The 57,671-nt window shown below is 46.5% G+C and carries 53 protein-coding genes (1 of these 53 only partly in view); 23 read left to right on the forward strand and 30 right to left on the reverse strand.

Annotated features, from left to right (window positions below; all coding sequences use genetic code 11):
• Nucleotides 1-267 precede the first annotated feature (267 nt).
• Together F3I09_RS19335 and F3I09_RS19340 are read left to right on the forward strand one after the other, a co-directional pair.
• On the forward strand, nucleotides 268-564 hold the full coding sequence (locus F3I09_RS19335; protein ID WP_223233302.1) for a CinA family protein: 297 nt from the start codon (nucleotides 268-270) through the stop codon (nucleotides 562-564).
• Between the two features lie 31 nt (nucleotides 565-595).
• Nucleotides 596-820, forward strand: a complete 225-nt coding sequence (locus F3I09_RS19340; RefSeq protein ID WP_149696684.1) for a hypothetical protein — start codon at nucleotides 596-598, stop codon at nucleotides 818-820.
• A gap of 9 nt (nucleotides 821-829) precedes the next feature.
• Here F3I09_RS19340 and F3I09_RS34800 read toward each other — a convergent pair whose 3' ends face one another.
• The 3 genes from F3I09_RS34800 to F3I09_RS19350 form a co-directional block, all read right to left on the reverse strand.
• Entirely contained in the window at nucleotides 830-1,141 is a 312-nt protein-coding gene (locus tag F3I09_RS34800) for a DUF6804 family protein (RefSeq protein ID WP_370512663.1), read from the reverse strand.
• A 170-nt stretch (nucleotides 1,142-1,311) separates the two neighbouring features.
• Nucleotides 1,312-1,848: a hypothetical protein gene (locus F3I09_RS19345; protein WP_149696685.1), complete on the reverse strand. Its 537-nt coding sequence runs from the start codon at nucleotides 1,846-1,848 to the stop codon at nucleotides 1,312-1,314.
• Nucleotides 1,849-2,290: 442 nt separating this feature from the next.
• Nucleotides 2,291-2,668, reverse strand: a complete 378-nt coding sequence (locus F3I09_RS19350) for a response regulator (RefSeq protein WP_149696686.1) — start codon at nucleotides 2,666-2,668, stop codon at nucleotides 2,291-2,293.
• A 335-nt stretch (nucleotides 2,669-3,003) separates the two neighbouring features.
• Here F3I09_RS19350 and F3I09_RS19355 point away from each other — a divergent pair, with 335 nt between their 5' ends.
• Nucleotides 3,004-3,741, forward strand: a complete 738-nt coding sequence (locus F3I09_RS19355; RefSeq protein ID WP_149696687.1) for a 4'-phosphopantetheinyl transferase superfamily protein — start codon at nucleotides 3,004-3,006, stop codon at nucleotides 3,739-3,741.
• Between the two features lie 124 nt (nucleotides 3,742-3,865).
• Here F3I09_RS19355 and F3I09_RS19360 read toward each other — a convergent pair whose 3' ends face one another.
• From F3I09_RS19360 to F3I09_RS19375, 4 genes are all read right to left on the reverse strand, one after another.
• Nucleotides 3,866-5,017 (reverse strand): putative sensor domain DACNV-containing protein, encoded by a 1,152-nt coding sequence (locus F3I09_RS19360; RefSeq protein WP_188133870.1) that lies wholly within the window; start codon nucleotides 5,015-5,017, stop codon nucleotides 3,866-3,868.
• Nucleotides 5,018-5,222: 205 nt separating this feature from the next.
• Nucleotides 5,223-5,966 carry a LytTR family DNA-binding domain-containing protein gene (locus tag F3I09_RS19365; protein ID WP_188133871.1) on the reverse strand — a complete coding sequence of 248 codons (744 nt, stop codon included), beginning with the start codon at nucleotides 5,964-5,966 and terminating at the stop codon, nucleotides 5,223-5,225.
• The gene (locus F3I09_RS19370; protein ID WP_149696689.1) at nucleotides 5,932-7,773 is read right to left on the reverse strand and encodes a tetratricopeptide repeat-containing sensor histidine kinase; all 1,842 of its coding nucleotides are present in this window, start codon (nucleotides 7,771-7,773) and stop codon (nucleotides 5,932-5,934) included. The genes F3I09_RS19365 and F3I09_RS19370 overlap by 35 nt, the downstream gene beginning before the upstream one ends.
• Nucleotides 7,774-7,778: 5 nt before the next feature.
• Nucleotides 7,779-8,249, reverse strand: coding sequence for a hypothetical protein (locus F3I09_RS19375; protein WP_149696690.1), 471 nt, complete (start codon nucleotides 8,247-8,249; stop codon nucleotides 7,779-7,781).
• A gap of 90 nt (nucleotides 8,250-8,339) precedes the next feature.
• On the opposite strand from F3I09_RS19375, the gene F3I09_RS19380 reads away from it, so the two are divergent.
• Both F3I09_RS19380 and F3I09_RS19385 read left to right on the forward strand, forming a co-directional pair.
• The gene (locus F3I09_RS19380; RefSeq protein ID WP_149696691.1) at nucleotides 8,340-9,257 is read left to right on the forward strand and encodes a DnaJ C-terminal domain-containing protein; all 918 of its coding nucleotides are present in this window, start codon (nucleotides 8,340-8,342) and stop codon (nucleotides 9,255-9,257) included.
• Between the two features lie 10 nt (nucleotides 9,258-9,267).
• A complete protein-coding gene (locus F3I09_RS19385; protein ID WP_149696692.1) occupies nucleotides 9,268-9,561 on the forward strand; it encodes a chaperone modulator CbpM in 294 nt (97 codons plus the stop codon).
• A gap of 245 nt (nucleotides 9,562-9,806) precedes the next feature.
• On the opposite strand, the gene F3I09_RS19390 is transcribed toward F3I09_RS19385, so the two are convergent.
• The 3 genes from F3I09_RS19390 to F3I09_RS19400 form a co-directional block, all read right to left on the reverse strand.
• Complete coding sequence (locus F3I09_RS19390; RefSeq protein WP_188133872.1) at nucleotides 9,807-10,046, reverse strand: hypothetical protein; 240 nt, start codon at nucleotides 10,044-10,046, stop codon at nucleotides 9,807-9,809.
• 82 nt (nucleotides 10,047-10,128) lie between these two features.
• A complete protein-coding gene (locus tag F3I09_RS19395) occupies nucleotides 10,129-10,785 on the reverse strand; it encodes a GDSL-type esterase/lipase family protein (protein WP_149696693.1) in 657 nt (218 codons plus the stop codon).
• 16 nt (nucleotides 10,786-10,801) lie between these two features.
• Nucleotides 10,802-11,317, reverse strand: a complete 516-nt coding sequence (locus F3I09_RS19400; protein ID WP_149696694.1) for an alpha-ketoglutarate-dependent dioxygenase AlkB — start codon at nucleotides 11,315-11,317, stop codon at nucleotides 10,802-10,804.
• A 131-nt stretch (nucleotides 11,318-11,448) separates the two neighbouring features.
• On the opposite strand from F3I09_RS19400, the gene F3I09_RS19405 reads away from it, so the two are divergent.
• Complete coding sequence (locus F3I09_RS19405; RefSeq protein ID WP_223233297.1) at nucleotides 11,449-12,786, forward strand: NAD(P)/FAD-dependent oxidoreductase; 1,338 nt, start codon at nucleotides 11,449-11,451, stop codon at nucleotides 12,784-12,786.
• Here the strand turns inward: F3I09_RS19405 and F3I09_RS19410 are convergent.
• Genes F3I09_RS19410 through F3I09_RS19420 form a run of 3 tightly spaced genes read right to left on the reverse strand, consistent with a single transcriptional unit; the run spans nucleotide 12,770 to nucleotide 15,869 of the window.
• Entirely contained in the window at nucleotides 12,770-13,942 is a 1,173-nt protein-coding gene (locus tag F3I09_RS19410) for a DUF5009 domain-containing protein (RefSeq protein WP_149696695.1), read from the reverse strand. The genes F3I09_RS19405 and F3I09_RS19410 overlap by 17 nt on opposite strands.
• A gap of 1 nt (nucleotide 13,943) precedes the next feature.
• On the reverse strand, nucleotides 13,944-15,560 hold the full coding sequence (treF, locus tag F3I09_RS19415) for an alpha,alpha-trehalase TreF (RefSeq protein ID WP_149696696.1): 1,617 nt from the start codon (nucleotides 15,558-15,560) through the stop codon (nucleotides 13,944-13,946).
• A gap of 39 nt (nucleotides 15,561-15,599) precedes the next feature.
• Complete coding sequence (locus F3I09_RS19420) at nucleotides 15,600-15,869, reverse strand: hypothetical protein (protein ID WP_149696697.1); 270 nt, start codon at nucleotides 15,867-15,869, stop codon at nucleotides 15,600-15,602.
• Nucleotides 15,870-15,996: 127 nt separating this feature from the next.
• On the opposite strand from F3I09_RS19420, the gene F3I09_RS19425 reads away from it, so the two are divergent.
• From F3I09_RS19425 to F3I09_RS19435, 3 genes are all read left to right on the forward strand, one after another.
• A complete protein-coding gene (locus F3I09_RS19425) occupies nucleotides 15,997-17,094 on the forward strand; it encodes a DNA alkylation repair protein (protein WP_149696698.1) in 1,098 nt (365 codons plus the stop codon).
• Between the two features lie 111 nt (nucleotides 17,095-17,205).
• Nucleotides 17,206-17,967: a thioredoxin family protein gene (locus tag F3I09_RS19430; protein ID WP_149696699.1), complete on the forward strand. Its 762-nt coding sequence runs from the start codon at nucleotides 17,206-17,208 to the stop codon at nucleotides 17,965-17,967.
• A gap of 12 nt (nucleotides 17,968-17,979) precedes the next feature.
• Nucleotides 17,980-18,435: a hypothetical protein gene (locus tag F3I09_RS19435; protein WP_149696700.1), complete on the forward strand. Its 456-nt coding sequence runs from the start codon at nucleotides 17,980-17,982 to the stop codon at nucleotides 18,433-18,435.
• Between the two features lie 90 nt (nucleotides 18,436-18,525).
• Here the strand turns inward: F3I09_RS19435 and F3I09_RS19440 are convergent, their stop codons facing one another.
• Both F3I09_RS19440 and F3I09_RS19445 read right to left on the reverse strand, forming a co-directional pair.
• A complete protein-coding gene (locus F3I09_RS19440; protein WP_149696701.1) occupies nucleotides 18,526-20,235 on the reverse strand; it encodes a GMC oxidoreductase in 1,710 nt (569 codons plus the stop codon).
• A gap of 14 nt (nucleotides 20,236-20,249) precedes the next feature.
• Entirely contained in the window at nucleotides 20,250-20,801 is a 552-nt protein-coding gene (locus F3I09_RS19445) for a gluconate 2-dehydrogenase subunit 3 family protein (protein ID WP_149696702.1), read from the reverse strand.
• A 123-nt stretch (nucleotides 20,802-20,924) separates the two neighbouring features.
• Here F3I09_RS19445 and F3I09_RS19450 point away from each other — a divergent pair, with 123 nt between their 5' ends.
• The 5 genes from F3I09_RS19450 to F3I09_RS19470 all read left to right on the forward strand — a co-directional run bounded on the left by F3I09_RS19450 (nucleotide 20,925) and on the right by F3I09_RS19470 (nucleotide 25,095).
• Complete coding sequence (locus F3I09_RS19450; RefSeq protein ID WP_149696703.1) at nucleotides 20,925-22,565, forward strand: carboxylesterase/lipase family protein; 1,641 nt, start codon at nucleotides 20,925-20,927, stop codon at nucleotides 22,563-22,565.
• A 99-nt stretch (nucleotides 22,566-22,664) separates the two neighbouring features.
• On the forward strand, nucleotides 22,665-22,946 hold the full coding sequence (locus tag F3I09_RS19455) for a hypothetical protein (protein WP_149696704.1): 282 nt from the start codon (nucleotides 22,665-22,667) through the stop codon (nucleotides 22,944-22,946).
• Nucleotides 22,947-23,274: 328 nt separating this feature from the next.
• Nucleotides 23,275-24,147: a hypothetical protein gene (locus tag F3I09_RS19460; protein ID WP_149696705.1), complete on the forward strand. Its 873-nt coding sequence runs from the start codon at nucleotides 23,275-23,277 to the stop codon at nucleotides 24,145-24,147.
• 170 nt (nucleotides 24,148-24,317) lie between these two features.
• On the forward strand, nucleotides 24,318-24,779 hold the full coding sequence (locus F3I09_RS19465) for an SRPBCC domain-containing protein (protein ID WP_149696706.1): 462 nt from the start codon (nucleotides 24,318-24,320) through the stop codon (nucleotides 24,777-24,779).
• Nucleotides 24,757-25,095 (forward strand): helix-turn-helix transcriptional regulator, encoded by a 339-nt coding sequence (locus tag F3I09_RS19470; protein WP_149696707.1) that lies wholly within the window; start codon nucleotides 24,757-24,759, stop codon nucleotides 25,093-25,095. Before F3I09_RS19465 ends, F3I09_RS19470 begins: the two co-directional genes overlap by 23 nt.
• 83 nt (nucleotides 25,096-25,178) lie before the next feature.
• Here F3I09_RS19470 and F3I09_RS19475 read toward each other — a convergent pair whose 3' ends face one another.
• From F3I09_RS19475 to F3I09_RS19525, 12 genes are all read right to left on the reverse strand, one after another.
• Nucleotides 25,179-26,552 carry an MFS transporter gene (locus F3I09_RS19475; protein WP_149696708.1) on the reverse strand — a complete coding sequence of 458 codons (1,374 nt, stop codon included), beginning with the start codon at nucleotides 26,550-26,552 and terminating at the stop codon, nucleotides 25,179-25,181.
• 12 nt (nucleotides 26,553-26,564) lie between these two features.
• Nucleotides 26,565-28,889 carry a glycoside hydrolase family 65 protein gene (locus tag F3I09_RS19480; protein WP_149696709.1) on the reverse strand — a complete coding sequence of 775 codons (2,325 nt, stop codon included), beginning with the start codon at nucleotides 28,887-28,889 and terminating at the stop codon, nucleotides 26,565-26,567.
• Nucleotides 28,890-28,933: 44 nt separating this feature from the next.
• Nucleotides 28,934-29,596, reverse strand: coding sequence for a beta-phosphoglucomutase (gene pgmB, locus F3I09_RS19485; RefSeq protein WP_149696710.1), 663 nt, complete (start codon nucleotides 29,594-29,596; stop codon nucleotides 28,934-28,936).
• Nucleotides 29,597-29,622: 26 nt separating this feature from the next.
• Nucleotides 29,623-31,482, reverse strand: coding sequence for a glycoside hydrolase family 13 protein (locus F3I09_RS19490; protein ID WP_149696711.1), 1,860 nt, complete (start codon nucleotides 31,480-31,482; stop codon nucleotides 29,623-29,625).
• A gap of 81 nt (nucleotides 31,483-31,563) precedes the next feature.
• Nucleotides 31,564-32,598: a SusE domain-containing protein gene (locus F3I09_RS19495; RefSeq protein WP_149696712.1), complete on the reverse strand. Its 1,035-nt coding sequence runs from the start codon at nucleotides 32,596-32,598 to the stop codon at nucleotides 31,564-31,566.
• Nucleotides 32,599-32,638: 40 nt separating this feature from the next.
• On the reverse strand, nucleotides 32,639-34,231 hold the full coding sequence (locus F3I09_RS19500) for a RagB/SusD family nutrient uptake outer membrane protein (protein WP_149696713.1): 1,593 nt from the start codon (nucleotides 34,229-34,231) through the stop codon (nucleotides 32,639-32,641).
• A gap of 19 nt (nucleotides 34,232-34,250) precedes the next feature.
• Nucleotides 34,251-37,217: a TonB-dependent receptor gene (locus F3I09_RS19505; RefSeq protein ID WP_149696714.1), complete on the reverse strand. Its 2,967-nt coding sequence runs from the start codon at nucleotides 37,215-37,217 to the stop codon at nucleotides 34,251-34,253.
• A 556-nt stretch (nucleotides 37,218-37,773) separates the two neighbouring features.
• Nucleotides 37,774-38,808 carry a LacI family DNA-binding transcriptional regulator gene (locus tag F3I09_RS19510; protein WP_149696715.1) on the reverse strand — a complete coding sequence of 345 codons (1,035 nt, stop codon included), beginning with the start codon at nucleotides 38,806-38,808 and terminating at the stop codon, nucleotides 37,774-37,776.
• A gap of 366 nt (nucleotides 38,809-39,174) precedes the next feature.
• Entirely contained in the window at nucleotides 39,175-39,297 is a 123-nt protein-coding gene (locus F3I09_RS34625) for a hypothetical protein (RefSeq protein WP_255479784.1), read from the reverse strand.
• Between the two features lie 57 nt (nucleotides 39,298-39,354).
• Nucleotides 39,355-39,954, reverse strand: a complete 600-nt coding sequence (locus tag F3I09_RS19515; protein ID WP_149696716.1) for a TetR/AcrR family transcriptional regulator — start codon at nucleotides 39,952-39,954, stop codon at nucleotides 39,355-39,357.
• A 196-nt stretch (nucleotides 39,955-40,150) separates the two neighbouring features.
• Nucleotides 40,151-40,744 carry a TetR/AcrR family transcriptional regulator gene (locus tag F3I09_RS19520; protein ID WP_149696717.1) on the reverse strand — a complete coding sequence of 198 codons (594 nt, stop codon included), beginning with the start codon at nucleotides 40,742-40,744 and terminating at the stop codon, nucleotides 40,151-40,153.
• Nucleotides 40,745-40,879: 135 nt separating this feature from the next.
• On the reverse strand, nucleotides 40,880-41,638 hold the full coding sequence (locus F3I09_RS19525; RefSeq protein WP_149696718.1) for a hypothetical protein: 759 nt from the start codon (nucleotides 41,636-41,638) through the stop codon (nucleotides 40,880-40,882).
• A 379-nt stretch (nucleotides 41,639-42,017) separates the two neighbouring features.
• Between F3I09_RS19525 and F3I09_RS19530 the strand changes: the two genes are divergently transcribed.
• The 4 genes from F3I09_RS19530 (at nucleotide 42,018) to F3I09_RS19545 (ending at nucleotide 44,275) form a co-directional block, all read left to right on the forward strand.
• Nucleotides 42,018-42,263: a hypothetical protein gene (locus tag F3I09_RS19530; RefSeq protein WP_149696719.1), complete on the forward strand. Its 246-nt coding sequence runs from the start codon at nucleotides 42,018-42,020 to the stop codon at nucleotides 42,261-42,263.
• A 414-nt stretch (nucleotides 42,264-42,677) separates the two neighbouring features.
• Nucleotides 42,678-43,277: an AidA/PixA family protein gene (locus F3I09_RS19535; RefSeq protein ID WP_149696720.1), complete on the forward strand. Its 600-nt coding sequence runs from the start codon at nucleotides 42,678-42,680 to the stop codon at nucleotides 43,275-43,277.
• 150 nt (nucleotides 43,278-43,427) lie between these two features.
• Nucleotides 43,428-43,727 (forward strand): cytochrome c, encoded by a 300-nt coding sequence (locus tag F3I09_RS19540; RefSeq protein WP_188133873.1) that lies wholly within the window; start codon nucleotides 43,428-43,430, stop codon nucleotides 43,725-43,727.
• Nucleotides 43,724-44,275: a DUF1772 domain-containing protein gene (locus F3I09_RS19545; RefSeq protein WP_223233298.1), complete on the forward strand. Its 552-nt coding sequence runs from the start codon at nucleotides 43,724-43,726 to the stop codon at nucleotides 44,273-44,275. The genes F3I09_RS19540 and F3I09_RS19545 overlap by 4 nt, the downstream gene beginning before the upstream one ends.
• An 87-nt stretch (nucleotides 44,276-44,362) precedes the next feature.
• Here the strand turns inward: F3I09_RS19545 and F3I09_RS19550 are convergent, their stop codons facing one another.
• Nucleotides 44,363-45,760, reverse strand: a complete 1,398-nt coding sequence (locus F3I09_RS19550) for an aminopeptidase P family protein (RefSeq protein ID WP_149696722.1) — start codon at nucleotides 45,758-45,760, stop codon at nucleotides 44,363-44,365.
• 81 nt (nucleotides 45,761-45,841) lie between these two features.
• On the reverse strand, nucleotides 45,842-46,864 hold the full coding sequence (locus F3I09_RS19555; protein ID WP_149696723.1) for a serine hydrolase: 1,023 nt from the start codon (nucleotides 46,862-46,864) through the stop codon (nucleotides 45,842-45,844).
• A gap of 186 nt (nucleotides 46,865-47,050) precedes the next feature.
• Here F3I09_RS19555 and F3I09_RS19560 point away from each other — a divergent pair, with 186 nt between their 5' ends.
• A complete protein-coding gene (locus F3I09_RS19560; protein ID WP_149696724.1) occupies nucleotides 47,051-49,408 on the forward strand; it encodes a GAF domain-containing protein in 2,358 nt (785 codons plus the stop codon).
• A gap of 93 nt (nucleotides 49,409-49,501) precedes the next feature.
• Here F3I09_RS19560 and F3I09_RS19565 read toward each other — a convergent pair whose 3' ends face one another.
• Complete coding sequence (locus tag F3I09_RS19565; protein ID WP_149696725.1) at nucleotides 49,502-50,725, reverse strand: family 16 glycosylhydrolase; 1,224 nt, start codon at nucleotides 50,723-50,725, stop codon at nucleotides 49,502-49,504.
• 283 nt (nucleotides 50,726-51,008) lie between these two features.
• Between F3I09_RS19565 and F3I09_RS19570 the strand changes: the two genes are divergently transcribed.
• From F3I09_RS19570 to F3I09_RS19585, 4 genes are all read left to right on the forward strand, one after another.
• On the forward strand, nucleotides 51,009-53,930 hold the full coding sequence (locus F3I09_RS19570; protein ID WP_149696726.1) for a triple tyrosine motif-containing protein: 2,922 nt from the start codon (nucleotides 51,009-51,011) through the stop codon (nucleotides 53,928-53,930).
• Complete coding sequence (locus F3I09_RS19575) at nucleotides 53,927-54,598, forward strand: RNA polymerase sigma factor (RefSeq protein ID WP_149696727.1); 672 nt, start codon at nucleotides 53,927-53,929, stop codon at nucleotides 54,596-54,598. The genes F3I09_RS19570 and F3I09_RS19575 overlap by 4 nt, the downstream gene beginning before the upstream one ends.
• Nucleotides 54,599-54,673: 75 nt before the next feature.
• Nucleotides 54,674-55,885 carry a FecR family protein gene (locus tag F3I09_RS19580; protein ID WP_188133874.1) on the forward strand — a complete coding sequence of 404 codons (1,212 nt, stop codon included), beginning with the start codon at nucleotides 54,674-54,676 and terminating at the stop codon, nucleotides 55,883-55,885.
• A gap of 311 nt (nucleotides 55,886-56,196) precedes the next feature.
• Nucleotides 56,197-57,671 carry the 5' portion of a SusC/RagA family TonB-linked outer membrane protein gene (locus F3I09_RS19585; protein ID WP_188133875.1) on the forward strand. 1,771 nt of this gene lie beyond the right edge of the window, so the window shows 1,475 of its 3,246 coding nt (coding positions 1-1,475); its start codon is at nucleotides 56,197-56,199; the stop codon falls past the right edge of the window.

The following is a 57,671-nucleotide window of genomic DNA, read 5'->3' on the forward strand; positions in this document are numbered from 1 at the left end:
GGAAGCGCTTCCCCACCGAACGCTGCAGAGGGATGAGGATAAAATTGTTACCAGCAGCATAATGTAAAAAGTGAATGGCACAGTTGACGCAAGAGTTCTACACTTAAGGTAACCTATTCACGTTTTAAAGAAAATGTATATATATTGGCAGACGGATATTGAGGCCTGGCAGCGGGTTTTCAGACTTTCAATTGTAGCAGGAAGTCCTCATATTAAATACGTAGTAGCTTATAACATCGGGCAGAAATCAAGACATCTATAGATCCCATTCATGGAGGTAACTGTAACTGTGTATCTGAGAAAGTGGCCGACCAAATGGCGGCACAGGTGGTATCGCTTTTTGCAGCAGACTGGGGCATTGCCATTACCGGCTATGCGTCTCCCGTACCCGAACAGCACATTCATGAGTTATTTGCCTACTATACGATCTATTACAGGAATAAATGCGTAAAACATGAACGCATCACAGCCCCACGCAATGATGTGCTGATGGTAAGAGTGCATTTTACGAATGCGGTATTGCGAAAGTTTTATGATGCCGTATCTGATACAGACATGGAATAATCTTTGCCGCTTTTTCTAAAAAATGCATCTTATGGAACGATTGTCCCTTGAGAAAGAAACGGTACATATTGACTATACCGGGGAAGGTATTCCTGAGTCTGTAAAGAATTTCCGTCCGTCTGTATTCAGGGACGGAGATATGTATCATTGTATCCTTGGCTGCGATAAAGAGACAGCAGTGTTTGGAAGTGGTGCATCAGTAGAGGAGGCACTCCTCGAATGGGATCATGCTTACCAGGATAAAACAAGGAAATAGAGACAGGAGTTAACTGGCTTCTTCCTCTTTTTTTACCTGCGGCCACTTAATTCCTCTTGTAAGGAAAATTATTCCTGCAGTAATATGAACAAGGACCCAAAGTCCATGCTGGTAGATACTTATTGGCATAAAAGGATTGTAAAGCCCAATTATTATCAGGAACAGAAAAACCCGGGAATGGGCATCGTTATCATATGCCTGTTTAATCAGATAAAGAGAAGATAGCGGTACCAATATCCGGAGAGTAGCAAAATAACTGTCGGGCAATTTAAATGTGAAAGCAAGTAGAAAAAGGCCGGTTAGTATCGTTAAGAGCCTCATAGGTAATTAGTATTCGGGTTATAGGATACGCTGTTTTTTCAAAAGCAGCAAGTGGATGACAAATATAGGAAATAGTATAATAACATCAGTGCGATAAACCTCAGTAGATAAAAATGGCCATTCCGTATAAACAGAATGGCCATTTTTATCTACTGAAATTATTGAGATTATCAGGGAGTTCCTTCTGTCATATTATCGTTACTATCACTACCTCTGCTATAGGTATTATTTTCCTCATCTTCCGCCCCAATGTCTTCATTCTCGTCATCCAGCTCTGCACCAGGCACATCAAGATCAGCCCCGGATGTTTCCTCTCCAAAGCTTCCTTCATTTAACGGATCACCGTCATCGTCAGTACTATCCAGTGAGGCTCTTCTCAGACTGTCGGCATCTTCTTCTCCCGGTGTTACATTAGCGCTGGTTTCGAGATCCCGCCGTTCTTCTTCAGTAACATCCGATTCATTGTCTATATCATCTTCATCTTCGTCATCCAGGATGCCTTTCCCTTCTTCATCATCGGAAGATATTGTTGTATCTGCCAGTTCTCCGAGTGGCGGTACATGTATGTGTTCCTGTCCCGGAATATCTGAGACATCGGGTAGCGTCATTGCTGTTTCCTCCCGCCGCATCTTTTCTTCATCCTGCGGACTGTCCTGTATATCCTGCTTTTCCTCGCTGCTTTTTATACGTGTGAATGCTTTTTCCATATCATTGCGTTTTAATTTTTATTACCCATATCCCCCGTTTTGTCTCCCGCCTGGAAGACCAGGTAAGACACAATGACTATAAGTACAAGGAACAGGATAATTGATGGCACCAACATATGTTACCAGTTTACTTGAAATATTACAAATAATCTGCCATGCCAGTGCCGTTCAGTTTGCCGTCGGCATATCTGTTCAATTCTGTTTTATAATATCAGGAAATATTTCATTCAGCCGGGGCTCAAATGGCTGATTTGCCGCCGGTACATTGCAAAGGCCCGGCGGGAAAGCGTGGATGAAAAGCCTCTTGTGGAGAATGGCTGGGAATATTTATGCACAAAGCAGCATGCTTTCATAGCCCTGCAAGCAACTTTATGGGTGTTGCGGTTTTATGATGGCTGATATAATGCTACTGAATACCTGGTCGTATACCTGGGATTGATATTTATACCTGGGTAAAAAGATTTTTCAGTTCTTTTACCAGGTCATATACAGAGGTGGGTTTCTGTATACAACGGAAAGCGCCTTTACTGATCGCTTCCTGTTGAAGGCTGTAGTCTATGCACGTAGAATAGATGATGACTGGAATGTGCTGTAGTTCTTTCCTCTTTTTGATCTCTTCAAGACAAATCAGACCGTTAGGTCCCGGCATGTTGTAATCAAGCAAAATGAGATCCGGCCGGGTAACCCGTAATACACCGTAAGCCATTTCGGCTCCTTCCGCCCAGTCACAGGTACTACCACTTCCCTCCATCTCTACCGCCTCATTCAGAATATCTATTTCATCGGCGTCGTCATCAATCAGAAGTATGGACCTTACCATAGAGAAAAATTAAGCAGTGAGACAATCGTATTCAAGGGATAAATTTATTATCCGTCATTCCCGTATAAATAGTTGTTTTTCGTATAGGGGTAATCAAATGTTTCCTGGTGGATGAAAGGAAAGAATAATGCAAATGTAAAACACTATTGAAGACCCGAACAATTCAAATGGTAAATGGTTAAAACCGTCGTGTAAATAAATGTAAGGAAATTTACCGAGACATCAAAAGAAACATGACAGAGATCATATTTTAATCGTTTACTGTTTAAATTTTCACGACGTATAATTCAAAAAACCAATGTACCTTCCTTACAGATCGAAAACAGGTAATAATAATGTTGATCCATCGAGGTAAATTCACATTAAAGCGGGAGAACAGTACACACACTGCCGGATTCTGTATCCTGCATGCCGCCCCGGAACAGCTTACCCAACAGATTAACCTCTTACATCCCGAAGAACGATCTTATTACGAAACATTAAAATTTGACAGACGTAGGGAGAGTTATCTCTTAGGCCGGATCTCAGCCAAAAAAGCTATTGGTGCATTATCTTCATTTGAAGATCTGGGTAAGATCGCCATCGGGGCCGGTATCTTTCAGTTTCCGGTAGTAAAGTATGCTGTAACGCGTAACCTACAGGTTAGCATTACGCATTGCGATGGGCTGGGTATAGCGCTTTCATACCCGGAGGTACATCCACTGGGTATAGACCTGGAACGAACAGACAAGGCGAATACAGAAGCCATTAAGGAACAGCTGACCGCTGATGAGCTGGCGCTGACAGGCACGGTGCCTCTCCCGGGCGATGTGACCTGTACCATGATATGGACGATGAAGGAAGCCCTGTCGAAAATACTCCGGACCGGGTTGACCATGGACCTCAAACTACTGGAGATCCAGTCGCTGGCGAAAGAAGGAGATCTATATACCAGCCATTTCAAACATCTTATTCAATACAGGGCGATTTCCTGCTATGCCGGTGCTCACGTCTGCTCAATCGTGGTGCCCGGTAAAACGACTCCTGATCTGGACCAATTCTGGCAATTTTTCCGGGAAACGGTATCGCGTTGAGGCGTATGATCACGTTATGCTGATTACAGCAAATGATTTCGTTTTGCCCCCGGGGTTATCGCCCTGCGCTATAAACACACAGCACCTACGGCGCCGATTGCAGTGAATGATTCCTTTTTGCGGTTTACAGCAATAAGGTATCAATTCTGTGGGCCTGTACCAGCTGAACCTGTTCCGACCAGGAAAAGACGGTAAAATAGCCATCCTGGGAAGCTACCAATGCAATGGCATCCCGTTGATCATGAACGAACTGTGCGGCAGAGAGGTGCCTGGTGCCCCCTATTGCGGAAGGATGCATCAGCTCAGGCGTTCCTCCTATCACGGGTTCTATCATTACCACCCGGTCTACTCCCCTGGATGACCAGGCAGCCCGGGTGATCTTTGCCCCGAAGGTTATTAGTTCATGACGGTCATTGATGACAGTAGCGCCATCTACGGCGGTCAGGCCGGTGACATTATCCACTTCCCGGCGCATAGCGTTCTGCCAGTATATTTCGGTCACTTTACTCCCGTCCTGGCGAATGAGGTCAGCCACGCCCGTAAAAGCGGGAGAAACCGGATATGTTAAGGGGTGTACGATAGATTCCTTCCATTTTTCACTACCCGAGGGTACCATCAATAGGATACCGCCTCGTTTATGCGCCCGCATGGACACAGCGATCTGGATCAGGACATTTACCGGATCGTTCCACATCGCGGAAGAGGTCAGTCCAAGCAGGGAGGTCAGAATGTCGGGACTATCCGGCAGCAATCCGCAGGATTCATCCACGATCTTTACCTGGTCGCCCTTCAGGACCGCTACGTTGGCAAACTTTCCCAGACCGATACTGCGACGGTGTTTAACCACCAGCAATCCTGGCTCAGATACGTCCAGTACAAAGCAGAAATTGGGCAGTTTAAGGGTGGTGCCCCAGATATACAGCTGTTCCCCTTCATACCAGATGCCCACATGTACACCGGCCCGTTCTACCCCGGGAGCCAGTTTAGTGAGTACGCGTACATCGAAAGGGAGCTTTTGTGCAAATTTCAATGGTTTCCCTGCCTGACAGGGGTTCAGGAATGCCAGGGAAATGCGGGTAGGAACACCTTCTTCCCTGCGCAGACTGGCCCAGAAGGCCACATCGAGCATTTTCTCAATAAATTTGGCCTGAGGAACCGTGGCCAGGTCCTCTTCCCCACTCACAGCAGCAATGGCCAGGTGTTTGGAAAAATGGTTTTCTATCTGGTCGGCTACCTTCACGGCAGCCTGATAAGTTGAGTCTAGTGTCAAATCCATAGCTATACAATACAAATTAGAGCCGGCTTCAAAATTAACCTTTTATTCTATGCCCCAAAATATACCACTTATTCCCTTCATATGCCTTCTTATGCCATTTCAATGAATATGCGAAAGGATTATTATGATCTTAGAGTTCCTCTTTAAGCCAGGATATGGTTATGGTCATGAGAAGGAGTGCCAGCCCCAGGTACTCCTTTCTCTTTTATTTGAAGATCTTGAAGGCCTGCAGGAATTCATCGATATAACGGCGGCTGAAAAAGAGGGTTTCTCCATCCCTGAAAAAGATCTCGTTATTGATGACGTTGATCTTGATTACTTCTTTGACGTTCACAATATAGTTCCTGTGCACCCGGCAGAACTGAAGCGCCGGCAACTGGACCTGTATGTCTTTGAGCGACTGCTGGATCACGAATTTCTCCGCATGGCAGACCACCTTGCTGTATTTCCCATCAACTTCTATATACCTGATATCGTCAATGGCGATCCTTTGCAGCAGGTTGCCTTTTTTGATGAACAGGGTATCGGATGCCTGTGGGATTGCCTGTGCAGGGGGAGCTACCGTCTCCTGTTTGAACTTTGAGAGGGCCAGTTCTATGGCATATTGCAGCTCCAGCGGATTATAAGGCTTGAGCAGGTAGTTATACGGCGATGTGAATTTGGCCAGCCGGAAGGTCGTAGTATCGTTTGCGCTGGTCAGGAAGATAAAAGGGCGCTTTTGCTCCCTGTGTTCGTTGATGGTTTCGGCAAAGAGGATCCCATCTGGCTTATCACCCAGGTAAATGTCAATCAGGCAAATGTCCGGGAGCTCTTCATCATAAGCGGCCACCGCGTCTTTCAGTGCAGTGGTGAGCCTGATTTCAGTGCAGCCCAGCTGGCGTAAAAAACTCTCCAGGAAATCCGCTTCGGCCGGACTATCTTCCAGGATGAGTACTTTCAGTTCCTTCATAATGTTCATTAGCAGGCAAGCAGACTACAATACTGGTGCCGGCGCCCACACTGCCGGTAATACGCAATGTACCTCCGTTCTTTTCCGTCATCGCCTTTACCAGCCATAATCCAAGTCCGGTACTCTTGCTGCCCGCTGTATCTTGCTGTATACGTTTTGTATCCCGTTTGTAAATAGCTTGTATGATCTTTTCGTCCATTCCAATACCCGTATCCTGCACGGTTATTTCACAGCTATTTCCGCTGTTTTGCGCAGAAATAGTGATAGTGCCACTGGCATGCGTGTATTTGATCGCATTATCTATGATATTTCTGAAGATGATCTTGACAGTGTTCAGGTCTGCCAAAAAGGTCATTCCTGCCGGCACTTCGTTGATGATCGTGATCCTTTTCAGGGCGGCGCCTGCATTAAAATCGTAGACCACCTGCGCAATGATCTTGTTTGCATCATGCGGCTCCGGGAGCAGGCTTAATTGGCCTGTCTGACCTAATGACCAGTACAGCAGGTTGTTTAACAGTGCGTAGGTATTGTCGGAGATCTTCTCAATGTTCTCTGACAATGCCGTAGCTTCTCTGATCTTATTACGGGCAAGGGTATCTTTCAGATAGGACAGGTTGATCTTGAGGTGATTTACGGGAGAACGCAGATCGTGCGCCACAATAGAGAACAGCTGGTCTTTCGTTTCATTGAGCAGCTCCAGCTTGTCATTCTGTTCAGCAATAATCCTGTTCCGTTTACTCTTCTGCCGGTAGGCATAAAAGATCAGGCCAGCGCAGGAAAGGAAGAACAGTGAGAGGACAAAAAATGTGTTCCGCTGCCATCTTCTTCTTGTCAGTTCTGCCTCGCGGAGCTTACTTTCCTGCCGTAGCAACCGTAATTTATATTCCTGCTGTTGTATGGCGATCTTCTTTTCCTGTTCCGCCAACTCCCATATTTTATCGCGGTTGGCAATCTGCGCTTCCAGCTGTTCATATTCCTTTCTGTATCCCAGTGCAGCCTCAAAATGCCCTGTGCGCTCTTCTACGATGGCGAAGTTGAGGTATACCTTACTGCGGATCTTCAGATCACTGGCCTTTTTCGCCAGAGCAAGCGCCCGTTGGAGGTAACTCCACGCTTCCTTCTGACGGACCTGCTGATCGTACAGCAATGCTGTATTCAGGAATGAATTCACCAGCGCAGTCGTATCCTTTAGTTTTTCGGCGATGGCTATACTTTTTCCAAAGTTCTCTTCTGCTTCCTTGAACCGCGTCAGATGGAGCAGACATACGCCTGTATTATTCAGGATCTTCCTTGCTACCACGGGTTCATACAGATGGAAAAAACGCCGCTGGATAAGATTGAAATATTCGAGGGACTGATTGAACTGTCGCTGTTCCAGATAGATCTCCCCGATATTGGGATAGATATTTGCCTGAATATTGATATCAAGTGCGGGAATTGCTGTCAGTTTCAGGTATTCTGAAAGCGCTTCTTTATAGAAGTCCTTATAATAGAGGATCTTGGCTTTCAGGAACTTCACGGTGAGTATTCGCGGTGCAAGAGAATTACTATCGGTGATAGCGGTAATGGTAGACGCGTATTTAAAACCATCATCCAGGTTGCCGCTATCAAGGGCGGCATGGCACTGATGGAAATAGCGGGACACCATACTGTCCTGCCCCGGCGGCAGCTGACTACACACATTACACTGCTGTGTGATCAGCTGCCGGATTGCGGCAGGCAGATTAATTTTCTGCGCAGACACCCTGTTGAGGGTACTACAGCATAACGATAAAATAAGCAGCTGGTAACACAGGAATCTTAGCATGCGGATCAGGTCTTCTCAACGCTGGTAACGGTACCATTTGTTGTTTCAGGGTCACCAATAACATAACGCACACGGATAGCTGGCATTTCACGGCCTTCTACGCAGTAACGGAATTTGATTTCCCACAGTGAATAGGCATAAATTTCAGGATGACCTGCCGGATTGTCATAGATGATATTGACATCTCTGACTTCAATAGGGCCATTCCAGATCTCGATTACTCCACAATCAGAAATGTTCTCATCAAGGTGTACGTTCCTGGCGTGGTCTGGCAGATACATATGGAGGTTCACATCATAACAGTCCTGAAAATCACCGGACTTACGTAATGAAACCAGTGGTTCCTTTGATGATAATTGTCCCATCAAACCTGATGCAAGTAACCTGATGCTTTGTGTTTTGATCTTTGCTTTAGATGGCTCTGTAGCCCGGAAAGTGCCGGTGGCACTCCCGGCAAGTGGTTGTTGTGTGTCCAAGGGATAAGGGTTTAAGTACCAAATATAAATAAATTATTATAATGAGAGATGGCAAAGATTTTGTGTAGTAGGCACATATACACTATACATATGGCTTTTATAGATTATTACAAGGTACTTGGAGTAGATAAAAAAGCCTCCCAGGATGATATAAAGAAGGCATACAGGAAGCTTGCCAGGAAACACCATCCCGATATGAATCCAAATGATAAGGAGGCGCAGATTAAGTTTCAGCAGATCAACGAGGCTAACGAGGTATTGAGCGATCCCGAGAAGCGCAAGAAATACGATGCCTATGGAGAGCACTGGCAGCATGCAGACCAGTATGAGAAGGCAAAACAGCAACAGGGCGCGGGCTTTGGTGGGCAGCAGGGATATGGCGGTTTTGGCGGACAGGGTTTTGGTGAACAGGACTTCGGTGACTTCTCCGAAGGACAGTTCTCCGACTTCTTTGAATCGCTCTTCGGCAACCGTACGGGCGGCAGCAAACGTAAGTTCCGTGGTCAGGATTACAATGCGGAATTGCATATTAATCTGCGGGATGCTTATACTACCCATCAGCACACGCTGAGCGTAAATGACAAACAACTGAGGATCACCATACCTGCTGGTATTGCCAACGGGCAGGTCATCAAACTGAAAGGACATGGCGCCCCCGGAGGGAACGGAGGCCCGAACGGAGATCTCTATATTACTTTTGTGATACCGGAAGATCCCGTTTTCAAAAGAGTGGATAACGACCTCTATATGAATGTGGAGCTGGATCTTTATACCGCCATACTGGGAGGTGATGTCACGATTGATACATTAAGCGGAAAGATTAAACTGAAGGTCAAACCGGAAACACAGAATGGCACCAAAGCCAGGCTGAAAGGCAAAGGATTTCCTGTATATAAACAGGAAAATGCATTTGGAGATCTGATCATCACTTATGCCATATTGCTTCCAACTAATCTGACAGCCGCGCAGAAAGAACTATTCAGGCAACTGGCCGCATCATCACATTAAACTATCCGTTATGCAAACAGCACTGATAGCCATTACCCAATATTGCAGCATACATGAAATTGAGACCGACTTTATTAACTCACTGGCAGATGAAGGACTAATAGCCATTACCGTTGTAGAGGGCGACCGTTTCATTTCCGAGGAGCAGCTGCAGGACCTGGAGCTGTATACCCGCTGGTACAGCGAGATGGGCATCAATACGGCAGGTATTGAAGTGATTAAACATTTGCTTGAGAAGATCAGGCATATGCAGTCTGAGATAGCAACGCTCAGAGAACGATTGCATTTATATGAGGCATTCTGAGACTATTTTACCAGGCCTGGTGAAGTATTTCATCAGGCCTGATTATTATCTAACCCCGGTAAATTATCAACCATGAATAAATTCTTCAGAGCTATCATCGCCTTTTGGGGCGCTAAAAAATTCGGAGGCGGCTGCCTGGGTACGATTGTGTTGTTTATTATCATTTATTGGGCCCTGGGACATTGTAATTGATATGGCCCGGGAATATGGTCCGCGATTGTAACAAATACGTTTACCCGGTGTCATCACCCTACCCCCGCCACACTGTCTTTCACAAACCCTGTCAGGAATTCTTCCGCGTCACCGGCAGGCTTACCATTCTTAAAGAGGACGTATAACACTTTATAACCAGATAAGGCTTTACGGTTCCAGGAACCATGCTGGGTAATAAACGCCCCATTTCGATATTTCTCCGGAAAACTGTTCTTTGTATAAAAGTCCAGCCCTAAAGAGGCTGTATGGGATTTTAACTCATAATCCGGCACAATGGCTTTTAACAGCAGGTTTGTTACGAAAAAGATGTTGCAAAAGATATACCCCTGGTACCATATAGGCTGAAACCGGATATTATCTGTGCAGGAGATGCGGACTTACAGCCTTCTTCCAGATGGCGTAGCCCTGGGCATTCATATGCAGCATATCTTCTACAAATAACTCCTTTCTGGGCAGACCGTTCTTATCGAGCATAAGTTGAAATATATCTACAAAAGTAATATTAGACTGCCTGGCGATGTAGTTGCGGATGAGGCTATTCGCTTCTTTTGCAATGGGAAGGAACTCTACCCTGCTTGGGCTCGGTTTTATGGAGATATACACAATTGGAATATTGGGCAGTTTACTTCTGATAGTAGCATACAGATTCTTGAACCTGTTAAAGATAGTATCTGCCGTTACTCCTTTTTCCACCAGATCATTTTCTCCAACATAGAGTACTATCTGACGCGGGTGGTAAGGAAAAATGATCTGTTCAGCATAATGGATAATATCATTTGTTACAGCGCCTCCTACGCCCCTGTTCATTACCACATAACTGCTGAACGTTCTTTCCAGGTCATCCCATTTGCGGATAGAGGAACTGCCGGTAAATAATATCGGGTTCGCCGGGGGCGCATACATCTTGTCCCATTTCAGGATGGTGTTGATATCGTCCTGGTATCGCTGGGCATGAACGGAAGAAATAAAAACGATCAGGATCAGTACTAAAAAGCTTAACAGTTTCTTCATAAACATGGTATAATGATTATTTTTTAATTGCACGAAAAGTAAGACTCATTCTTCCATTGTCTGTATCCGACGCGGGGATAGCATGCAGCCATTCATCCTGCACCTGCTGGGTCATATAGATCAGGGAACCTGCAGGCAATGGAAAATCAGTCAGTTCTGAGGGTTCTTTGATGTTTTTAAACCGGAGTGTTCTCGTTTCACCGATAGAGACAATAGCAATACCGGTTCCTTGTTCCAGGATGTCCGTCTGATCTGCATGAAATCCCATTTTAGATTTGCCGTCCAGGTAATAGTTTATGAGACAATTATTGGGGGTGAAACCAAGCGTAGTACTTATCCGGACAACAATGGCTTCCAGCTCAGGGCTGAAAGCCTGAAAAGGATAGCTCATCTGCGAATAATTGTACGCGACGCCAAAACTGGCTGTTTTACGGGCATGCATTCTTTCATCCCATAAAACATTATCTCTCAGCGAACTAAACAAACCTTCGGGGTCGGGTATGAAATCCGGTATAAATGTAATTCCATTCATAGTGCCGCAAAAATAGAAAATCTCCTTAAAGATATGCCGCTAAGATCGTGTGTGGCAGGGAGGATTATATCATGTAAGCCGGATTGACTATATTTACATACCAGATTTACACACCAGGAAATAAGTTTACAATGGAAAGCTCAGAAACAAAAGAACAAGCAATTAGAGTAGTCATCATCGGCGGAGGATTTGCAGGCATTAATCTGGCCCAACTGTTGCAACGCGACAAACGTTACCAGATTACATTGGTAGATAAGAATAACTATAACTTCTTCCCACCACTGATATATCAGCTGGCAACGGGATTTCTGGAAACCTCAAGCATCTGTTACCCCTTTCGTAAACTGTTCAGGGACAAACCCAATCTTCACTTCCATATGGGTGAATTCCAACGGGTAGACCCGGCAGCACATATCTGTTACCTGAACAATGGCGAAATACAGTATGATTACCTGGTTTTTGCCACAGGTACCGAAACGAACTATTTCGGCAACGAAAACATAAAGAAGTACGCTATTCCGATGAAGAATGTGAATGATGCGCTGGAGATGCGGAATACGCTTTTAAAAAGACTGGAAATAGCTAGTATCACCCCTGACCTTGCAGAGCGGAAGAAACTGACCACCATCGTCATTGCGGGCGGCGGTCCTACCGGCGTGGAAGTATCCGGCATGCTGGCGGAATTACGTCAGTTTGTAGTCAGAAAAGATTACCCTGAATTGCACGGACACGGTGGGGAGATCTACCTGGTAAGCGGAGGTGAAAGCCTGCTCGAACCGATGACTAAAAAGTCGCAGCGGCATACTTACAACGCCTTACGCAGGCTGGGTGTGAAGATCAAGCTGAAAACCAGGGTAAAGGACTTTGTGGACGATCAGGTAATCCTGAACAATGGAGATACCATTAACACCAAAACCCTGATATGGGCAGCCGGAGTAACCGCAAGGCTGATGGACGGAATTCCTGTGGCCAGCACCGGAGCGGGCAGGAGAATGATGACAGACGCCTACAACAGAGTGATCGGTGTGGACGACATCTATGCCATTGGCGATACCTGTATACAGACAACAGATAAAAACTTCCCGGATGGACATCCCCAGCTGGCGCAGGTAGCCTTACAGCAGGGTAAACTTCTCGCTAAGAACTTCTCTGCCATGGCTGATAATAAGCCGCTAAAACCTTTCACTTATGTAGATAAGGGCACTATGGCCATCATCGGCCGTAATAATGCTGTGGCAGACATCCCTAAGCCCAAACTGCACTTCAATGGTTTTATAGCCTGGTTCATGTGGCTGTTCATTCATGTGATGGCGCTCATCAACTACCGTAACAAGCTGAAAACCATGTATAACTGGACCGTGGCCTACTTCACCAGAGACCAGGCCCTGCGTATGATCATCAAACCGATCCCGCCACAGCCTGATGTAAAGCAGGCAGAAATGGCGGCAGCGGTTAAATCTTCAGTCTGATCCGTTTCTTTTCCATCCAACCTGCCAGCAGGATCACCAGGAATGCAACGGCGATAGAACGGAGTATCCCTCCGATCCCTTCACTCAGCACTGCCGGGTACTTAAACCCTGCCAACAACATCAGAGAGTATAACAGATAAGGGATCAGGTAACAGGTCAGCGTGCTGGTGCCTGCCGGACGGATCCATTTGAACCAATCCATCTTTCCTTTTACATCCACCAGCCAGATCATTGCCGTAAACATCAATATGCTGATACCGGAACAGATCAGCACCCAGGCCGGGGTAGCCCGGATCTTGGAAATACCGGCGGTATAAGGGCGTAATACAAAGCCAGCTACCAGCGCAAGGACTCCCAGACCTATAAATACGGCCCATAGGGAGCCTAATTTCCCTTTTTTGTCGAGCAGTGTATACAATGATGAGATCACCGCTCCGGCCATGATCAGGGATACGGAGGAAGCATTGTCTATAACCGGAATACTAAAGTGTAACAGTCCGGCGTGGGTGAGAATATTTATCAACAGGAAAACGCCTAAAATGGCTGTTATAGCCCCGAAATTACCTTTCACCAGCAGGTACAGGGTTGCACAGACCAGGTATGCCCAACCGATGATGCCCAGTATACCCCACCAGGAAGGCTCCATCCAGTGTGGCGCATCTGCCGGTCCGCCTTTATATAAAGCCGCCATAGCTGCCAGTAACACTATACCAGCACCTATCAACGTGTATCTTTTCCCCTTTTCCATTTCAGGGGGATAGTCCAGCCATACCAGGAAGAAACCTGCGGTGATCAACAGTTCCCATATTGGATACGGTAAATAGGCCGCCTGACTGTAATTTTCCAGGTTGACATGGAAAAAGCCCATGACGATCAGTGCCAGGGAGCGGACCAGGATATGCATTTCCGTACTGATGAAAGATTTCTGCTGACTGATGCGCTTTCCGATGGCAAAGGGAATGGACAGACCAACAATAAAGAGAAAGGCGGGGAAGACCGTATCGGCAAATCCTAATCCATCTTCCTGGGCTTGTACATGTTCAATCCAGGCAGGGATATTTTTTACACCGCTGACATCATTTACAAAGATCATGGTCAGCATAGTAAGTGCGCGAAAGGCATCAATAGATAAAAGGCGTTGTGATGGTTTAAGCATGCTATAAGGTATCAATATTTTTCACAATATTCAATACCCCTTCCCGTTGCATATGTAATATCTTCAACAGCACGCCATTTGTCCATCCAAAACCGTCCTGATTGGGATATTCCCCTCCCCCTCCTGGCAACGATGTGTCTTTAACGTTATACTTCTCCAGCAACTTACCTGTCTGTTTAAATACCCGGATATTCTGATGCGCCCAGCGTCCGGCGATATCTGATGCGAGGGAGTCGTTCTTATAGGTGAGCAGACCAGATATCGTCATCCAGTGCAGGGGCGCCCAGCCATTGGGGGCATCCCATTGCTCCCCTGTTTCCACCGGCGTGGATACCAGTCCGCCGGGATACAGGAACTGCTGCTGTAACACGATAGCGGCGCTGTCTGCCTGTCCCTGGCGGGCTATCCCGAAAAATAAAGGGTACATACCTCCCAGGTGCAGCACGGGTGTTCTGGCTCCTTTTTTAAAGTCATAATCCCTGAAAAATCCGGTTTTCGGGTCCCAGCAGAAGCGCAGGATAGCGTCCCGGCGGATGGCTGCGGCGGATTCATACTGCAGGGCCTTGACGGTATTGCCTTTCATGCGGTAAGCATCTCCGAGGGTCATTTCCAGGTTGTATAACAGGCAGTTGAGGTCTACAGGGATAATATCTGTGATGTGGATAGAGCCCAGTGTTTTCCCGTCTGCCAGCCAGCGGCTGCTGAAATCCCAACCGGATTCCGCGCAGGTACGCAGTTCCTGGTAAACCTGTTCTGCGGGCTGCCTGCGGGAAGTTTTGGCGGTATTGATATCTTCTGTCCAGGCTTCTTCCCTGGGCCAGTTTCCCCTGTCGTAATAGCGATTGAGGACGGCCCCATCCTCCAGTACCACCAGATGTTCGCCGGTTTTGCCGTCGGCGGGCCTTTTCATCCAGAAATGGTATTCCTTTTCCAGGGCGTCCAGGTAAGTGGTCAGCAGCTCCTGTTTGCGGTCTTCCTTCGCCGAGATCAGTAATTCCAGCATCAGGGCGAAATAAGGCGGCTGTGAGCGTGTGAGGTAATAGGTGCGGTTACCGTTAGGGATAAATCCATAGGTACGGATCAGGAAGGCGAAGTTCTTTATCATACTCTCTATGAGGTCTGTACGACCGCTTTCTTTCAGTCCCAGCATGGTGAAATAGCTGTCCCAGTAATATACCTCACGGAAACGGCCCCCCGGTACAACATATGGCTTCGGCAGACTAATAAGTGAACCCCATGTATTGGTGGTGTCGGGCATCCGTTTCAGGACATTCCAGAGTGATTCAATATGTGCGATAACATCCTGCCCTGTATCGGTGCTATAGTGTGCCGCTGCACCTGCAGGTACATTGAAATGATGGTGTACAAAAGTGGCCAGGCTAAAGCCCTCGGCGCCCTGCTCTTTTGCATAATACTGAAGGATTGTTGCAGGAGCTGCCTGGGGTGCGCAGTCCGCGAAAGTTTTACTGTCGGGAAAGACATGCGCAGATTGGACGGCTTCAAACAATCCTGGGAATTCCTGCCGGGGAGAACGTTCTTTAACCTGCGGCGGCTGTTGCTGTTTACAGGCTATGCCACATGCCATTATAATGGCAATGAACAAGAGCTTTCCATTCATACGTTACGTGGTTTCTATATTTACAAAGGCAATACCTGCTTACCGGTTAATGCGGTTCAGCAAGATGGCGAAAGATCGCATATTTTCGCGGGTTGCGTTAGCATCATTTTCAGATTGCTCAAATAATTGCCTCAGGTCTTCCATCTGGCCCATCAACGCTGGCGATATAAAGCTATATTTTCCCAGAATGTTAATGGCTTCATCTACCTGTGGCTTCGCATAACTATATATCCTGAAGGTATAAGGAGGGTCAAGAAAATAGGATTTAATCTCTGCAAGGCGGATGATATCCGGATTACTTATTTTCATAATTACCACTTTTCAGACGAAACAAAGTACAAAGTTACGCTATTACCGGGGGATACGGATAAATTAATCTCTATACGGTCTTAACCACACAATACTTATTTTTGCTGCTCGTGTAAAATACCTTACTATGAGCAGCCTGCTGAAAGACATTTACTCCCCCGCCTTTTATAACAGTTTTGCCGACATACTTATTAAAACGGTGCCCTCATTTAACAAGAAACGGTTTATTGAAAAGATATACCGGGAAGGCTTTGAAGAGAAAGAGCTAAAAGAGCGGATGAAACACACTACGGCCGTTTTACACGAATTCCTGCCTGCCGGTTATACCCAGGCCATTCCGCTGATCGAAAAGACCATTAACAGTCTCAGAAAGGCCGGATATGGGGAGGCACTGGAGTTTATCTTCTTCCCGGATTACATTGCCACCTATGGGCTGGAACACTATGAAACATCTGTAAAGGCACTGGAATTCGTTACCCAGTTCATCACCTGTGAATTTGCCGTACGCCCCTTTGTTCTGCAATACGGCGACAAAATGCTCCAACAGATGCTGGCCTGGTCTTTACACAAAAGCGAGAAGGTAAGGCGCCTGTCCAGCGAAGGCAGCCGTCCCCGTCTGCCCTGGGCTATGGCTATTCCCTTCCTGAAGAAAGATCCTACTCCCATACTGCCCATACTGGAAAACCTGAAACAGGACCCCTCCGAGTCGGTAAGACGCAGTGTGGCAAACAGCCTGAATGATATCGCCAAAGACAACCCGGCCGTTGTTATTGCCATCGCCGCAAAATGGAAAGGGATCAGCAAAGAAACGGACGCCATTATTAAACATGGCTGCCGCACCCTACTGAAACAGGGCAGTAAGGAGATACTGCAACATTATGGACTGGACAGCACACATGTGGAATTCAGCGATTTTAAAATACTGACGCCAAAGGTCAGGACCGGTGATGGCCTGGAATTCTCCTTTACTATTAAAAACAAGGATGCGCAACCACAAACAATAAGGCTGGAATACGGGGTACATTACCTGAAGCAGAACGGGACTTTATCCAAAAAGGTATTTAAGATCAGCGAGAAAACCTATGCTCCTGATGAACAGGTTAAGATCCTCCGGAAACAATCCTTCCGGCTCATCACTACCCGGGTATTTTACCCTGGTAAACACCAGTTGTCCATCATCATCAATGGCGAAGAATATCCGGCCAAAGCCTTTGAACTGATATAAGAGGTAATACGGACCTCAAATTGTCTCAATTCCCCCCCTATTATGGCAATAATGCCCTGCCAATTTCTGGCAGTGTAATTGGACATTTGTAGTACACTAAACCTCAAAGTTATGAAAGCATATAACGCTGATCAAGCCGCTACACTTGAGCACCCCGTAGTGTCACAGCAGGAATGGATAGAGGCCCGTAAAAAACTGATGCAAAAAGAGAAGGAGCTGACCCACCTGAAAGATGACCTGACCCACTTGCGCCAACAACTTCCCTGGGTAAAAGTTGAGAAGGAGTACATTTTTGAAGGAGCTGACAAAGAATATACCTTGTCCGATCTCTTTGACGGCCGCAGCCAGTTGATCGTGCAACACTTTATGCTGGGGCCCGGCTGGAAAGAAGGTTGTCCCGGCTGTTCATTCATGGCCGACCATGCAGATGGAGCCCTGGTCCACCTGTTGAATCATGATGTGTCCTATGTGGCAGTATCCCATGGTCCAATGAGCGATATCATACCTTTTCAGAAAAGAATGGGATGGGGCTTCAAATGGGTATCTTCCTATAAGAACGATTTCAACTATGACTTCCATGTTTCTGCTACTGAAGAAGACATTGCCAAAAATGAGATGAGCTATAATTACGAGAAGATTCCCGTGACGGAGCAGGAATTACCAGGTCTTAGTGTATTCTATAAAGACGATAACGGAGATATCTTTCATACATATTCCACCTTTGCCAGAGGAGTGGATATCATGCTCACTACCTACAATTTACTTGAAATGACGCCAAAAGCACGTAATGAGGACAACGCGATGAATTGGGTAAAACATCACGATAAGTATGAAACCAAGGCTCCGGAAGCAAGTAGCTGCTGCAGCCATTAATTAGTTGATATCATGCGTACATTTAATTGTTGCGGGGGGCATGCTGAAAAGACTGTTCCCTGCAATGTTCCTGTACAACTATCCGCTTCCGCTAAAGAGGCAACGGGTGATAAAGGAGCATCAATCACAGACGTAGCTGCCAACAAACCTGAAGGCTTCTTCAGGCGGGCTGTCCACTTCCTTAAACCAGTGCTACCGGCCTTTCTCCTGGCGCTTGTGCCCAAATGTCCTTTCTGTCTTGCGGCTTATATTGCCTTAGGTACAGGCATTGGCCTGTCAGTGGCAAGCGCGAAGCTACTGTACATATCTTTGTTGTGTGCAGGTGTTATACCGTTGTCATTGTTTGCTGCCAAACAAATCGGGACGTATTTCTTTCCTGGCTCGTTGACAGGTTGGAGACCGCAGCAGCAGCTGTTTATCGGGATGACAGGGATCCTGATCGGGAGCAGTATTCTATTGCTGTTCTGAGTTGAATACTTTCGGCACCAGTCTATGAGATATATAAAAAAGCCTTCCCGCATCAACAGGAAGGCTTTTTATTTTACTAAATACGTTTCGTTATATCTCTCCTTTCTTCAACTGCGACACCGCATAATCCACCGCCCTGGCAGTTAACGCCATATAGGTCAGCGAAGGGTTCTGTGTTGAAGTGGAAGTCATACACGCACCATCTGTCACAAATACATTATTCACTGCGTGCATCTGATTCCATTTATTGAGGATAGATGTTTTAGGATCCTTACCCATACGCGCACCACCCATTTCATGGATATCCAGTCCCGGCGCCTGTTTTGAGTCTTCTGTCCGAATGTTGGTGAAACCAGCTTTGGTATACATCTCCGTCATCTGTTCGTAGAAGTCTTTCAACATCTTTTCGTCGTTGTCATCATAACCAAGATTCACGTGAATGACAGGCACACCCCATTCGTCCTTTTTCGTTTTATCGAGTGTGAGCTGGCTGATCTCTTTAGGAATGGTTTCTCCCATCATATGAGAACCTACCCACCAGTTGCCCATTTCTTCGTTGAAGAGGTGATCTTTCAGCGTCTGCCCGAAACCATCATGGCTGTTCCAGGAGCGTCTGCCGGTACTGAAACCTGCAGCATAACCGCGCAGGAAGTCTGTTTCCTGTTTAACCACGTTACGGAACCTTGGAATATAAGCGCTGGTAGGGCTACGACCTTCTGTAGTCAGATCAGGCATACCCTCATAATCGGCGGATATACGTCCGCGGTAGTTATGGAAAGCGAAATATTTACCCAGTACACCGCTGTCATTACCCAATCCGTTCGGGAAACGGTTGGAAGTGGAGTTCAGCAGGATCAGGTTTGTATTGATAGCGGCAGCGTTGACAAAGATGACGCGTGCATAATATTCCGTCGTTTCTTTGGTTTGCGTGTCTACTACGCGTACGCCTGTTGCCTTTCCTTTCTGTTCATCATAGATGATAGAGTGTACCACTGAGAATGGACGCAGGGTCAGGTTACCCGTCTTTTCAGCCCATGGCAGTGTAGATGAGTTACTGCTGAAATAACCTCCGAACGGACATCCGCGCTGGCAGAGGTTTCTTTTCTGGCATTGTACTCTGCCCTGCTGGATATGAATAGGCTGCGGCTCGGTAAGATGCGCGCAACGGCCATATATGACGTGACGGTCCTTGTAGTTCTTTGCTACAAAACCTTTGAAATATTCTTCAACAGCCGTCATCTCCAATGGTGGCAGGAATTCGCCATCAGGGAGGTTAGGGATACCGTCTTTATTTCCTGAAATACCTACAAATTTCTCTACATAGCTGTACCAGGGAGCAATGTCAGCATACCGGACAGGCCAGTCTACTGCGAAGCCGTCCCTTGCAGGACCTTCAAAATCGAAGTCGCTCCAGCGTTGGGTCTGTCGTGCCCAGAGGAGGGATTTACCCCCTACCTGGTATCCGCGGATCCAGTCGAAGGGTTTATCCTGTTCGTAGGGATGTTCTTTATCCTTTACAAAGAAGTGCATAGCATCTTCCTTAAACGCATAACAACGGCTTACAACAGGCGCTTCTTCCTGTATAGCCTGTGGTATTTGCCCCCTGTGAGGAAATTCCCAGGGATATTTATTTGTAGTCGGATAATCTTTGAGATGTTTTACGTCGCGTCCCCTTTCCAGTACCAGTGTCTTTAAGCCTTTCTCCGTGAATTCCTTTGCTGCCCATCCTCCACTGATACCAGACCCGATAACGATCGCATCGAATGTGTGATCCTGAGCCCCCTTATTAATATTCGCCATACTGATTTATAAAATTAAGCAGTCCTTTTGCTGGCCGGTTTAACAGGCACGCTTCCATGGAAACGTCCAGGTACCAGCTCATATACCTGTACTTTAGTTAGATAATATTCGGAAGTGGTATATCCGTAAATGGTGAGTTGTTTTACAGTGCGGTAAAATGCAGCGGCATCGTCTTTGCTGGCATCAGCAGCTTCCAGCTCTTTGAGGAGCGCTGCTCTTTCGGCGGGACTGCTCTTTTCAAAAGAATGACCGTTCTTTTTCTGACACAGGTCAGAAAATGCTTTCATACCGGTAAGGAATTTCTGCTGATCCTCTTTTTTCATACAATCGTCCACCATCGTGAGGGCAAATAAATGCGCCTTTACGTCCTTTGCACCTGGTGTAGAGGTAGCAGGGATCAATGTATCTGCCAGCGCAGCCAGCATGTTCTCCCCTTCAGCATCTACTGCTATATTTTTCAATGAGATAGAAGCAGGAGACGGTTTCCGCAAACAGGAAGGCAACAATGCCAGACCTGCGGATACTACTAAGACCTGTTTTAACGCGGTTCGTCTATTTACTAGCATGTATAGGTGTTTACTAAAACAAGGCGATAAGGTATAGGTTAAATTTAATATTTCCAAGTCAATTGTTTCATAATTTTCGATGTAGTAACTTCAGGCCATCTCCTTTATATCAATACGCATGTTATGAAATTATACTGTTTGTCGCTCATCCTGTTCAGTCAGCTGGCCTGGCTACCATGCCAATCCCAACGCAGGGTCGTTACTGCCGTTATGGTCAAAACTGAAAGTGGCCGTGTAAAAGGCAGGCTGACCAACGGAGTCTGTACGTATAAGGGCATTCCTTATGCACAACCGCCCGTAGGACCACTCAGGTGGAAAGCGCCACAGCCCTTGCAGGCCTGGGACACCATTTTGATAGCGGATCATTTCGGCCCCAGGGCTATGCAGGGGAATGTGTTCGGAGATATGAACTTCCGCTCCAACGGCATGAGTGAGGACTGCTTATACCTGAATATCTGGGCGCCTTCCCAGCCTTCCAGGCTAAAGCTGCCGGTACTGGTCTATTTCTATGGTGGCGGGATGGTAGCAGGAGACGGCTCAGAGGGGCGCTACGATGGCGAGAGTATGGCCCGCAAAGGAATTATATCCCTGACGGTGAATTACCGCCTGGGCGTATTCGGATTGCTGGCCCATCCCGAGTTGTCAAAAGAGGCGCCATACCATGCCTCTGGCAACTATACCCTGCTGGACCAGCAGGCAGCACTGGCCTGGGTAAAGAAGAATATTGCTGCCTTCGGCGGCGATCCAGACAGGATCACCATTGCCGGGGAATCAGCCGGTTCTATTTCAGTATCCGCCCTGATGGCATCTCCCCTGTCCAAAGACCTGATCAATGGCGCTATTGGTGAAAGCGGTGCGATGATATTCCCCACTATGCCACCCGCCAGTAAGGAAGATGCAGAAAAGAACGGTGTGGCCTTTGCCAATGCATTAGGAGCCAGCTCCCTGGAGGACCTGAGGGCCATTCCGGCGGAAGAGTTATTAAAAAGGGCTTCCGGACCAGGCATGCCGCCATTATCGACCAATGTGGACGGTTATGTACTGCCTAAAAAGCCGGCAGAGATCTTTGCCGCAGGCGAACAGGCACATGTGCCGCTGCTCGTAGGCTGGAACTCTGCAGAACTACCATACAGGGCATTACTTTGGAAGGATGATCCTACTCCGGAGAACTATGCCAGAAAGATCAAAGAATTATATCCGCAAGATGCGGAAGAAGTACTCCGTTTGTATCCGGGTAATACCAGGGAGGAAGTTATCGCCTCTGCCACAGACCTGGCCAGCGACCGGTTCATTGTATACAGCACATGGAAATGGGCGACACTGCAGTTAAGCACCAGTCAGCAACCTGTGTACCGTTATATCTTCTCCCGTAGCCGTCCGCCAATGGTACCCAAAATGGGTAATGCCCAGCCGGGACTGGCGGGAGGTGTGATCAGAACAAGCGCTCCACAGCCAGCAAAACCTAAGCCGGCAGAAACATTTAAAGGAGCGCCTCATGCGGCAGAGATAGAGTATGCGTTGGGTAATCTGCGTCACAATGAGGTGTATGCCTGGACCAAGGAAGATTACCTGGTGTCCAGTACTATGCTGAATTACTTTGCGAATTTTATCAAAACCGGCAATCCGAATGGCGGTTCCCTCCCGAAATGGGAAGCCGATGCTGTTACCCGCCCCCGGTATATGAATATTGATCTGCGGTCTTCACTTCAGCAGGAAAAACACGGAAACAGGTACCTGTTCCTGGATAAGGCATTTAAACAATAATACATTTCCGGGTCCGTTCCTGCCATTGCCGCAACGGACCCGGAGTTTTTTACTGTGCCAATGGCCTGGTTATTGTACCCCTATTTAAAACAGTGATTTATGATGACCCGACAAATAACAATTGCGCACAATGACCAGCATCAGATGTATGATGTTTCATTTGAACGGCAGGAAAACGCCACCATTTATCATATTGCGCCGAATGTGCATTCCAATGTATCCTTTCCCAGGCAATTTGATATAGTAAAACCTGACGACAGCGAACACCCCCAATATGAAACAAAGGACCTGAACGAAGAAGGCAAAGAGATAGCTGATGCCTTGTGGAAGCAGATAAGTTTACTTCCACCGCAGTTCAGTGGAGGCAAGGCAAAAGCCTAATACCATCAGGAAAACAACGGTACATAATCTTCCAGCAGGCCAATCGCCTGCCAGGCAGGAAATCCAAGCCCCGGCAATACATCATTGATAGCCTCTTCAGGTTATCAATGAACAATATCTCACGGTCCGGTACCTCCGAAAATATCGCTGCCATCTGCTGGTGTGTCAGTACTTCAGCCCCTATGGCCCCAAACCCTATACGCTATCAATCAGTTAGCAGAAATAAAAAAGATTTTTATACCCTCAGGCAACCTTTCCAATTTTAGTCTCGTATTAAGGAGTTGACACAAGTGCTCACAATTTGCTTATTTAAAAATTTCTAAACACCATGCATTTATTAAAATCTGCAGTGGCAATGCTATTCGTTGCCTCAGTGATAACATCATGTTCCAAAGATGACAACGATGGCGGTAGTACACCACCACCAACTCCTAAGAAAACCGTACTGGTGGCCAACAACACAACGCTTGGTAAAGTATTGACAGACAGCACCGGTAAGACCCTGTACTTCTTCTCCAACGATGCACAGGGCACACCTACCTGTAAAGATGGTTGCGTTGCTGCATGGCCTGTATTCTATGTGGCAGCTGATAAATTGACGCTGGATACTTCACTGGACAAGAATGATTTCACCACTGTTACACGCCCTGATGGTTCCAAACAGACTGCTTATAAAGGCTGGCCTTTATACTACTATGTAAATGATGCAGCTGCAGGTGACACCAAAGGTGAAAACGTTGGTAACATCTGGTTTGTAGCTAAACCTGACTACACTGTAATGGTAGCCAACTTCCAGTTGCACGGCAACGACGGAAAAGATTATGTACTGGACAACACCGGCACTATTGCACTGGGTACAGGAGCTTCCAAATACCTGGTAGATGACCGTGGTCGTACGCTATACAAATTTGCCAACGACAAATCCGGTAAAAATAACTTCACTAACACAGATGAAACACACAATGCGATCTGGCCTATTTATGAAGTATCAGAAGTAAAGAATGTACCTACAGGATTTTCTAAAACAGACTTTGCGATCATTACTGTACTCGGTAAGAAACAAATTACCTACAAAGGCTGGCCACTGTATTACTTCGGCGCTGATGCCAAAGTAATGGGGGCAAACAAAGGCGTAAGCGTGCCTTCACCAAATGTATGGCCTGTAGTTTATACCACCACAGCTGCTGCACCTTTGCCATAACTAAGGAGTATTCAATTACCACTGCCGCACTTGTGTTAAGCCCGGCAGTAGTATAGATAAGCAGATTGCCCGACCTGGGATACCGGGTTGGGCAGTCTGCTTTTTTTACTCATTTTACTTGCGTAACTCAAAAGTTACATATACCTTTGTGTAACTTCAAAGTTACATATATGAAAAGAGACATTAAACTCAAGTGGTTTTATCCTCACCCTGTAGAAACGATATGGGAATGCCTTACCAACCCTGAAATACTGAAACAATGGAATCTCACATCCGGTGGCTTCAGGGCAGAAGTAGGCTTTAAATGGATGGAACAAACGAAACCACGCCCGAAGATGGACTGGGATGGCAAGATGTATTTTGAGGTACTGGAAGTGGTTCCTTTGCAAAAGCTTTCCTACTCATTCAAGGGCGGTCCCAGTGAAGGTGTTTATAATCTTGATACAGTGGTGAACTGGATACTGGTGCCGAAAGATGGTGGTACAGAATTACACCTGGAACAGATAGGGTTTAAGGGTATGAAGAATTATATTAGCAGCTTTATTATGGAAATGGGATGGAAAAACAAAGTGGCCAGACGTTTCCAGCAAGCACTTACAAATTTTACCGATGACAACGCTACCGTCAGATAGCTTTCAGGCTATCGCAGACCCAAGCCGGCGTGAGATACTGCTTATGCTGGCCGGTGACAAAAAGTCCATCAATGCCATTGCAGAGCAATTTGACATCAGCCGCCCTGCCATTTCGAAGCATATCAAGGTATTATACCAGGCAGGTTTTATCACCTTTGAAGAGAAAGGCCGGGAACGGTATTGTATACTGCGTCAGGAAGGGTTTGATGAGTTAAAGGAGTGGATCAGTTTCTTTGATAATTTCTGGAAAGAACGCCTGGGCAAACTGGAACAACTGCTGGAGAAGCACCCTGACATCGCCCGGAAAAAGAAATAAATGCACAGTAAGTGATGATCATATGAAACCCCGTTACTTCAGCATTTCTGCCTGTAACGGGGATTCAGATCTGAAATGTCGTCTCACGCGACACCATATGTTGACACCAGTTTCTCTGTAGCCTTCTTTTCCCTGTCTTTTACATACAGTACTGCTATTGCTGCGATGATCATAAACGCGCCACCCATTACCAGGGCGAAGATCGCTTCATTGTGAAATAAATGTTTCACGATCAGACCTCCGAAGATGCCGTTCACTATTTGCGGGAAGGTGATGAAGAAGTTGAAGATACCCATGTATACCCCTGTTTTGTGGGATGGTATTACACCAGACAGAATAGCATATGGCGTGGAAAGAATACTTCCCCATGCCATACCGATTCCGATCATAGGCCATATAAGCAGGTTTGGATCCTGGATGAAATAGAAAGAGATCAGCGATAAACCGCCTGCTGTCAGTGAGATGGCATGTGCTGCCCTGCGGGATGTTTTACGCGCTATAAACGGTAATATCAGGGCATAAACAGCTGATACAGCACTATAGATACTGAACAGGAATCCTACCTTATTGCCTGCATCTGCAAAGAGCGTAGAAGAAGTATCTCCCGGTTGTACCTTATAGATGTGCTGTGCCACTGCAGGTGTAGTGAACACCCACATGGAAAACAATGCAAACCAGGAACAGAACTGTACCAGGCCAAGTTGTTTCATGGCGGCAGGCATGTTGGAGAAATCTTTCAGGATAGTCCTGATACCTCCTGTATGCGTTTCTGCAGCATGTTCCGGGTTGAATTGTTTAAATTCTTCCGGGGAATATTCTTTCGAAGTAAAGATCGACCATAGAATGGTAGCCAGCAATACAGCTGCGCCGACATAAAAGGAATAGATCACGTTATCCGGTACTACGCCCGGTGCGGCGGTCTTTGATACACCTGCATATTCCGCTAACAGGTAAGGCAGCGAAGAACCTAAAACAGCTCCTGCCCCTATCAGGAAGGTCTGGGCCGAAAATCCCTGGCTGCGTTGTTCGTCCGGTAGATTGTCCGCCACCAGTGCCCTGAAGGGTTCCATCGCTACATTGATTGAAGCATCCATCAGCGTTAGCATGCCTGCCCCGATCAATACCGGCGGCAGTATATAAGCCAACAGTGAGGAATTGGGTAGCAGTATCAAAGCCAGTGCAGTAGCGATGGCACCTACCAGGAAGTATGGACGGCGGCGCCCCAGCCTGTTCCAGGTACGGTCACTGTAATGCCCGATAATCGGCTGTACAATCATACCTGTCAGGGGAGCTGCCAGCCAGAACAATGACAGGTGCTCCACTTCTGCTCCATAGGTCTGCAGAATACGGGATGCATTCCCGTTCTGCAAGGCAAAGCCAAACTGGATACCGAAAAAGCCCATGCTCATGTTCCATATGCGCGCAGCAGACAACCGCGGCTTAACCATTCCTTTCATGGGATAAATATTTTAATTGACTAAATTTCCTTGTTTTGTTGTCACCATCTTACCTGCAGGTACATGTACCGGTTCTCCGTAAACGAGCACTGTGATATCTTCCGCAGATCCGTTCTCAATGTTCACTCCCTGCTGACTTACTTTTATTTTCAGCACCCTACCCCTAAAGCGGATGTTAAAAGCAAAAGATTGCCATTTACCCGGCAGGAATGGTGTGAACTGTAACTGTCCATCTCTTACACGCATGCCCGCAAAACCTTCCACTACACTCATCCAGGTGCCTGCCATAGAAGTGATGTGCAGACCATCCTCTGTGTCGTTGTTATAATCATCCAAGTCAAGACGGGAAGTACGCAGATAGAATTCATGCGCGCGTTGCTCATCTCCCAGCTTTGCAGCGAGTATAGCATGTACGCAGGGCGACAAAGAACTTTCATGCACCGTTCTTGGTTCATAGAAATCAAAGTTACGACGCAGTGTATCCATATCATACCTGTCTTCCAGGAAGTACAGCCCCTGTAACACATCTGCCTGTTTGATATAACAGGAACGCAGGATCCGGTCCCAGCTCCATTTCTGGTTCAATGGTCTTTGTGCAGGATCCAGATCTTTCACAAGTATCTGTTCCTTGTCCAGGTAACCATCCTGTTGCAGGAAAATACCACGTTGCTCATCTACCGGGTAATACATATTGTCGATGATATGCTGCCATTTCTCCGTTTCCTGTCCTGCGTCAAAAGCTGTCTGCTGTAGGATGGTGGCGTACCTGTCAGGAGCAGTGTCCTTCACATGTTGTAGTCCCTCCATTGCATATTGCAGACACCAGGTAGCCATGGTGCTGGTGTACCAGTTATTGTTGACATTGTTCTCGTATTCGTTTGGTCCTGTTACTCCCAGCATCACGTACTGCTGACGGGCATCGCTCCAGTTCACACGCTGTGCCCAGAAGCGCGCTATACCGACCAGTACTTCCAGTCCATATTCCGCCAGGTAACCTTCGTCCCCCGTATAGCGAATGTAGTTGAAAATAGCAAACGCGATAGCAGCATTACGGTGAATTTCTTCGAAGGTGATCTCCCATTCGTTATGACATTCTTCCCCGTTCATCGTCACCATAGGATATAAGGCTGCCCCTTTGTTAAAGCCCAGTTTAGCAGCATTCTCAATAGCTTTACCCAGTTGCTTATAACGGTAGATAAGCAGATTGCGGGCCACCTGCGGATCGGCAGTAGCGAGGTAAAATGGAATACAGTAAGCTTCGGTATCCCAGTAAGTGGAGCCGCCATATTTTTCACCGGTAAACCCTTTAGGTCCGATGTTGAGGCGTGCATCTTCACCTGTATAGGTCTGATTCAGCTGGAATATGTTGAAGCGGATGCCTTGTTGCGCTGCAGGATCACCTTCTATGACGATATCACTTTCCTTCCACTTCAGGGCCCAGGCAGCAGCCTGTTCGGCCAGCATTATATCAAAGCCTTTCGCAGCAGCTTTGCTGACGGCAGTTTTACAGTTGTTGGCCAGTGCAGCAACAGCATGATTTTCTGAAGAAAGATTAGCTGCGTATTTATAGATGACTATTTCCTTATTGCGTGATATGAAGACAGTAGTACTCCCTCCTACATATTTTTCTTTCCGCACCGGAGTGACGCTCAGTTCTACTGGTTTACCATCCTGGTGTATGTGGAACTGCATACCTGTACATACCTCAAAACCGGTCTTCTTTGTTTTCAGCGTCAGGTAAGCACTGTTACCTTCCACGCTGGCATTCACCTCATCCCAGAATTTCTCATCGTAGTTGGCATCCTGATTCTTTACATCACCATCAATACAGGAAGTCACCTGCAATGTACCATCAAAGTTCAGTGGTGTAATGCTGTAACGGATCGCGCCTGTTTCATCATCTACAATACTGCAGAAACGGGTAGACACTACGCGTACCTGTTTACCATCTGGCAAAGTAGCGGTAAAGGAGCGTTGCAGATACCCTTCCTGCATGTTCAGCACACGGCGAAAATCATTGACCTGCGCAGTGTGCAGGTCCAGCACTTCATTGTCAATACGGATATCAATACCGATCCAGTTGGCAGCATTCAAAACTTTGGCGAAATATTCAGGGTAACCATTCTTCCACCAGCCCACGCGGGTCTTGTCAGGATAATACACACCGGCCACGTAGTTACCCTGTAATGTTTCGCCTGAATAAGCCTCTTCAAAGTTGGCCCGCTGTCCCATACGGCCATTACCCAGACTGAAAATGCTTTCAGAAATCTTGTTATAATGTGGTACAAAACCTTCTTCGATAATGTTCCACCCGTCTACTTTTATGTATTGCTTCATAACTCTTACTAATGGCACCGTTTTGCGCACGCAATTGGCATTGTTTATTTTGAGTTGTATAAATTCGTCAGTGTTTGAATGTTGATTTCCTGCAGGCCACCGACAACCAGGTCTGCCTCATTCAGTACGCTCTGCTCTCCTATGCCTACCACTTTCATTCCGCCCGCTTTACCTGCTTCCACACCGGCAATGGCATCTTCAAAAACGATACATTTTTCCGGTGATACACCCAAAGCCGCTGCACCTTTGAGAAATACTTCAGGATCCGGCTTTGAGGCAGACACCATATTGCCATCTATTACTACATCAAATAAAGGCAGGATGTCTACCTTTTCCAGTATCACGCGGGCGTTCTTACTGGCCGATCCCAGGGCCGTTTTTATACCTGCCGCACGCAGGCTTTCCAGCAGCTCCTTTGCACCGGGCAGGATCTCCTCCGGTGTCATATGATGGACCATATCCACGTACCATTCATTCTTCCGGGTCGCCAGCTCGTGTTGTTCTGCAGCTGACTTCTCTATGCCACCCCATTCCAGTATCAGCTCCAGGGAACGGACACGGCTCACGCCTTTCAGCTTTTCATTCTGTGCTTCTGTAAAATTGAACCCCAGTTCGTTGGCTAGTCTCTTCCAGGCTTTAAAATGATAGATAGCTGTATCTACTATTACGCCATCAAGATCAAAAATGCATGCTGCTATTCCTTGCATATATTCAGGTAAATCGTTTATTAATGTTATCGCACCAGCTCCGTCACCAAAGTACTCTCTGCAGGAATACGGAGACTGTCTGACAGGCTGAAACTATTCCCCGAGATCACGTCCCTTGCTTTGGTAAAACCGGTGGTCCTTTCCGTGAATCGTAGTGTTGATACTGCGATCTCTTTGTCATTCGGATTCACGACAATCATCACGGTCTTCTCCGCATTATAGCGGAAGTAAGTGTAAACATTATCCTGCGGGATGAACTGCATCAGTTTCCCGGTTTGCAGTACGGGATTATTCTTCCGGTAGTTGGCCAGTTTGCTGACATAGTCGTGCAATTCATTCTCTTCTGCATTACGGCCGGCAGCGGTGAATTTGTTCAGTGTGTCACCAGCCCATCCCCCTTTGAAATCCTCACGTACCAGGCCATCCGGATTGCTCAAATTCTTCATGCCTATCTCAGCGCCATAATACAGTTGCGCAATGCCACGGGTAGTAAGCAACCAGGCCAGTGCGGCCTTGTATTTGTTCTTATTGCCATTTACGACAGAATAAAAGCGGCTCAGGTCATGGTTATCCAGGAATACCACATTACGCATAGGGTCCTGGTATTGGTAATCCTGTACCAGGGTAGCATAGAGTTTCACTACGCCATCATCCCATCCCGGCTTCTCATTGAGGGCTGCAGAGATGGCCCAGAGGCTCTGGAAATCTGTCGTACCAGGCAGCTGTGTATCGAAGCCCCTGTTTACCGTATTTCCCTGGGTAAAAAAGACCTGTTCAGGACCGCTGTGTACCCATACCTCACCAAAGAAGGTAAAGCCCGGATAAGCGGCTTTAATGGCCTTTCCCCATTCAGCCATAAAATCTGCATCGTTATACGGATAAGTATCCAGGCGGAATGCATCCACACCTGCATATTCTATCCACCATATATGACTTTGTGTAAAGTATTTCCGTACGTAGGGATTGGACTGGTCCATATCCGGCATGTGCACATCGAACCAGCCATCCGTCATCAGCTTCCTGTCGGAAGCTGCACTGTAAGGGTCCATCAGCGGGGCAGCCCGGAAGTTGGACCGGGTGAATGCCGGCCACTGATGTACCCAATTTCTCATAGGCAGGTCTTTCATCGTCCAGTGCTGACTGCCGATATGATTATGCACGAGGTCCTGCACGAGTTTCATACCCCGTTTATGCAGGCTGTCAGCCAGGCGTTTGTATATTTCGTTGGAACCAAAGCGCGGGTCTATACGATAGTTTTCTGTTGCCGCATAGCCATGATAGGAAGCTGAAGGCTGATCGTTCGTCACCATGGGCGTCATCCACAATGCGGTCACACCCATTTCCTGCAGGTATCCCAGGTGATCAATGATACCTTGTATATCACCGCCGTGGCGTTTATACATGGAATCTCTGTTCAGTGAGGTTTCCTGCATCCCTTTGATGACATCATTGCTTTTATCGCCATTCGCAAAACGGTCAGGCATGATCAGGTAGACCAGGTCACTGCTGTTCACTCCCTGTGCTTTGATGCTTCCCTCCCTTTTTTTCAGCTCATATTTGTAAATGATATCCTTCTGCCCTTTCTGCCTGAATACAATTGGGAACGTTCCCGGTTCAGCAGCAGAAGAAATGCTGATATCCACGAAGAGATAATTCGGGTTCTCTACTTTGTGTACTTCCTGCAGCGTCACACCGGGGTAACTGAGGGATACTTCATACGCTGCAATCTTATCTCCATGTACGATCAGTTGTAACAGTGGCTCCTGCATGCCCGTCCACCAGAAAGCGGGCTCTATCCGCTCCAGTTTCGGCATCTGTGCTATAGCTGTACACATAGCGGTCAGCATCAGCGTAGCGGTCAATAACATTCTTCTCGTCTGTAACATGCGCTTTAAGTCTTCTCTTATTTTAAATAGTGCAGCCCGGCTTTGTTATTCCGGGCTGCATACATATGCAATCAATCCTTACTATTGAGCCAGCGTATAAATATAGTTGCCGGGATTATTGAGGTCCATCGTAATGGTATATGTTCCGGCAGCCTCAATGTTGATAGCGCCTGCACTACCCGCTGTCAGTACCCCGTTGTTGTCATCGTCACTCAGTGCGATAGTATTGGCGTTGTTCGCTCTGAAGTAGAAACTACCTGCCTGTAAGGCTGTTGTAACACTCCATTTTTTTGTAGTTGCATTAAAGGTCATTGCCTTGTCTGCGCCGCCTGCTGCGCTACCAGTAATACTCCAGATAGTATTGGCAAGCGACCAGGTCATGGTGTTCAGGTTAGCTGTAAGCCGGTAATAACCTGTTTCCACCGCCTTTATGTTACCACCGTTTGCTTTCAACGCGCCACCGCCAGCATCGCCATAGTTGATGTCCCAGCTTTTGGCAGCAGCTATTTTAAACTCTGTATTAGCATCAGGGAAATAGAGGTAACCTTCATATACTTTGTCGCTGTTCACAGATGCCAGTGCACCCAGGCGGGCATCGTCAAAAGACCATCCCTCATAAGCGCCGGGCACATACACATAAGGATATACTTTCGGTACATAGTAAGGCGTAACTGTCAGCAGCACGCTGTCGGAATACACCTGGTCGCCTACGGTATCCACCGCAGCCTTTACACGGATCACCAGCTCATGCTGACGGCCTGACGCAAGCCCCATATTGTTGATGATCTGGTTCAACGCTGCGACAGTGAATGTTTTACTCAGACTGTTATTTGCACTAAAGACTTCTGTTGGCTTTCTGAAGCCATTGCCTTTCTCGTCGATCTGTAAGGCATAGTTCACTACAGCTCTGTATCCCCAGTTGCCGGAGGCTGTCCAGGAGTAAGTCACCGCATCCTCTCCGGCAGTCGCTTCTGAAAAAGTAAACGCTGTGGCTGTGGCAGAGAATGTCGGTGTAGTACCCGTCTTCACCTGCGTGAAACTGTCCTGTTTTTCGCAGGAGAGTAACCCCATCACACAAAAGCTTCCTGCTATTATTTTATTCAACCAGGCATTCATGATGCAAGTATTTTGATATTGTGGTTAGATGCTGTTTCGATTAATAGTCCCCGTTCTGTTTCAGATTAGGATTAGCCACCAGTGCACTGGTAGGCAGCGGGTATATAGTACGGTAATCCGCTACGGCAGTACCTGCAGCTACACCGCCTTTGAACGGCCATACATAAGTGCTTCCTGTGAACAGTCCATAACGGATCAGGTCTGTTCTGCGATGTCCTTCCCAATACAGTTCACGGCCTCTTTCTTCCAGGAGGAACTTCAGGTTCAGCTCACCCGCCGTGATATTGCCGGAAGTATTGCCGTAGGCTCTTTCACGCAACGCATTGATATAACCAAGCGCAGTTGTAGTACTGCCGCCACTACCGCCACGTAGTACTGCTTCTGCGTAGGTCAGGTACATTTCCGCCAGACGCATTAAAGGAAAGTCAGTATCTACGAAAGTAGAGTTGGACCCATCCGCACCTTTGGATGTTTTGTTGGACCATTTGGTAATGGCATAACCATCTGTAAATGCTCCCAGATCAGCGATGGTCTTGTTCTGACCATCCGTATAAAACATAGCGCGTTTGTCAGTTGCACCGGTAATATCTGTAAACAGGTTCACAAAAGCACTGGTAGTACGTAAACCACCCCAACCACTGTTCACACCAAATGCTGCTGCGTTCATACTGCCTCCTATACCGGCATGCACCAGGTAAGTAGTACCACCGTAAGTCTGCGTGCGTGTACCGTCGAAGTTGGCTGTCAGCAGGAATTCAGACTGAGAGGTTACATTATTATCCGCCTTGAACATATTTGCATAACCAGCTGCCAGGGTATATCCTGAAGTGATCACTTTACTGCTGTAGGTGATCGCATCCGTATAACGATCGGTACCGGTATATACTGTGGCATTCAGGTATAACTTCGCCAGTAATGCCCATACACATGCTTTATCTGCACGGCCATACTCATTGGTATGCGCATCCACCATCTGTTCTTCTATCTCTTTCAGCTCGCGTTCAACGTAGGCAAACAGGTCTGCACGGGAGATCTGGTTGGGATAATAGTATGCCACCTGGTTACTGTCTGTTACGAATGGTACACTGCCAAACAGATCCAGCGCATGATAGTAGGTCAATGCACGCAGGAAGCGGGCTTCTGCACGGAAGGTTCTTGCAGTGGTCTGGTCTTTCTCTGCAATACCGTTGCTGCTCAGGTTAGCATCAGAAGTCTGCCTGATGAATTCATTACACTGCGCTATCTGGTAAAACAGACGGGAGAACATGGCATTGATAAAGTTATCGTCCGGTGTCCAGTCCATCTGGTGAAAATCCTGCAGGGTACCATCGTTCCATCCGATCACAGCTTCATCTGTCGGAAGCTCCTGCATCTGGAAATATCCACGGATGTAGCTGGAAGTACCTTCATCAATACCGCTGATATCGGGACTACCGGTTGGCCCTACCTGTCCGGTTACTGAAAAACCTCCATACAATTTGGCGAGGATAGCCTTGTAATTGGAAAAGTCTTTATATACACTGGCAGAAGTCGCCTCTGTGATAGGTGTACGGTCCAGGTCCTTGGTACAGGAAGCCAGTCCCCATACTATTGTTCCGGCCAGTATTATCTGATATATGAATTTCTTGGTCATAACGTTTCCTGTTTGTTAATTAAAAATCAAGGTTAACACCTAATGAATACACACGTGGACGGGGATAGAACTTATCATCTATACCACTGAATACTTCCGGATCCTGTCCGCTGTACTTAGTGATCACAAATACATTCTGTACGTTGAAGTTCAGGCGTAATCCCAGTTTATCATGCATCAGGCGACCGAAGTCATAACCCAGGTTGATGTAATCCATACGAAGGAAGGAACCATTTTCCACGTAGTAGTCAGACCAGTATTGCGTGGTTGCAAACTTTGTTGACAGCACGCTTCTGGACAGGTTTGCGAGGTAGTTACTGTTCTGGAAAGTCTTGTAAGACCCGTTATTAGACGCCTGGTTATTGTAGATGTAGTTACCGAGGTTGCTGCGCATGCTGAAACCAAGGCTCCATTTTTTGTAATTGAATTGTGAATTGAAGCTCAGGTATACAAGCGGGTTGGAAGATTTGTAACGGTATTTATCATCAGAAGTGATAGCACCATCACCATTAGTATCTTCATATACTCCTTCTATCGGCTTACCGTTCTTGTCGTACACCTGTTTATATACATAGAAAGAATTGATCTGGTGTCCTACAGAGTTGATCTGTATCGTGTTTCCCGTACCACCGCTGATACCGCCGGTAGCGATACCTACAGAAGTATCTGACTTTGCTTTAGAGAGGGAAAGTATTTTGTTCTTGTTGTAAGTAACGTTGAAACCTGCATCCCAGCGGAAGTCTTTGGTTTCAATTGGGGTAGCGTTGATGATGAATTCCACGCCCCTGTTCTCCAGACTACCGATGTTGGTATACAGTGTATTGGTCAGGTTAGTACCGGCAGGTGTGGTTACATCAGCCAGCAGGTCGGTGGTCTTTTTATAGTAGAAGTCCACACTACCGGAGATCCTGTTGTTCAGGAAACCATAATCCAGCGCTACGTTGTAAGTGGCGGTCTGTTCCCATTTGATGTTCTGATCATAACCGGCAGCACGCAATGTTTTATAGAATACATCTCCCAGCTGATAGGAAGAGTTCGCGTCACCATAAGTATAACGGGACAACGCCGCATATTCCTTACCAACACCAATGTTCTCCTGACCGGTCACACCATAGCCCAGTCTCAGTTTCAGGTCGGACAGTGTTTTGGAATTTTTCAGGAAGGCTTCATCTTTCAGTTTCCATGCAAAAGCAACGGAAGGGAAGCTACCCCAGTGCTGACGGAAACGGGAAGTACCGTCACGGCGCATGGTGAAAGTCAGCAGGTATTTCTCATTGAAAGTATAATTCAAACGACCGAAGAAAGATACCAGTGTATGCTGTGCTTCGCTGTAGTTACCGGCGGCAGTGGTGGTATCGCCTGCTTCATCCATTGTAGGATAACCGGGAGTAGCGATGATGAAATCCTGGTAAGAATAACCAGCCATTACATCCACACGGCTTTTGATACCCTTCAGGTCTTTGGCATAGTTCAGGTAGAAATCGAACAGTTTGTTCTTCATCTCCTGTGAATAATGCTTGTAGGAACCGCCGCTACCATTATAGTAAGCCAGTGCAGCATATTTAGGGATATTGGTATTGCCCACTCCTTTCTGGTAGTCGTAACCCAGGTTCAGGTTAGCGCGCAGTTCAGGCAGGAAGTGAAACTTATAGTCAAACTGGATATTACCGATACTTCTCTTTACTTCGGATTTATCTACCTTCTGTTCCAGCATCGCCACGGGGTTCTTGGTAGCCAGGTCGTAGAGTTTACCGTTGTACAGCCATTCGTAATAACCACCAAAGTCGGTACTGTTGCCGGAACGTACAGGCTTGGTAGGATCATAGGCGATAGCTGCGTTGATAGCGCCCTGGTCAGCGAAACGGTTATCTGCAATGGATCCTTTCACGTTCATGTTTATCTTCAGGTGATCATCAAATAAACTGGGAGAAAGGTTAATAGAGGCTGATTTCCTTTCCAGGTTGGAAGTCTTCAGAATACCATCCTGGTTCAGGTAACCCATCGAAATACGGTAAGGCAGTTTCTTCCAGGAGCCGCTCAGTGCAAGGTTATTGTCACTGCTGAGGGCAGACTGGTAGATCTGTTTCTGCCAGTCGGTATTGGCTGTTCCCAGCAGCGCAACCTGCGCAGCAGTACCATTTGCCTTTACCACATCGGTGAACTCACTGGCATTCAGTACCGGTGAATAGCTGGTTACCTTAGCCACAGCGTTGGTAGAGCTGAAAGAAACACGGAATTTATCGCCCAGGCGGCCTTTTTTAGTAGTGATGATGATCACACCGTTTGATGCACGGGAACCATAGATGGCGGTAGCAGAAGCGTCTTTCAGTACGTTGAAGGATTCAATATCATTCGGATTGATAAGGCTTAAGCCATTGGTCTGTCCGCTCACGTTGTTATTATCCAGGGGCACACCATCTACGATGATCAGCGGATCATTGGTGGCATTCAGGGAAGCACCGCCACGTACGCGGATGGTACTACCTGCACCAGGTGCGCCACCATTGGAAGTGATCTGCACACCAGGCACTTTACCTGTGATGAGCTGTTCAGGAGAAGATAATGGACCTTTGTTGAAATCTTTAGTGGAAACTACAGCAATAGCCCCTGTCAGGTCGCTCTTTTTCTGTGTACCATAACCCACCACCACTATCTCGTTCAGCCCTTTGGTATCCGCCTTTAGCTGGAAAGTAAGCGGCGCTGTTTTGTCACTTGCATTGACAGGCAGTTCAAATGTTTCATACCCCATAATACGCGCTACCACCACAATATTCCCGGCTGTAACACCGGTAATGGTGAAGTTTCCCTGGGCATCGGCAGTAGCATTTTTGCTGGTGCCCTTAATGAAGACGGTGGCGCCGGGAATAGGCTGACCTGTTTCGTCCGTCACTTTTCCGCTGATACTGCCCGATTGTGCATAGGTAAAAAAGGACATCAACACAAAGCACAGCAGAAATGCAAAACTGGCAAAGCGTGTTCTTTTCATTGATCGATTGATTAATTGATAAGAAATTTGTTTCACAATAGTTCACTGCAGGACCCTTTAAGCAAAAGTCTCCCCCTGTCGAATCCACCTGGATTCAACGAAATGAATTTTTTGTTGTAATGATTGAACCGGTTACTGATTGTGTACCGGCTTTCCAGAGATCCGGAAGTTTATTCCGGAAGTTCAATAGTTACGTTCCGTCGACTTGTCATTTTCCGTGAGATGATCCGAAGCGGTATAGCCTTTTCCCGGACCTCCCGGATGCTGTCATCCGGACTGTTCTGAATGCTGTGATTTTCTTTAAGTAGATTTCATTTGCGATTTGATTTTTCATTTCCGGGAACGTTCCCGGAACGTGGAACACTTTTGCTAAAGTAGAATATTTCCTGAATACTGTAACATTTTGAAACAGCTTTTTTTAAAAAAAAGTTAAAAAATGATAGTGGAGATGCTTAACAAGATAAGTTAATTAAGATTCAATTAATTGGAAAACAATCAATTAAGAAAAAATCAAGATAAGCTACCTGAAAGGAAGCTGCTTTCACTTTCTTTCTTTTTACTCACCTCTCCTTCCGGGGGTTGTTTTTACTCCTGTAGAGGACGTTCTGGGGATGAGTTTCGAATTTAAAACAACATGATCATTGATGGGGGCGTTACCTTCCAGGGCCTTAAAGAGGAGTTGTGCTGCGTTCGTCCCCAGGTCGTAAGCCGGCTGGGTAATGGTGGACAAAGCAGGGTTCAGCAGAGAGGCTATTTCCAGGCTGGAGAAGCTGACGATCTTAATATCCTCCGGAATCCGGATACCCAGTTGATGACACACGTAATAACTGGAGATGGCCAGACGCTCCACAGAAGCCAGCAGGCCGTCCGGACGCTGCTCCTGCAGGACCTTTGACAGGATCTCAAAGTTCTGGTCATAGTCGTTGGAGCAATCTATCACCAGGTGAGTATTGAATTCGATGCCTGCATCTTTCAGGGCATCGTGGTAGCCCTGCATACGGACGTTACCGATAGACAGGCTTTTATTGATCACCAGGAAAGCGATCTCCCTACAACCCATTTCTATCAGGTGACGGGTAGCAGCAAAACTGCTGTCATAGTCGTCGGTAGTCACTTTAGGCACATCGATATCATCATACACCCTATCGAAGAAGACAAGGGGGATATGCTTATTATCAAGCCTGTTCAGGTACTGGTGGTCGTTGGCCTCGCCGGATGCGGACATGATAATACCGTCTACGCGGCCATTATAGAGTTTATCGATAAAGGTTACTTCTTTCTGGTACTCATCGTCTGTCACATAGATCAGCGTATGATAGCCCTTTTCCCGCGCTACACGTTCTATACCGTTGATGGCCTGGGAAAAGAAGTTATTGGCCAGTTCGGGCACTATAATTGCAATTGTCTTGCTTCTCTTTTCCCGAAGATTACTGGCGTGGTGATTAGGCTGGTAATTGAACTCTTTCGCCATGGAAAGGATCCTGGCCTTCGTTTCAGGATTAATGTCACTGTTGCCCCTGAATGCCCTGGAAACTGTAGAGGTAGATAAGTTCAGTTTTTCTGCTAACCTCTTGATATCGACACGATCCATGCTAAAGTTGTTTAGATAGGCTGAACGGGCAAATTAGTCAAATTTGCCGAAAGCGGGCCCGGTTTTCTATATCTCCGCATCACAATACCGGCATTTCTCCCGCCGAAATATTACAGATTTTTGATCTTTTTTTAACCTGTATCCCTTATGGGTTCTATGAAGTTTCTATATCTCCATATCGCTATACCGTCATCTGGATATCACTTCACCGACATATGTATATCGGTTCGATATAGAGATGACGGTGAAATGATATGGAAATGACGGTATAGCGATATGGAAGTACCGATAGAAAGTCCTGCTCATAAGGATCTATGAGTAAAAAAAAGGCAATTTTTGAAGTACTTTGAATCTTTAGCCCAGGTCCTACTTCTCCCCTCCGACCGACCTGTACAGGTGTACAACAGGCAGCAACGGCAGCTGTGCAGAAGGTTGGGGTTGTTTTCGGGCAGACAGTACCACCAGGGCGATTAAATTGTTCACTTTCATAAGCTTATATTGACGGTGTAAGACTTGATAATGATGTTAGCGCCTAGACCCAAAAAATCAGTCAGCAAATGATGTTGTTACATTTCTGACAGCGTTCAGTAACACCTGTTGATTGAAATCGCCGGCGTTCAGTTTATATACCAGATTGAGCGATATAAGGCCATGTATTGTTGCCCACATGAAAACGTATACAACAGACACCTGTTCTTCTGATTGCTGATCTGCCGGCAGGATCTGCCTGATCACTTTTCCAAACAAGGTAACCAGCGCTTCTGCTTCAGGTGTATTGCTGTCATCGCAGCAGCCCTGGGTGTTTATACCAAACATTAACTGGTATAGTTCCTTTTCTGCGAATGCATATTCCCAGTATGCCGTCCACATGCTTTCCAGCTGTTTCTCCGGCAGATCATGTTCCTGCTGTGCCGTTTGAATACGTCCCGCCAGTTGTATGAACCCCATCTTCGCAAGGTCCATCAGTATTGCTTCCTTGTTCAGGAAATAGTCATAGATCACCGGCGGTGTGTGCGCTATCATGTCGGCTATCTTCCGCATGCTTACGGCTTGCCAGCCATGCGCTTTGGCAATGCTCAATGCAGCGTCTAAAATATTGGTGCGGCTCTCTTCTTTGAGACGAAGCCTTCTTTCTTTAACTCCCATGGCAGTTGTGTTTAATGGTTTATCTTTTTTGTTGTAAAATAAAGACATGGTATTCCCCCTCAGATCCCACACCTTCGTAGGCGTGAGACCTTCTCATGACTTCACATGCTGTTTGTTTGAAAATAGACTATTTAGTCTTTTGTAGAAAAGAAAAAAACAGCCATTCTCAAGGCTGTTTACGTTAATTGAGTAAGTTCTAAATAAGACTGTACGCTGACAGTTCTTTTTTCATTGCTTTCACAGCTGTCTTCATTGGCAACGGACTTCCGATTACACGGGACATCATTATTGCGCCCTCCAATGTTGCGAACATTTTCACCGCTATCTCATCTGCATTGATGGATGGAGATAATTCTCCGGTCTTCACGCCTTCTTTTATAATGCCGGCCAGCATTTTGACAGTCTGGCTGACAACGGATCGGACCTTTTCCCTGATAGCAGGATTGGTATCATCCGAATCTACAGCAAAGTTCAGGATCGGGCATCCACCATGTATGAAAGAACCATCCAGCGGGTTCGTATTCAATTCTGCAAAAGCAGTCAACTTTCCTATAGAAGTCTTCTGTTCCTGCATTAAACGGTTTCTATGAGTAGTCAGTTTGTCGAGGAGGTATTCTGCACTGGCGTAAGCTAATTCATCTTTGCTCTGAAAATGTCCGTACAGACATCCTTTTGCCACCTTTGCTGCCTGCAGGATCTCGTCAATAGAGGTACCTGCAATCCCTTTTTCGTTAAATAAATCCGCCGCCTGTTCAATAATCAACTGCCTCGTCCTTTCCGACTTCTTCATTTACGTTAATTTAACCCGGTCAAAAATAGACTAAGCAGTCTTATCTGGCAAATTTATTTTAAAAAGCCGTCCACCTGATAGCGGACGGCCTTCCCTTTTTACCACATGGTTATATTTATATTAACATGACTTATCTTAACGTGGCGTATGCTCTACGCTCATACTTGATTCCAGTGCTGATTTCAGCTTGTTGTTGGTGTCAAGATCAGCATCGATCTTCAACACAAGCTTTCCTCCGGTAAACGTACCTGTGAAGTCCCCGATCTGCAGTTTGGTCATTACGAGGTTCAGATCAAGTTTCAGTTTACCATCGAAGGTTACACCATTTGTACCGATTGATACATCCTTACCGGTAGCGGTCAGTTCGATCTTTCCTACCACGACTACTTCAACAGGGATATCTGTTCCACGGAAGGTGATCCTGCCGTTCATTAACAGTGCTGGTTTAACTGTATCGCCCTGTATGCGGACATATACTTTTACCTGCTGGAAGTTTCCCAAAGGCAGCACGATGCTACCCAGTTCAGTACTATCGAGGATGTCGATAAACCTGTCGCTTTTAACGCTCAGATTAATTTCATCAGGGCCGCTCTTAGCGGCGAATTTCAATTCGCGGAATCTTACTTTGATACTATCCCAGGTAAAATCAAACCTCAGGGATGGAAAAGATGCCAACGTTGGATCGTTGATAATTCTGCCCAGGCGCTCTGTTCCTGCCGCATCTCCGGCAACTGAACCTGTAGGATTGACTGCCTGGAGCTGGTAATCAACAGTGGCTTTACCATCTTTTGCCGGCGGCGCTACAGTTTCATCAGAGCTTTGTTTAGAACATGCGGTGAACATTACAGCAACCAGGGTCACAGCTGCACATAGCTGAAAAAACGATTTTTTCATGAGTAATTGGTTTAATTGTTTCCAATAAATAGAGGTAAGAAGGTTTTACAATTGATATGCTTGCGCCTGAGTAACAGTAAGTGCAACTGACTCTCTTTGTGACATATGGTTTAAGTACGGGTCTTAGCTGGTATCTCAGGTTGCCTTCCGTCATACAATATTCGTACCGCAAGTCTCATAACGTCATTATTATTAATGCGATAGAGAAGCAGTCTTTATTCCCGGGTGAGCTATTATGCCACAACTTTATTGTGTTGTCTCATTTTACAAACAGAGTGGGGAAATATGTCATTACTTTTCTCAGTAATAATTTTGAATTCAATGGAAGGGGCTGCCAATAAGGTCTGATTCTTGTGGCAAATCGGGAAAAGGATAACGTATGAAGAAATTATCATTCAACTTATTGGTTGACGGTGTTCCCTACATGGTAAAAGCGGAACCTTTTGCTTTTAACAGCGAACAACGTTATAACGTAAGTTTTAATGGCAGTGAGACCTACATCTTTGCCTGGGACGAAGACACCTTGCGATATGCGCCACTCGGAGATATTGTAACAGACCTCCCAATGGCGCTGGAACAGGAGATAGCCAGCAGACTTTATGAAGTCACGCCCAGCAGGGAATAAAAACAGATAATAACATTTCCCTATACCTATTTTTTCAGAAATTCTTTTTAGCCAACGAACAAAACGAAAACAAGCACTGTTATCTAACAGTGTAAAAACTTACTAACTCAAGTAACCGGATATATACAATCAAACTCCAGATCTCAATTACCAGAACAACTATGACAAACACCAAACACCACAGAACAGTCTATAAAATATACCATTAAATAACCAGGACATATTATAACAGGTCGCTATCACGCCCTCCAGCAAGGTGATCTATTCTCATGTCTTCTTATACCCCTGACTTCCGCCTTCGGCGGATGATCAGTATTTCTTTGTCTGATATGTATCACTCATGCATATATGAACACCCATGGCGGATACCGAAAAGCCAGAACAGAGTAGGTAATATTCTAAAAAACACATTTTATGTCAAACTCAGCGCAAGCTCCCAGTCAGGCAAAAGCCAAACCGTCTTCAAAGATAGCGGCTACCACTGTCAACCTAATGACAATCGTTGACACTGATTTGATAAAGAAAATATATGGCCCAAACCAAAATTCTAAGGATAACCCTGTAGGTCTTGGCCACCATGAAGGCATCACACTGATATGCCCTAAAGCGAACTATCTGGGGGAAAATAATAATGACTCAGCCCAAATCATATTCAAGGCAAATGTAGGAGACACCGTTTCTTTCTGGGGTTCCTCTTTGTCCGGTAATTCAGAGGACGCCGTTATTATCTATAATATATATCCTGTTAATCCTAATCCAAACAATGTGTTTAATTATTTCCATCAGGACAGGGAAAGCAGAACCGGTGCAGCGGTGCCTGATGAGAACAGGCAGCCGGAAGGCCTGCCAGCCCAGCATGTAGCCAGAGACTTTTATACATTCGATAGTAAGGTAGCCAATAAAGGCATAGAAAGCATGGGGATAAGTTTTGCCCTGTATACGCTTGATGACATCAGAGAAAACCATGTTCTTTATGGCTACTACTGGTGGGATCCAACCCTTGAGATAAAATAATCTGACTTTTCACTATAGCACATATTGAAAGTTTTTATTACAGCAGTTCTGCTTATGCGGGACTGCTTTTTTATATCCATTCCTGACGGATTTGTTCTATTTTTCCTTTCTCCGCTCATCTAATTTTGATAAAAAAAGATGAAACGGACCATGCGTATTATTTTAATTTCCCTGCTCGTCTTCCAGTCCGCCACCGGCTTTAGCACCAGGCATATGGGAGAAGGACAGGCCCTCTACGAGCATCATTGTGCCCGCTGTCATGGAACTGATGGCGCCAGAGGTATGTTTGGGGCTAAGAACCTGCAGAAAAGCCTGCTGCCCGACACGGCTATCACTTTACAGATCAGGAACGGTAAAAGGATCATGCCCCCCTTTAAAAAGAGGCTAACACCAGGTCAGATAAACGAACTGTCTGCTTACATTAAAACCCTTAGAAAACCGGCAATATGACACCTGTAAAAACAACAAACATGCCTACCATCTCCCACATCGTATTGATTATTACAGCTACCACAACAGCGCTGATCAGCGGACTATTCTATGCATGGTCCTGTTCTGTAGTGCCGGGCCTGGCCCGGGTATCTGACAGTACTTATCTTGAAGCGATGCAACAGATTAACAGAGCTATTCTGAACCCTGTGTTCTTCATGAGCTTTATAGGCACCGCCCTCCTGTTGCCCTTAAGCGCCTGGCTGCATTACGGGCCTGAACTGAATGCCCGTTTCTGGCTATTACTACTGGCGTCTGTTGTTTACCTGGCCGGTACCTTTGGCGTGACTATGCTTGGTAATGTGCCACTGAATGATGCACTGGATGCCTTTAATTTATCCGCTGCCTCTGTGCAGGAACTTGCGGCCCAAAGGGCCAGATTTGAAGCTCCATGGAACAATTTAAATATCATCCGCACTATTGCCGGTGTAGCAACCCTTGTTCTGATCATTCTGGCCTGCCTTAGCCCGGCAGCAGAGACAACACGTCCGCCAGTTGTTTACAGATAAGCAACCAACTATTGACAGATAATCTATCAACGCAAAAAGGCGCCTCAGTTACCTGAGACGCCTCTGCTATTTAAATGAATGGGTTAGTTATTGTCGTAATGCCTCTATAGCGGCTATTGTTTTCGGCAGATCTTTACCCAGCTTCCTGCTGCCATCCGCAGTGATCAGGTAGTTATCTTCTATACGGACACCTCCGAAATCACGGTAAGATGCCACCGTTTTATAATCGATAAAGTTACTGAGTTTATCTTCAGCTACCCAACGGTCGATCAGTTCAGGAATAACATACACACCGGGTTCCACTGTCAGCACAAATCCTGGCTGCAGTTCACGTCCAAGACGCAGCGACTTCCAGCCGAATTCCGTGCTCTTTTTTAAGGTATCAGTATACCCAACATATTGTTCGCCGAGATCTTCCATATCATGTACGTCCAGTCCCATCATATGGCCAAGACCACACTGAAAGAATAACGTATGTGCACCGGCAGCTACTGCTTCCGCAGGATCTCCTTTCATGAGGCCCAGTGTTTTCAGACCTTCTACCAGTTTTATGCTGGCTTGTGTATGTACTTCTTTATACTGTATACCTGGCTTCAACAGGCTTACCGCATGATCCAGCGAATCCAGCACCACCTGGTATACTTCGCGTTGACGGGTAGTAAACTGTTTGCCTACGGGGAAAGTCCTTGTCAGGTCACCGGCATAATGCATCACGTTTTCCGCACCGGCATCACAGAGCACCATCTGGCCTTCAGCTACGCGGTTACCATGGAAATGATTATGCAGGATCTGTCCGTTGATGGTCAGAATGGTAGGATATGATAAACGTCCTCCGCCTGCGAGGGCCGCTTCTTCTACTTTGGCTGCGATCTCATATTCCATCATACCTGGTCTTGTAGACTGAATAGCTGCCAGATGCATATCGGCGCTGATGGAAACCGCTTTCTCCAGTTCCGCTACTTCATGTTCATCTTTGATCTCACGCTGAGAGATGACAGCTTTGATAAGCTCCAGAGAAGCATATTGCTGCAGACCGCTGATAGGTTGCTGCAACCATTCAGACAACTTAATCTTATTCTCAGGACGGTAAGGAGGCAGGATATGTACGCGACGACCGGAAGCTTGTGCACTTTTTAATACCTCCGCCAGTTGAGCATAAGGGCGTGTTTTTGCGATATTGACAACAGATGCCAAGTCCTGCAATGAAGGCAATGCTCCTGTCCAGATGATATCATCTATACCTGCTTCTCTTCCGAAAAGTGTCTCCTCCCCTGTTTCTGTATCCAATATTACTGCCAGCCCCGGAATGTCGATACCGGCATAATAAATGAACGTACTATCCTGACGGAAAGGATAGGTATTATCCGCGTAGTTCATGCTGCTGTCTTCATTCCCCATCAACAGGATGATACCTTTGCCAACCTTCGCTGCCAGCTTTTGTCTGCGGCTACTATAAACGAGTTTATCAAACAGATGTAAATGCATAGTCTTTATAAATCTGCCACGAATTTAGTACTTAGATATCTAATTCCGTTTGTATTCAAAATAAAAAAGTAGGCGTTACTGCTATTGTGCTGCCTTCACGATATGCAGGATCTGCTCATGATAATAAAAACTCTTTTTAAGATCCATCATATCCCTGGCGATGTTTTCCAATACCACCACACTGGTTTTTGTACCAGGGAAATAAACATCCATAGAAATAAAGCCAGGAGCCACGCCAGTCACCGCCAGTTCGGGAACAGCTGTCTGCCGTGGAATAGTGATGCCATAACCATAGTCGATCGTTCCGAGTGTAACATGCTCTCTGAAAGCGTTTTCCTTCGGAGTGATCATCAGGCGATAGGTACTGTCTGACAGCAGCTTTCCGCTATGAAGGGCGTTGTTCCATTTTACCAGATCATCCCCGGAGGAGATCAATCCGCCGGCAGCAGCAAAAACATTCAGCATGCTTTCCTCCTTTTGTGGCTGCCCTTCCTGGTTCAGCGTATATCCCTGTGCCAGCTGTTTATATTGTTTAATTCCTGGATGGAAACTATGCTGCATACCACACTGTTTAAACAAAGCCATGCAAAGATCAGGGAAAGTCTTGCCGGATGTTTTCTCTACTATCTGCGACAATAGATCAAAGCTGATGAAACCATATGCGAAACGGGAACCGGGCCTGAAAGCAAGTGGCTTATCCAGCGCTGTAATACCGTGAGTATGTGATAACAGATGATGAATGGTAACAGTATCCGCCCATTTTTCCGCCAAATCAGGCAGGTATTTATGGATGGGATCATTCAGGCGCAGATGTCCTTTTTCTATCTCCTGCAATACGATCACGGCTGTGATCTGTTTACTAATGGAACCGATAATGAACTCGCTTTCCCCGCTAACAGCCTGTTTTTGTTCAAAGCTGGCGTAACCTGCCGTCTTTCTGTAGATAGTTTTTCCGCCCTGACTGACGACGACAATACCATTAAAGGGAGTTGTAGTACTGGCTGTCAGCAGGGAATCCAGCCTGCGGGAGATGTTTTTCTGTTGTGCAAATAAACTGCTGAAGGAACTCAGGAAGGCAATGAGGAAAAGGAAACGCCGGGTCATTGGATTGGATATTTATGCGGTGAGATTTTAATGATCTGCAAGTTCAGATAAATTAGCTGATTTATTTAACCGGAGTGAAGAAATATTTTTTTCAATGCATTCTTTTATCCATACGATATCACCACCAGCGTAGAAGAACATAAATTATGACTAATTTTATACCGGTAAGAACAAGATAATAACAACATGAAGCGGCATTCTTTTCCAGACAGTCCATTCCAGATACAACTGAGTTTTTTCCATATTGTCGAAGAATTGGAAAAACGGGCGGCAGGGCCGGAGGGTGAATCCACCATCCGTGCAAAAGCCTTGCTGGCGGAGGTAGAGAAATGCCCTGAACTGGTGGAAGGGTTGACCTCCTATGAGCAGATCGAAAAGAACCAGGACCTCATCCACCGCCTGCTGGAAGACTATTTCCCAAAGGCATTGACCCTGAATGAAATTAAAGCGATCAATCTCCCCTATGCAGATCTCATTTTCAACCATACAGAACGTTTTAAGAATATACTCAAAGCTGCCGGACCTGATTTTTCATTCAACATCAGGGACTTTGACGCACATCAGTTCTATGTGCTAAGCTGCTGTCTTATCCTGAATGAATTCTATGGTACAACGCTGGATTTCAGCAGGCCCTTGTTTTATGACATTCCTACCGCGGATGGCGTTATCAAACACTACAGGATATTATACAATGCAGATTTCCTTGACATCCTGCCAACAGAAAGGGCGGTCACACTAACGGCTGATGATATAGAACTCTTACTGGACAGTTATGATGACCTGGACCTCTGGAAATTAAAGTTCCCGAAAGAAAGCTGGACATTGAAAGGGTTTGCCATTATGACCCTGTATGACGCTACCGTGGAGAATGCCGTATCTATCTTCAAAGAGAGACTACTGGGGCTGAATGCTGCTGGTTTTGAAGAAAATATGCAATCCATCTTCCGCTCTATTTACCGCATACCTGATATAAAGGTCGGTTTTACACTTTATAACCAGGAGGAAGATCAGTTCACCACCAGCGATCCTTTCAGCCAGTATATGACCAGTTTCATCGTACAGGGGCAAGGCCATAAGGAAGCCCATATGCTCTTATGCTCCAGCTCTTATAACTGCCTGGTAAAAAAGAAGGAGTACTTTGCTATTTCTGATGTAGGTGAATTTATAACGGCTGATCCGGAGAACCTGCTGGGCAACTACTTCCACCGGCAGGGGATCAGGAGCTTTATACTGGCGCCCGTGGTTAAGAACGGACAGCTGTTAGGGGTATTGGAACTGCTTTCCCTCCGGACCAAAGAGTTGAACAGCATTAATGCGAATAAACTGGAAGTGGTCATGCCCTTCCTCACAGATACAATGGAAAGGCTGCTGGTGGAAATGCAGAACGAGCTACAAGCTGTCATCCAGGAAAAATATACGGCCATTCACAGCAGTGTATACTGGAAGTTCAGGGAAGAAGTAGAACAACTGATCGCCCATCGGGAGACAGGGAGAGATTATGAACCGCAGGAGATCGTATTTCCGGAAATATACCCCCTATATGGGCAGATCGATATCAAAGGATCTTCAGAGGTACGTAATACAAGTGTGCAGCAGGACCTGCAATTACAGATAAAGACACTATGTCCCTTAATAAAGCAGTTAGGCCATCCCGAATATGCGATGGCACAGCAGGAAGCTGCCGGCAGAACCGATATAGCAGCAGGTGATTCCTCCGGTCAGACTGACGCTTTCCACGACGTACAGGAGCAACTGCGGGACTACCTGATTGAACTTTCTTTTCCACTGAGGGCAGGTACAGAACAATACATTACAGCATACCTGGCTAATGAAGTGCATCCGCTTTTACAGCGTTATGCGTCCGATCCCCGGGTACAGATCTACTTTGCTGAAACTGACAAGGAAAAGGGTGTATTCCATTTACAGCGGCGGCGGTATGAAGCAACCATTTCCACCATCAATAATAAGCTATCCGATGTTATTGACCGGAATCAGACCATTGCCCAGGTATTATTCCCTCATTATTATGAGCGGTTCAAAACTGACGGTATAGAACATAACCTATATATAGGCGCCTCCATCTCCCCCAAGCTGCAATTCAGCCTTCAAAAGCTGTACGACCTTCGTTTATGGCAGTTACAGACGCTCTGTGAGATGGAAATAGCGCATCACCGGTTGAAAGCGGAACTCCCCTACCCCCTGGATGTCACTTCTCTGATCCTGGTCTACAATGCCACGATCGCTATACGGTTCCGGATGGATGAGAAACGGTTTGATGTGGATGGAAGCTATAATGCACGGTTTGAGATCGTGAAAAAACGGATAGATAAGGCCTTTATCAAGGATACTACCGAGCGCATCACCCAGTCGGGAAAGATCACCATCGTTTTTTCCAGTTATATGGAAGAACAGGAATACCTGCAGTATATTAAAACCTTACAGTCGCAGATGATACTGGAAGAGGACATTGAACATTTTGATGTTGAGGATCTACAGGGGATATCGGGGTTAAAAGCGATCCGGGTGAAGATTGTCCACCTCTAAAACGCATTATCCCATAGCTATCGCTACGGGATAATGCATTGTAATGAAGAGGGAAAAGCCTGTATGCTATTGAATCGAAACTAAGGAGTACTATTAGTAAGTGAATTTCTCCCAACCCTGGATGGTAGCACGGTTGCAGGTCATTGCCTGAGTACCGTTCTCGGAAGAAACGTACATACCGTTATTGCCACGCAGGGAGAAGGTACCGTCGCCGTTATCGATCCAGTCGAATTTCTCCCAGTCCTGGATGGTAGTACGGTTGCAGGTCATTGCCTGAGCGCCGTTTTCAGAAGAAACGTATTTACCCATGCTCTGGAGAGCTACTTTACCACCGCCGGCATCAACAATGGTGAATTGTTCCCATGCCTGAGCGGTAGCACGGTTACAGTTGATTGCCTGCTGGCCGTTTTCGCCACTCACGAAAGATCCATTGCTACCTTTAACAGAGATAGTAGTGCCAATCGGAGCGCCGCCACCGGGTGTTTGAGAGATGTTAAATACTCTTACATAGTCCACCAGCATAGAAGCAGGCAGCGCTGCATCATTGATGTTATTGCCGGGCAGGTTACCACCTACGGCAACGTTTAAGAGAATAAAGAACGGTGCATGGAATTCCTCTGTACCGTTGATGTTGTTCTGAATGTTAGCGATATGGTATTCAAGACCATCTACATACCAGCGGATTGAAGAAGCATCCCATTCTACAGCATAAATATGGAAGTCAGTCGCTGTAGTAGTGGTATTGCCGCTATAGTAAGTATAGGCCGTATTCCACCAGTGGATAGTACCCAGGATAGTGTTACTGGTGTTTACCTGTTCCATGATGTCGATCTCACCACAAGCAGGCCAGCCAGCGCCGGTGCTGATGCTGTTACCCAGCATCCAGAAAGCAGGCCATAAGCCCTGTACACCGGGAAGTTTGATACGGGCTTCGATACGGCCGTATTGTGTCGAGAATTTACCATTACTGTTCAGACGGCCGGAGGTATAGGGTTGTCCCTGTACTGTTTCTTTACGGGCAGTGATCACCAGGTTACCGCCGGTAACGGCAACGTTCTGGGTCTGATAGAACTGTTTTTCGTTGTTTACGCCCAGGTTACCATTTTCATACCCCCATTTGGAAGTATTCAGGGTGGTACCGTCAAATTCGTCAGACCATACCAATTCATAAGACTTGGCTGCTGCTACAGCGCCTACGGCTTTGTCATTGGCAGAGAGTTTTGGCGCTTTTTCGGCCTGGTTCTCTTTTGTACAGGATGTTACGGCAGTAGCCAGCAACAGAAGGCTCAGGAGCCCGGAGAAGGTTTGTTTTTTCATAGCTTTTAAAAAATCCGGTTTTACATTGTTCCCGCATACAGCATTCTTGCTACCGGAATGGGCGACAATCCCCCCGCTATCCGTAGCCAGGAAAATGTTATAACGCGGAAACAGGTTATTTTAAGATCAGGGCAAAGATGCGGTTAATTTTCAGGTCCCTTCATTTCAGGGGTACGTCTAATCTACTACAGCGCAAACACAGGCTATTGATTATCAATAAACATTCTTTACGTCAGCACTACTTCAAAGCATAATATTCATATTTTTATTAAAACGTTATGAAATGAACAAGCTCATTTTGCTTGTGCTGTCTATCCTATGGACGAGTGAAAACCTGGCACAACAGATCATTGGCTTACCACCGATTGTCAACTATACCCGGCAGCAATACCCGGGAGGCGGGCAAACCTGGGACCTGGATATGGACAGGAACGGTATCCTTTATTTTGCCAATAATGAAGGGCTGATGACCTTTAATGGTCATTCCTGGAAACTGCTACCCGTTCCCAATCATACCCGGCTGCGCTCTGTGAAGGCAGATAAGGATGGGCGTATCTATGTCGGCGCACAGGACGATTTCGGGTATTACCTGGCAGATGCGGATGGCGTATTGCGCTATACTTCTCTTAAACCGGCCGTCAGGGACCGGAAGGACCAGTTTGCGGATATCTGGGACATCGTTCTGTATAATGGTGGCGTCTTTTTCAGGGGTACCACTAAGATATTTTATTATGATCATCACAATTTGCATATATATCCTGGCACCATGCAATGGCAGATGTTATGCCGCGCCAATAACAGATTATATGCCCAGGATGCGAACAAAGGGCTGATGCAATTCAAAGATAACAGCTGGCAGCCGGTCTGTAAGGAAGTTGCCGACAGGCATCTACTGATCAGGGAAATCATAGGAAGGGACGCAAAAGGAGATGCGACCAAAGACCAGGACGATGACACCCTACTGGTCTGTACCTTGAAAGATGGCATTTTCAAATTACACCGGGGACGCCTCTTCCCTTTTACAAGTAATGCCACTCCTATTTTCATTCAAAACCAGATCTACTGTGCCAGGCCCTGGGGAGACAATCAGCTCCTGATCGGGACATCCTATGGAGGCTGTTATATTATACACCGGGAAACAGGCGCTGTTATCCAGCAGTTTACCGTCAATGAAGGACTACAACACAACAGTGTATTGAAGATCTTTACAGACCCGGGCAAGAATATATGGCTGACGCTGGACAATGGTATTGACATGGTGCGGTATAATACTGCCATCAAACAGATCCTGCCGGATAATAAACGTTATCTCACCACCTATACGGCCAGCGTCTTTAACAAACAATTGTATATCGGAACCTCGGATGGGGTATTCAGCACACCGCTGGATGGACAGCGGGACCTTAGTTTTCTGCCGAGCCATTTCCGGCAGATAAGTAATACCGCAGGTCAGGTATGGAGCATCGCCCAGGTAGAGCAACATCTGCTGATGGGACATCATGAGGGAGCCTTTGAGATCAGGGGAGCGACGGCTATTCCCTTGTCCAGGCGTACGGGCTGCTGGTTATTCCAGCCCTTATCTTCCTATATGCTGGCAGGATGTTATACCGGCTTACAGCTGATGCATAAAGAGGGAGGCGGATTGTCTGCTGCACGACCCGTAAAGGGATTGTTTGAGTCCCTGCGCTTCCTGACAGTGGAGGATGACAGCATCATCTGGGCCTCCCATCCTTACCGGGGCGTATTCCGGATGTACCTGGACAGGGACACAATGCTACATTATACATTATATAGCCAAAAGAACGGGTTGCCGGCTGACTACAACAATTTTGTGTTCAGGATCAGGGGCAGGATGATTGTGGCTACACAGGCAGGTGCATACGAATATGATGCGGCAACAGAGCGTTTCGTGCCCTCCCGGTGGCTATCTCCTATCCTGAAGGATGCGAGTCTGCAATACCTGTCGGAAGATGCTGCCGGGAACATCTGGTTTATTTCAGATAAGATGCCCGGAGTGATCGACTTTCATAAACCTGTTCCGGAACATGCGTACAGCATCGTTCATTTCCCGGAATTAAAAGGACAGATCGTCAACGGTTTTGAATTCCTGTATCCCTATAACGATGAGAATATTTTCGTGGGAGCGGAGAAAGGCATGTTCCATATCAACTATAAACATTACCGGCAGGCAAGAGAGCAGCCGCTGGTGCTCATCAGCCAGGTGAGCGCCCACGGAAAGGCGGACAGCCTGCTATACGGCGGATATTATCCCTCGGGAAAACATTCCTTCAAAGCGATGCCCAATGCCTTTTCCGGTTTTCATTTTGAATATGCATCACCAGTATACAGTCAGGGCAATACCATTGAATACAGTTATAAGCTGACCGGCTTTGATCAGCAATGGAGCGAGTGGTCTGTTAAAACAGAAAAGGATTATACGAACCTGCCTTATGGTCATTATACCTTTTCAGTAAAAGCGAAAGACAATCTGGGCAATGTGTCCAGGCCTGCCGTGTATTCATTCCGGATATTACCGGCCTGGTATCAGACACCGCTTGCCAGAAGTGGATATATATTACTGGGACTGGCTATACTGCTGTGGGGCTATATCTCCCAGAAAAGAAAATTCGTACGGCAGCAGCGCCGGTATCAGCAAAAACAGGAGCAGCTGATATTGCGGCATAAGTTTGAGAAGGAACAGCGGGAGAAAGAGCTGATCAGTCTTCAGAATGAGAAACTCACTACAGAGGTCCGTTTTAAGAATAAAGAACTGGCTACTGCTACTATGTACTTGCTGCACCGGGGCAAAGTGTTATCGAATATTAAAGAAGAGTTGCTGGTGTCGATAAAAAAGATAGATCCGTTGCCGGACAATATATTTAAAAAAGTACTGCGCCTGTTTGAGGAGGCGGAAAACAATGAGGAAGACTGGGAGCAGTTTTCCCGGCATTTCGACGAAGTACATAATAATTTCCTGTTCACGTTGAAGCGCAAATATCCTGACCTGAGCACGACCGATCTCAAGCTATGCGCCTATCTGCGCATCAACCTGACTACAAAGGAAATTGCACAGTCGCTGGGTATTTCTGTCAGGGGAGTGGAGACCAGCAGGTACCGCCTGCGGAAAAAACTGGAGCTACCGGCAGATACCAGTTTATATGATTTCCTGATGGCAGTTACCGGCAGCCCGGAGAAACCGGTATGAAAACCAAGGGGAAACGGTTATATTTGTGCTTTACGCCTTTACCACAATTGTCATTGTCAGCGCCTATTATTCATACACGCATTGCAGAAGAAGAGGAAAGAAATTTACTTCAAAATGTTGCAGCTGGTGACTGGCAGGCTTTTACGCGCCTTTACGAGGCATATTCCCCCCTTATAATACATTATTTGCAGGTATATCTACCCGACAAACATGATGTCGAGGAAATAGGCCAGGAAGTGTTCCTGAAGGTCTGGAAGAAAAGAGAACTGCTCGTAACAGTACGTTCTTTTAAGAATTACGTATTCATCATGGCCAGGAATGCCCTGAATGACTTCCTCAAGGCCCAGCAGGCGCTGATACAGAAACAGGCGGGATACAGCAAGGATTATGTACAGCCGCATTACAGTGCTGACGACAAACTGATCACCGACCAATATGAATCCCTGGCCCGGGCCGCATTGGATACACTGCCCGAAAAACAACGCCAGATCTTTCTCTTACGTACCCGCGATGAAATGACCATACAGGAAATTGCAGATATGCTGGGCATGTCTGTAGGCGGGGTGCACAAATCACTACAGCAGGCCACGACCTACCTCAAAGATTATCTGGCCAGGAATGGCATTAGCTTTACCCTCCTTCTTCTTATCATCTTTTTCCAGCCCTGAAAGTTTTTTTAAATTTTTTTAGTGTCCCGGTGAAAATTCGGATTCATCGACCGTCTTTATTCGTATATGTCATATATGAATCTATCTGAAGCCATAATACACGTTACGAAACTGGCGGAGGGACAAGCAGTGACGGAGGAGGAAACAGCCGAATTCCGGCAGTGGTTCCTCCGGGAAGCGAGTGAAGAGGAACTGCAGGAGCTGGCAAGTGCGCATGAAGCTGTACTGATGGAAGTGCAGGAGCCCACCTATGATAATAAAGAGATTGTCAGTAATATATATAGCCGGCTGACGGCCTACTACCTGGCAGAAGTAAGCACGATGGAAGAGAGCAACAAGCAGGAAGCTATTATCAGGAAGATCAGGAAACGTAATTATTGGTGGGCCGCAGCGGCGTCTTTACTGATAGCAGGAGGGGCCGCCATATGGATATTGCGTTCAGAGCAGCCAAAACGGGCAGCCATCGTACAACGCAATGTATTGGAGCCGGGCAGCAATAAAGCAATTCTTACACTGGCGAATGGCCAGGAGATCATATTGGACAACCTGGCCAACGGCAACATAGCCGTACAGGGAGGTGTGACTATTACTAAAGCTGATAGCGGCGCTATCGCTTATATAGGAACAGGGGACAATGTACAATACCACACGCTGTCCACTCCGCGGGGTGGACAGTTCCAACTCACATTACCAGATGGGTCAAAGGTTTGGTTGAATTCAGCCTCATCCATACGTTATCCGACGGCATTCATAGGGGCTGAAAGAAAGGTGGAAATGACCGGGGAAGGATATTTCGAGGTAGCCCCTGACGCCGCCAAACCCTTTACCGTGAAAGCTGGCAGACTTGATGTGCATGTATTGGGCACAGGATTTAACATCATGGCTTATGCCGACGAAAATGCCATCCGTACAACGTTGGTAAGCGGATCGGTAAAGGTGGAGGCAGGCGATGCAACAGCAATGCTCACGCCGGGCGTACAGGCCAGCCTGGCAACGGAAGGACAGACATTTAAGACCACCAGACCAGACCTGGCGGAGGTGCTGGCCTGGAAAAACGGGCAGTTCCGCTTCAATCGCACAGGTATTAAGAACATTATGCGCCAGGTAGCCCGCTGGTACGATGTGGATATACGTTATGAAGGGAACGTAGACAATATAGAGTTCCAGGGCATTTTATCCCGTAAGGTAACTGCCAAAGCATTACTGGAAACACTGGAAGCGACAGGAGAAGTGCATTTCAGGATCGAAGGAGATCATATCAGTGTAATACCAGGCGCAAAAAAATAATATAGGGGACGATAAATAAAAACAGGTTAAGCATTTTTTGGCACATCATCAATCAAACATCTAAATCAACAACCAATCAGCGTATGTAGTAAACAGGAAAACAACCAGAAATCAGCACAGAACATTGAACAACTGTAAGTAAGTCCTGATAAAAAAGGCAGGACCTCAACTGCAATTGAGGTCCTGCTATAAGGACTACTTCATTAATGTCACTTACGTCATTTAATCAGTAAATCCCTAAATGTACAAGTATGAAGAATATTGTACCTGGCAAAGGTATGCCAATTCCTTTTTCAAAATTAGTAATGATTATGAAATTAATCATCCCGCTTATCCTTGTTGCTGTGCTTCACGTAAGTGGAGCTACCTATGGGCAGAAGGTAACGATAAGCAAAAAAAAGGCGGCACTGACAGATATCTTTAAAGCCATCAGTGAACAGACGGGGCGCGAATTTCTGGCCAACCCTACCCTGTTGGAAAAGACCCAACCGGTGGATATTAACGTAAAGGATCAGGAGATCAGCGAATTCCTGCCTGCTCTATTGGCCAAACAAGGGCTTGCTTATTCTATCCTCAACAATGTGATTGTCATTACGAGGGATACCAAGTCATTTTTTCCGGTAGCGCCGGTAGCTGTCACTCCAGCCGATCCTCCCAGGCTTGTGAAGGGATGGATTGTCGATCCATCAGGCATAAGGTTGCCGGGGGCTACTGTTATGCTAAAAGGTACGCGCAAGGGAACAACGACCGACGCCAGCGGGTATTTCGAACTGAAGGTGGACGATGGCATTGAAAATGCGGAACTGACTATCACCTATACGGGATACCTTGTAAAAACTGTCACAGTAAGCCTTAAAAACCCGACGTTCGTCTATCTGAAACCATCTACCAGTGAGCTGGACCAGGTACAGGTGATTGCTTATGGTACTACCACCAAGCGTTTGAGCACGGGCAACATAGCGACTGTTACAGCAGCAGATATCGCCAGGAATCCAGTGAGCAATCCGCTACTGGCATTGTCAGGAAGAGTGTCCGGTCTGGTGATCAACCAGACGACGGGTATGCCGGGAGGTGCTGTGAGTGTGCAACTGCGCGGACGTAATTCCATTGCATCCGGTAATGACATCCTTTATATTATTGACGGAGTACCATTCAAGGGAGGTACTTCCGGCTCCGTTAACAGTGCACTGGCACAGGGTAACCTGCTTGACCTGGTGAATCCCGCGGATATAGAAAGTGTTGATGTGTTGAAAGATGCCGACGCTACCTCTATTTATGGATCCCGTGGTGCAAACGGAGTGATCCTGATCACTACCAAAAAAGGAAAGCCAGGACGCACGCAGGTGAATCTGACAGCCTATACCGGTATCAGCAAGATCACCCGCATGCCGGAATATATGAACCTGCAGCAATACCTCCAGATGCGGCATGAAGCATTCACAAACGACAATGCAAAACCCAGCTTCCTCGATTATGACGTGAACGGCACCTGGGATACCACCAGGTACACCAACTGGCAGAAACTAATACTGGGGGGCAGCGCGCATACTTCCGATGTGCAGGGGACTATAACAGGCGGAACGGACAATATCCAATACCTTGTAGGCGGCGGTTATCACCGCGAAACTCCGGTCATGCCAACAGATGGCGCTTTGAAAAAAGGGTCTGCGCATTTCAGTATTACCGGCACCAGCAACGACAGAAAATTAAGCATAAATGCGGGAGGTATTTATGTATCCAACACCAACAACATCACCCCGCTTGATCCTACATTCAACATCAGGCT

This window comes from Chitinophaga sp. CF418 (genome assembly GCF_900142925.1).
Taxonomy (GTDB): Bacteria; Bacteroidota; Bacteroidia; order Chitinophagales; family Chitinophagaceae; genus Chitinophaga.

Bases quoted from the DNA above. Each gene is read 5' to 3' on its own strand.
- F3I09_RS19340 (WP_149696684.1), top strand. From the start codon at position 596: ATGGAACGATTGTCCCTTGAGAAAGAAACGGTACATATTGACTATACC.
- F3I09_RS34800 (WP_370512663.1), bottom strand. From the start codon at position 1,141: ATGAGGCTCTTAACGATACTAACCGGCCTTTTTCTACTTGCTTTCACA.
- F3I09_RS19345 (WP_149696685.1), bottom strand. From the start codon at position 1,848: ATGGAAAAAGCATTCACACGTATAAAAAGCAGCGAGGAAAAGCAGGAT.
- F3I09_RS19350 (WP_149696686.1), bottom strand. From the start codon at position 2,668: ATGGTAAGGTCCATACTTCTGATTGATGACGACGCCGATGAAATAGAT.
- F3I09_RS19355 (WP_149696687.1), top strand. From the start codon at position 3,004: ATGTTGATCCATCGAGGTAAATTCACATTAAAGCGGGAGAACAGTACA.
- F3I09_RS19360 (WP_188133870.1), bottom strand. From the start codon at position 5,017: ATGGATTTGACACTAGACTCAACTTATCAGGCTGCCGTGAAGGTAGCC.
- F3I09_RS19365 (WP_188133871.1), bottom strand. From the start codon at position 5,966: ATGAAGGAACTGAAAGTACTCATCCTGGAAGATAGTCCGGCCGAAGCG.
- F3I09_RS19370 (WP_149696689.1), bottom strand. From the start codon at position 7,773: ATGCTAAGATTCCTGTGTTACCAGCTGCTTATTTTATCGTTATGCTGT.
- F3I09_RS19380 (WP_149696691.1), top strand. From the start codon at position 8,340: ATGGCTTTTATAGATTATTACAAGGTACTTGGAGTAGATAAAAAAGCC.
- F3I09_RS19385 (WP_149696692.1), top strand. From the start codon at position 9,268: ATGCAAACAGCACTGATAGCCATTACCCAATATTGCAGCATACATGAA.
- F3I09_RS19395 (WP_149696693.1), bottom strand. From the start codon at position 10,785: ATGAAGAAACTGTTAAGCTTTTTAGTACTGATCCTGATCGTTTTTATT.
- F3I09_RS19400 (WP_149696694.1), bottom strand. From the start codon at position 11,317: ATGAATGGAATTACATTTATACCGGATTTCATACCCGACCCCGAAGGT.
- F3I09_RS19405 (WP_223233297.1), top strand. From the start codon at position 11,449: ATGGAAAGCTCAGAAACAAAAGAACAAGCAATTAGAGTAGTCATCATC.
- F3I09_RS19410 (WP_149696695.1), bottom strand. From the start codon at position 13,942: ATGCTTAAACCATCACAACGCCTTTTATCTATTGATGCCTTTCGCGCA.
- treF (WP_149696696.1), bottom strand. From the start codon at position 15,560: ATGAATGGAAAGCTCTTGTTCATTGCCATTATAATGGCATGTGGCATA.
- F3I09_RS19420 (WP_149696697.1), bottom strand. From the start codon at position 15,869: ATGAAAATAAGTAATCCGGATATCATCCGCCTTGCAGAGATTAAATCC.
- F3I09_RS19425 (WP_149696698.1), top strand. From the start codon at position 15,997: ATGAGCAGCCTGCTGAAAGACATTTACTCCCCCGCCTTTTATAACAGT.
- F3I09_RS19430 (WP_149696699.1), top strand. From the start codon at position 17,206: ATGAAAGCATATAACGCTGATCAAGCCGCTACACTTGAGCACCCCGTA.
- F3I09_RS19435 (WP_149696700.1), top strand. From the start codon at position 17,980: ATGCGTACATTTAATTGTTGCGGGGGGCATGCTGAAAAGACTGTTCCC.
- F3I09_RS19440 (WP_149696701.1), bottom strand. From the start codon at position 20,235: ATGGCGAATATTAATAAGGGGGCTCAGGATCACACATTCGATGCGATC.
- F3I09_RS19445 (WP_149696702.1), bottom strand. From the start codon at position 20,801: ATGCTAGTAAATAGACGAACCGCGTTAAAACAGGTCTTAGTAGTATCC.
- F3I09_RS19450 (WP_149696703.1), top strand. From the start codon at position 20,925: ATGAAATTATACTGTTTGTCGCTCATCCTGTTCAGTCAGCTGGCCTGG.
- F3I09_RS19455 (WP_149696704.1), top strand. From the start codon at position 22,665: ATGATGACCCGACAAATAACAATTGCGCACAATGACCAGCATCAGATG.
- F3I09_RS19460 (WP_149696705.1), top strand. From the start codon at position 23,275: ATGCATTTATTAAAATCTGCAGTGGCAATGCTATTCGTTGCCTCAGTG.
- F3I09_RS19465 (WP_149696706.1), top strand. From the start codon at position 24,318: ATGAAAAGAGACATTAAACTCAAGTGGTTTTATCCTCACCCTGTAGAA.
- F3I09_RS19470 (WP_149696707.1), top strand. From the start codon at position 24,757: ATGACAACGCTACCGTCAGATAGCTTTCAGGCTATCGCAGACCCAAGC.
- F3I09_RS19475 (WP_149696708.1), bottom strand. From the start codon at position 26,552: ATGAAAGGAATGGTTAAGCCGCGGTTGTCTGCTGCGCGCATATGGAAC.
- F3I09_RS19480 (WP_149696709.1), bottom strand. From the start codon at position 28,889: ATGAAGCAATACATAAAAGTAGACGGGTGGAACATTATCGAAGAAGGT.
- pgmB (WP_149696710.1), bottom strand. From the start codon at position 29,596: ATGCAAGGAATAGCAGCATGCATTTTTGATCTTGATGGCGTAATAGTA.
- F3I09_RS19490 (WP_149696711.1), bottom strand. From the start codon at position 31,482: ATGTTACAGACGAGAAGAATGTTATTGACCGCTACGCTGATGCTGACC.
- F3I09_RS19495 (WP_149696712.1), bottom strand. From the start codon at position 32,598: ATGAATGCCTGGTTGAATAAAATAATAGCAGGAAGCTTTTGTGTGATG.
- F3I09_RS19500 (WP_149696713.1), bottom strand. From the start codon at position 34,231: ATGACCAAGAAATTCATATATCAGATAATACTGGCCGGAACAATAGTA.
- F3I09_RS19505 (WP_149696714.1), bottom strand. From the start codon at position 37,217: ATGAAAAGAACACGCTTTGCCAGTTTTGCATTTCTGCTGTGCTTTGTG.
- F3I09_RS19510 (WP_149696715.1), bottom strand. From the start codon at position 38,808: ATGGATCGTGTCGATATCAAGAGGTTAGCAGAAAAACTGAACTTATCT.
- F3I09_RS34625 (WP_255479784.1), bottom strand. From the start codon at position 39,297: ATGAAAGTGAACAATTTAATCGCCCTGGTGGTACTGTCTGCCCGAAAA.
- F3I09_RS19515 (WP_149696716.1), bottom strand. From the start codon at position 39,954: ATGGGAGTTAAAGAAAGAAGGCTTCGTCTCAAAGAAGAGAGCCGCACC.
- F3I09_RS19520 (WP_149696717.1), bottom strand. From the start codon at position 40,744: ATGAAGAAGTCGGAAAGGACGAGGCAGTTGATTATTGAACAGGCGGCG.
- F3I09_RS19525 (WP_149696718.1), bottom strand. From the start codon at position 41,638: ATGAAAAAATCGTTTTTTCAGCTATGTGCAGCTGTGACCCTGGTTGCT.
- F3I09_RS19530 (WP_149696719.1), top strand. From the start codon at position 42,018: ATGAAGAAATTATCATTCAACTTATTGGTTGACGGTGTTCCCTACATG.
- F3I09_RS19535 (WP_149696720.1), top strand. From the start codon at position 42,678: ATGTCAAACTCAGCGCAAGCTCCCAGTCAGGCAAAAGCCAAACCGTCT.
- F3I09_RS19540 (WP_188133873.1), top strand. From the start codon at position 43,428: ATGCGTATTATTTTAATTTCCCTGCTCGTCTTCCAGTCCGCCACCGGC.
- F3I09_RS19545 (WP_223233298.1), top strand. From the start codon at position 43,724: ATGACACCTGTAAAAACAACAAACATGCCTACCATCTCCCACATCGTA.
- F3I09_RS19550 (WP_149696722.1), bottom strand. From the start codon at position 45,760: ATGCATTTACATCTGTTTGATAAACTCGTTTATAGTAGCCGCAGACAA.
- F3I09_RS19555 (WP_149696723.1), bottom strand. From the start codon at position 46,864: ATGACCCGGCGTTTCCTTTTCCTCATTGCCTTCCTGAGTTCCTTCAGC.
- F3I09_RS19560 (WP_149696724.1), top strand. From the start codon at position 47,051: ATGAAGCGGCATTCTTTTCCAGACAGTCCATTCCAGATACAACTGAGT.
- F3I09_RS19565 (WP_149696725.1), bottom strand. From the start codon at position 50,725: ATGAAAAAACAAACCTTCTCCGGGCTCCTGAGCCTTCTGTTGCTGGCT.
- F3I09_RS19570 (WP_149696726.1), top strand. From the start codon at position 51,009: ATGAACAAGCTCATTTTGCTTGTGCTGTCTATCCTATGGACGAGTGAA.
- F3I09_RS19575 (WP_149696727.1), top strand. From the start codon at position 53,927: ATGAAAACCAAGGGGAAACGGTTATATTTGTGCTTTACGCCTTTACCA.
- F3I09_RS19580 (WP_188133874.1), top strand. From the start codon at position 54,674: ATGAATCTATCTGAAGCCATAATACACGTTACGAAACTGGCGGAGGGA.